Source organism: Streptomyces sp. NPDC087428 (assembly GCF_044744085.1).
Lineage (GTDB): Bacteria > Actinomycetota > Actinomycetes > Streptomycetales > Streptomycetaceae > Streptomyces.
Map to the genome: position 1 here is coordinate 1 of NZ_JBIUXR010000031.1, position 41566 is coordinate 41566.

At 71.7% G+C, this 41566-nt stretch carries 33 protein-coding genes; 26 read left to right on the forward strand and 7 right to left on the reverse strand.

Annotated elements, in window-relative coordinates; genetic code table 11:
- Positions 1–296: 296 nt before the first annotated feature.
- Entirely contained in the window at positions 297–923 is a 627-nt protein-coding gene (locus ACIO3R_RS38975; RefSeq protein WP_402111854.1) for a TetR family transcriptional regulator, read from the reverse strand.
- Positions 924–1010: 87 nt separating this feature from the next.
- On the opposite strand from ACIO3R_RS38975, the gene ACIO3R_RS38980 reads away from it, so the two are divergent.
- The 6 genes from ACIO3R_RS38980 (at position 1011) to ACIO3R_RS39005 (ending at position 9260) form a co-directional block, all read left to right on the forward strand.
- Positions 1011–1187 (forward strand): hypothetical protein, encoded by a 177-nt coding sequence (locus ACIO3R_RS38980; protein WP_385026552.1) that lies wholly within the window; start codon positions 1011–1013, stop codon positions 1185–1187.
- A 62-nt stretch (positions 1188–1249) separates the two neighbouring features.
- Complete coding sequence (locus ACIO3R_RS38985) at positions 1250–1606, forward strand: DUF4190 domain-containing protein (RefSeq protein ID WP_402111856.1); 357 nt, start codon at positions 1250–1252, stop codon at positions 1604–1606.
- Between the two features lie 142 nt (positions 1607–1748).
- Positions 1749–2918, forward strand: a complete 1170-nt coding sequence (locus ACIO3R_RS38990) for a cysteine desulfurase family protein (protein ID WP_402111858.1) — start codon at positions 1749–1751, stop codon at positions 2916–2918.
- A gap of 320 nt (positions 2919–3238) precedes the next feature.
- Positions 3239–4267: a helix-turn-helix domain-containing protein gene (locus ACIO3R_RS38995; RefSeq protein WP_402111860.1), complete on the forward strand. Its 1029-nt coding sequence runs from the start codon at positions 3239–3241 to the stop codon at positions 4265–4267.
- A 233-nt stretch (positions 4268–4500) separates the two neighbouring features.
- Positions 4501–7890 carry a S8 family peptidase gene (locus ACIO3R_RS39000; RefSeq protein ID WP_402111861.1) on the forward strand — a complete coding sequence of 1130 codons (3390 nt, stop codon included), beginning with the start codon at positions 4501–4503 and terminating at the stop codon, positions 7888–7890.
- 224 nt (positions 7891–8114) lie between these two features.
- Entirely contained in the window at positions 8115–9260 is a 1146-nt protein-coding gene (locus ACIO3R_RS39005; protein WP_402111862.1) for a PP2C family protein-serine/threonine phosphatase, read from the forward strand.
- 142 nt (positions 9261–9402) lie between these two features.
- Here ACIO3R_RS39005 and ACIO3R_RS39010 read toward each other — a convergent pair whose 3' ends face one another.
- A complete protein-coding gene (locus ACIO3R_RS39010) occupies positions 9403–10080 on the reverse strand; it encodes an N-acetylmuramoyl-L-alanine amidase (protein WP_402111863.1) in 678 nt (225 codons plus the stop codon).
- Positions 10081–10141: 61 nt separating this feature from the next.
- On the opposite strand from ACIO3R_RS39010, the gene mnmA reads away from it, so the two are divergent.
- The gene (gene mnmA, locus ACIO3R_RS39015; protein ID WP_402111866.1) at positions 10142–11272 is read left to right on the forward strand and encodes a tRNA 2-thiouridine(34) synthase MnmA; all 1131 of its coding nucleotides are present in this window, start codon (positions 10142–10144) and stop codon (positions 11270–11272) included.
- Positions 11273–11353: 81 nt separating this feature from the next.
- On the opposite strand, the gene ACIO3R_RS39020 is transcribed toward mnmA, so the two are convergent.
- Together ACIO3R_RS39020 and ACIO3R_RS39025 are read right to left on the reverse strand one after the other, a co-directional pair.
- Complete coding sequence (locus tag ACIO3R_RS39020; protein ID WP_402111867.1) at positions 11354–12154, reverse strand: alpha/beta fold hydrolase; 801 nt, start codon at positions 12152–12154, stop codon at positions 11354–11356.
- A gap of 120 nt (positions 12155–12274) precedes the next feature.
- Positions 12275–12610: a DUF427 domain-containing protein gene (locus ACIO3R_RS39025; RefSeq protein WP_385026424.1), complete on the reverse strand. Its 336-nt coding sequence runs from the start codon at positions 12608–12610 to the stop codon at positions 12275–12277.
- 77 nt (positions 12611–12687) lie between these two features.
- Here ACIO3R_RS39025 and ACIO3R_RS39030 point away from each other — a divergent pair, with 77 nt between their 5' ends.
- The 14 genes from ACIO3R_RS39030 (at position 12688) to ACIO3R_RS39095 (ending at position 31878) form a co-directional block, all read left to right on the forward strand.
- Positions 12688–13227 (forward strand): TIGR00730 family Rossman fold protein, encoded by a 540-nt coding sequence (locus tag ACIO3R_RS39030; RefSeq protein ID WP_385026421.1) that lies wholly within the window; start codon positions 12688–12690, stop codon positions 13225–13227.
- A gap of 38 nt (positions 13228–13265) precedes the next feature.
- Positions 13266–13955 carry an SDR family oxidoreductase gene (locus tag ACIO3R_RS39035; protein ID WP_385026418.1) on the forward strand — a complete coding sequence of 230 codons (690 nt, stop codon included), beginning with the start codon at positions 13266–13268 and terminating at the stop codon, positions 13953–13955.
- A gap of 34 nt (positions 13956–13989) precedes the next feature.
- The gene (locus tag ACIO3R_RS39040; RefSeq protein ID WP_385026415.1) at positions 13990–15015 is read left to right on the forward strand and encodes a methionine synthase; all 1026 of its coding nucleotides are present in this window, start codon (positions 13990–13992) and stop codon (positions 15013–15015) included.
- A gap of 30 nt (positions 15016–15045) precedes the next feature.
- On the forward strand, positions 15046–17265 hold the full coding sequence (ligA, locus tag ACIO3R_RS39045; protein ID WP_402111870.1) for an NAD-dependent DNA ligase LigA: 2220 nt from the start codon (positions 15046–15048) through the stop codon (positions 17263–17265).
- A 245-nt stretch (positions 17266–17510) separates the two neighbouring features.
- Positions 17511–19664 carry a putative bifunctional diguanylate cyclase/phosphodiesterase gene (locus tag ACIO3R_RS39050; RefSeq protein WP_402111872.1) on the forward strand — a complete coding sequence of 718 codons (2154 nt, stop codon included), beginning with the start codon at positions 17511–17513 and terminating at the stop codon, positions 19662–19664.
- Positions 19665–19974: 310 nt separating this feature from the next.
- Complete coding sequence (gene gatC / locus ACIO3R_RS39055; RefSeq protein WP_024492941.1) at positions 19975–20271, forward strand: Asp-tRNA(Asn)/Glu-tRNA(Gln) amidotransferase subunit GatC; 297 nt, start codon at positions 19975–19977, stop codon at positions 20269–20271.
- A 6-nt stretch (positions 20272–20277) separates the two neighbouring features.
- On the forward strand, positions 20278–21780 hold the full coding sequence (gene gatA, locus ACIO3R_RS39060; protein ID WP_385026406.1) for an Asp-tRNA(Asn)/Glu-tRNA(Gln) amidotransferase subunit GatA: 1503 nt from the start codon (positions 20278–20280) through the stop codon (positions 21778–21780).
- Positions 21781–21785: 5 nt separating this feature from the next.
- Positions 21786–22019, forward strand: a complete 234-nt coding sequence (locus tag ACIO3R_RS39065; RefSeq protein WP_073738655.1) for a hypothetical protein — start codon at positions 21786–21788, stop codon at positions 22017–22019.
- Between the two features lie 17 nt (positions 22020–22036).
- Positions 22037–23548 (forward strand): Asp-tRNA(Asn)/Glu-tRNA(Gln) amidotransferase subunit GatB, encoded by a 1512-nt coding sequence (gatB, locus tag ACIO3R_RS39070; RefSeq protein ID WP_402111874.1) that lies wholly within the window; start codon positions 22037–22039, stop codon positions 23546–23548.
- Between the two features lie 82 nt (positions 23549–23630).
- Complete coding sequence (locus ACIO3R_RS39075; protein ID WP_402111883.1) at positions 23631–24890, forward strand: SLC13 family permease; 1260 nt, start codon at positions 23631–23633, stop codon at positions 24888–24890.
- A gap of 195 nt (positions 24891–25085) precedes the next feature.
- Positions 25086–27311, forward strand: a complete 2226-nt coding sequence (locus ACIO3R_RS39080; protein ID WP_402111875.1) for an MMPL family transporter — start codon at positions 25086–25088, stop codon at positions 27309–27311.
- Positions 27312–27576: 265 nt separating this feature from the next.
- Positions 27577–28242, forward strand: coding sequence for a hypothetical protein (locus ACIO3R_RS39085; RefSeq protein WP_402111877.1), 666 nt, complete (start codon positions 27577–27579; stop codon positions 28240–28242).
- Between the two features lie 236 nt (positions 28243–28478).
- A complete protein-coding gene (locus tag ACIO3R_RS39090) occupies positions 28479–28658 on the forward strand; it encodes a hypothetical protein (RefSeq protein WP_385026394.1) in 180 nt (59 codons plus the stop codon).
- 58 nt (positions 28659–28716) lie between these two features.
- Positions 28717–31878 carry an AAA family ATPase gene (locus ACIO3R_RS39095; protein ID WP_402111884.1) on the forward strand — a complete coding sequence of 1054 codons (3162 nt, stop codon included), beginning with the start codon at positions 28717–28719 and terminating at the stop codon, positions 31876–31878.
- A gap of 12 nt (positions 31879–31890) precedes the next feature.
- On the opposite strand, the gene ACIO3R_RS39100 is transcribed toward ACIO3R_RS39095, so the two are convergent.
- The 3 genes from ACIO3R_RS39100 to ACIO3R_RS39110 all read right to left on the reverse strand — a co-directional run bounded on the left by ACIO3R_RS39100 (position 31891) and on the right by ACIO3R_RS39110 (position 34568).
- Positions 31891–32118, reverse strand: coding sequence for a DUF6191 domain-containing protein (locus ACIO3R_RS39100; RefSeq protein ID WP_385353339.1), 228 nt, complete (start codon positions 32116–32118; stop codon positions 31891–31893).
- A 31-nt stretch (positions 32119–32149) separates the two neighbouring features.
- Positions 32150–33328 (reverse strand): PQQ-dependent sugar dehydrogenase, encoded by a 1179-nt coding sequence (locus tag ACIO3R_RS39105; RefSeq protein ID WP_402111879.1) that lies wholly within the window; start codon positions 33326–33328, stop codon positions 32150–32152.
- Positions 33329–33563: 235 nt separating this feature from the next.
- Entirely contained in the window at positions 33564–34568 is a 1005-nt protein-coding gene (locus ACIO3R_RS39110; protein WP_385026388.1) for an aldo/keto reductase, read from the reverse strand.
- A gap of 96 nt (positions 34569–34664) precedes the next feature.
- On the opposite strand from ACIO3R_RS39110, the gene ACIO3R_RS39115 reads away from it, so the two are divergent.
- From ACIO3R_RS39115 to ACIO3R_RS39135, 5 genes are all read left to right on the forward strand, one after another.
- On the forward strand, positions 34665–35627 hold the full coding sequence (locus ACIO3R_RS39115) for a 2-hydroxyacid dehydrogenase (RefSeq protein WP_402111881.1): 963 nt from the start codon (positions 34665–34667) through the stop codon (positions 35625–35627).
- 284 nt (positions 35628–35911) lie between these two features.
- Complete coding sequence (locus tag ACIO3R_RS39120) at positions 35912–38749, forward strand: putative bifunctional diguanylate cyclase/phosphodiesterase (protein WP_385026382.1); 2838 nt, start codon at positions 35912–35914, stop codon at positions 38747–38749.
- A gap of 217 nt (positions 38750–38966) precedes the next feature.
- Entirely contained in the window at positions 38967–40823 is a 1857-nt protein-coding gene (locus ACIO3R_RS39125) for an acetolactate synthase large subunit (RefSeq protein ID WP_385026379.1), read from the forward strand.
- Positions 40824–40845: 22 nt separating this feature from the next.
- Positions 40846–41373 (forward strand): acetolactate synthase small subunit, encoded by a 528-nt coding sequence (gene ilvN, locus ACIO3R_RS39130; protein ID WP_073738667.1) that lies wholly within the window; start codon positions 40846–40848, stop codon positions 41371–41373.
- Positions 41374–41468: 95 nt separating this feature from the next.
- Positions 41469–41566, forward strand: a 98-nt coding sequence (locus ACIO3R_RS39135) for a hypothetical protein (RefSeq protein ID WP_362967588.1), incomplete at its 3' end; no start/stop codon positions are given.

Genomic DNA, 41566 nt, shown 5'->3' on the forward strand with positions numbered 1-41566 from the left:
AGGCGAGTTGGTCACGAGTTTCGTCCGCGATGCGCATACCACAACAACGACAACCAGAACCGGAAGCAACACCTTGATTCCCGGCAAGCCCTAAGGGCTGTCCCGCAATTCCTGGCGGGCGCGCGACGACAGCTACGGCACCTCGCCGCGTTGTCGGAACATCCGCATACATCCAGTATGCGAACGTCCCTCCGCCTTGCGATGCACCGCATCTGACGCCGCGCGCTGATCCACCAGGAATTGCGGGACAGCCCTTAGGGACCGCCCGGGGGCCGGGGCGCTCGGGGCGCTCCGGGTCAGGGGGCGTCGTCCAGCCAGTGCAGCCGGCCGAGCGTGACCAGGCGCAGCCGGCGCCGGGCGATCTCGGCCACCGTCCGTCCGCCGTCCGGGCCCGCGTCCAGCATCGCCGACGCGGTGATCACCATGTGGTCGACGTAGAGGCCGCCCAGCATCAGCAGGTCCTCCTCGCTCCAGCCCCGCGACTCCGGCTCCCCGGCGAGCGCCGCCGCCACCTCCTCTGCGAACAGCCGGAGCTGGGCGGCGATGGCCTCGCGGACCGGGCCGACCCCGCCGTGCTGCTCACGGGCGATGAACCGGAAATGGGCGGGCTGCTCGCGGACATGGCGCGTTATCAGGCCGACACTGCGGTCCAGCCGGACCTCGGTGTCGCCGGTCTCGGCGAGGATCGCGCCGATCATTCCGTGCAGGCTGCCCAGCGTCTGCTCGACGAGGGCCACCCCGAGTCCGGCGATGTCGTCGAAGTGCCGGTAGAAGGCCGTGGGCGTGACACCGGCGGCGCGGGTCACCTCGCGCAGTCCCAGGCTGCTCAGGCTCTGGTGCTCCAGCAGTCCGAGAGCGGCGTCCAGCAGGGCCTGGCGCGTCTTCAGCTTCTGGGTCTGGCGGATGCCGGCGGTGTGACTCATGCCATTCAGTAAACAACTGTTCTCCGGGGCGGGGAAGAGGCGCACGGGTCTAGACTGACAAGTCAGTGAACACTCGTGCTCTCAACTGTGGAAAGGCTGACCATGATCGTCCTGGTCGTCGCCCTGCTCCTGCTGGGGATCGTGCTGGGCGCGGTGGCGCAGATCCCGCTGCCGCTGACCCTCGTCCTCGGCGCCCTGATCGGCTGCTGGCTGCTGGTCTTCGCCCTGCGCGAGCGGACGGGCGCGCAGCGCCGGTCCCGGTGACCGACGCCGCCCTCCGCCGTCCGGCCACCCCCGTCGCATCCCGCCACGAAGGAGTCCGCACCATGACGCTCACCACACTCACCCGCCGCTCCGGAACGGCGGACGCCGCCGCTCCGAGCGCCCCCGCCGACGCGCCGCGGGACGGCATCCGGCGCCCCGTGGGCCCCGGCTCCGTCCGCTCCACCCGGGACGCCGACGCCCTCGCCGTCGCCTCGTTCGTTCTCGGACTCGTCGGTCTGCTCGTGATGAACATCCTGCTGGGCCCGGCGGCCGTCGTCATGGCGGTCATCGCCCTGGCCCGCTCCACCGCCCGCCGCGGCCGCGCCCTGCTGGGACTCGCGCTCGGCATCGCCGACCTGGTGATCCTGGCCCTCCTCGTCACCGGGAACGGCGTCGTCGTCTGGAACTTCGGCGGCTGACGGGGCGCGATTCCCGCCGCTCTCCCCACCGGATCGGGCTCCGGACCGGGGCGGGTGAGAGGCACCTTCCGCGGTGCGCGGGTGCCGGAACGCCATGCGCCCGCCGTACGCCCCGCCGCAGGCTCGTAGAATCGAGCCCACCATGGCCTACCTCGACCACGCCGCGACCACGCCGATGCTTCCGGAAGCGATCGCGGCGATGACCGCCCAGCTCGCTGTCACCGGCAACGCGTCCTCCCTGCACGCCGCCGGGCGCCGGGCCCGCCGTACCGTCGAGGAGTCCAGAGAGACCCTCGCCGACGCCCTCGGCGCACGCCCCAGTGAGGTGGTCTTCACCTCCGGCGGCACCGAATCGGACAACCTCGCGGTGAAGGGCCTGTACTGGGCCCGCCGCGACGCCGACCCCCGCCGCACCAGGGTGCTGGCCAGTCCGGTCGAGCACCACGCGGTGCTCGACGCCGTGGACTGGCTCGCCGAGCACGAGGGCGCGACCGTCGAGTACCTCCCCGTCGACCGGTACGGGCGCGTCCACCCGGACGTGCTGCGCGAGGCGCTGGCCCGCGACCCCGACGACGTCGCGATGATCACCGTGATGTGGGCCAACAACGAGATCGGCACCGTCATGCCGATCCGGGAACTGGCCTCCGTCGCCCGCGAGTTCGACGTGCCCATGCATGCCGACGCGGTACAGGCCTTCGGGCAGCTGGAAGTGGACTTCGCCCGCTCCGGACTGGCCGCGATGACCGTCAGCGCGCACAAGATCGGCGGCCCGTTCGGCGTCGGCGCGCTGCTGCTCGGCCGCGAGTACACCCCCGTCCCCGTGCTGCACGGCGGCGGTCAGGAGCGCCACGTGCGCTCCGGCACCCTGGACGTACCCGGCGTCGCGGCGTTCGCCGTCGCGGGCCGGCTCGCCGCCGACGGGCGCGAGGACTTCGCCCGGGAGATCGGCGGCCTCCGCGACGAACTGGCCGCGGCCGTACTGGCGCGGGTCCCGGACGCCCTCCTCGGCGGCGACCCGGCCCCCGGTGGCCGGCTCCCGGCGAACGCGCACTTCACCTTCCCCGGCTGCGAGGGCGACTCGCTCCTGCTGCTGCTGGACGCCCAGGGCATCGAGTGCTCGACCGGCTCCGCCTGCACGGCCGGGATCGCCCAGCCCAGTCACGTCCTGCTCGCCACCGGTACCGACCCGGACCTGGCGCGCGGCACCCTGCGCTTCTCGCTCGGCCACACCACGACCAAGCAGGACATCGACGACGTGGCACGGGCGATCGGCCCGGCAGTGGAACGGGCACGCACGGCGGGCCTCAGCTAGGGCCTGTATTTGGTTGTCACGCGGAAGAAGGAGCGGGACCACCCCGCGCAGGGCCCCGTACCGATCGGTTGGCCGCCGGCGGGCTTGTCGGTGGGTTGGGCCTGAGGTGGGCGCCGGTCCTGGCGGCGTCGCTCATCGTGACGCGGATCGTCGAGCGCCGGAGCCGGGGCGAGGCAGGGGCGGGCAGTCCTCCTTCCGGTGGAACGGGCGCCGTCCGGGCCGGGGAAGCGAGGGATATGGTTCCGAGCGAGAGGAATCCGCTCGGTACGCGTCAACCGTGCCAGGGCCGGACACGGGCGCGCCGCCCGGGGAGGAGCCGGATGCTGCAGGCGCTGGGGCTGAGCCCGCCCGAGGACGCTGTCTACACGGCACTGCTGGCCCGGCCGTCCGCCTCCGCCCGAGAGGTCGCCCTCCAGGCCGGACTCGAAGAGGGCGAGAGCGACAGGGTCCTGCTCGACCTCGCCGCCCGGGGTCTGGTCGCTGTCGCCCGGGAGGCGGCGGTTCTCGGCCCGGACTCGGTCGACGGCGGGGCCGGACCGCGCTCCGCCCGCTACCGGCTCACGCCGCCGTCGGTGGCCCTGGCCCCAATTCTCGCCGAGCAGCGCAACGCCCTGCACCTGGCCGAGACCGCGTTCTCCAAGCTGAGCGAGCAGTACCGCACCACCGCCGCGCGCACGGCCGGCGGTGTCGTGGAGGTGGTCGTGGGTGTGGAGCAGGTCGCCCACCGGTTCCTCCAGCTCCAGCGGGGGGCGCAGCGGGAACTGCTCGTGTTCCTGGTCGGCGAGCCCACCGCCGTACCGCGCGAGGACACCGACACCTCGGAGAGTTCCGCGCTCGACCGGGGAGTCGACTTCCGGGTCGTGGCCGACAAGGACTACCTCACCGGTCACGAGGTGGTGCGGGACGTGCGGCAGGCCGTGGCGGCGGGCCTTGTGCTCCGGATGGCCGGATCGCTCCCGCTGAAGATGGTCATCTCGGACCGCGAACGTGCCATGGTGCCGCTGGACATGACGGAGTCCGGGGGCGAGCCGAGCGCGATCGTGGTTCATCCCAGCGGTCTGCTGACGGCCCTGGTCCATCTCTTCGAACGGGAGTGGGCCCAGGGGAGGCCGATGTTCACCCCCGGCACGGGGGTGCGCGAGGAGCCGGCGGGTGATCTGGTGCCGACCGGGGAGGAGCTGGAGGTTCTCGCCCTCCTGCTGGCCGGGTTCTCCGACCGGCGGGCCGCCTCCGAACTGGGGCTGTCCATCCGTACGGTGGAGCGACGGGTGCGGCGTCTGATGGATCTCTCCGGCGTGGAGTCGCGGCTCCAGCTGGCCTGGCACGCGGCACGCGTCGGCTGGGTCTGAGCCGGCCGGCCCCTCCGGGAGCCGAGGCGGTGGAACGGGGTGGGATGGCGCCCTCGGAGACGCCGACTTCCCTTCGTCGCAGGGAAGTTGCTTGCCGGACACTCCAGATATGACTGGATGTCGGACTTCCGCCACGTGGGTAACCCGCCATGCGCGGCCCCCCTGAGCGGCCCATATCCCTGCCAGGATGCAGCCGCAGCACGGCATGTTCATGGATTCGAGCAGGGAGAATCATGCATCCAATAGGGCGAATAGCCATGGGCGCGGCGACCGCCGCCGTCCTGGCGTTGACCACGGTCACGCCTTCCGGGGCGGCGGGTACACCCACCGACGGCGCCTCGGGGAAGAGACCCCTCGTCGGCAGCGGAACGGCGGCTTCCGGTGGCAGGCAGGTGACGGTCACCCTCGTCACCGGTGACAAGGTGCTGGTGACCACGGACCCGTCGGGCCGCAGCTCGGCAGCCGTCCTGCCGCGCAAGGACGGGTCGCAGCCGATCGTGCAGACCTACCAGCTGGGCAAGGACCTCTACGTCTACCCGGAGGACGCCTCGCAGGCGATCGCCGAGGGCAGGGTCGACGAGCAGCTGTTCAACGTCAGCGGGCTGATACGCCAGGGGTACGACGACGCCCACACCGGCGAGCTGCCCCTCATCGCCACGTACGAGAACCGGGTCGACGTCGCCGCCACCGCGCCGGCGGCCCCTCGTGGCGCCGAGCGGGTCCTGAGCCTCCCGGCGGTGAACGGCGTCGCGCTCAAGGCCGACAAGGACGGCGCCGCCGCCTTCTGGCAGGACGTCGGTGTCGCCCGTTCACGCGCGGCCGCTCCGTTGAAGAAGCTGTGGCTGGACGGCAAGGTCAAGGCCACGCTGGACCGTTCCACCAAGCAGGTGCACGCGCCGGAGGCCTGGGCCGAGGGCTACGACGGCAAGGGCACCAAGGTCGCCGTGCTGGACACAGGTGTGGACGCCGAGCACCCCGACCTGGTGAACCGGGTCGAGGCGGCGAAGAACTTCACGGACTCCGCCGACACCGCCGACCGGCAGGGCCACGGCACCCACACCGCCTCCACCGTCGGCGGTTCCGGAGCGGCCAGCGGCGGCCGCAAGAAGGGCGTCGCCCCCGGAACCGGCCTGCTCATCGGCAAGGTCCTCAACGACGGTGGCTCCGGGCTGAGTTCCTGGATCATCGCCGGCATGCAGTGGGCCGTCGACCAGAAGGCCGATGTCGTCTCCATGAGCCTGGGCAACTCCGAGATCGGTGACTGCGCCGACCCGCTGGCCCAGGCCGCGCAGCAGCTCTCGCAGAACACCCACAGCCTGTTCGTGATCGCCGCGGGCAACTTGGGCCCCGGCACCGAGACGGTCTCCTCGCCCGGCTGCGTGCCCGGCGTGCTGACCGTCGGCGCCGTCGACCGCGACGACACCACCGCCTCGTTCTCCAGCCGCGGTCCGGTGGCCGTCACCCACACCCTCAAGCCCGAGATCGCCGCACCCGGCGTCGACATCTCGGCGGCCGCGGCGGGCGGGCGTGGCGTCTACGCCTACCAGTCGATGTCGGGCACCTCCATGGCCACCCCGCACGTCGCGGGCGCGGCAGCGGTCGTCCGCCAGGCCCACCCGGACTGGACCGCGCAGCAGGTCAAGGCCGCGCTGGTCTCCTCCGCCCGCACCGGCGGCAAGGTCGCGGGCGCCGACCAGACCGGCGGCGGCGTCCTCGACGTGTACGCGGCAGTCCACCAGAAGGCGCTCTCGGCGCCCGCGGTCCAGGGCGGCAGCTACGACTGGCCGCAGCACGCATCGGACCGCGGCACCGTCGAGGTGCCCTTCACCAACACCGGCCGCCGCGACCTGACGCTGCGGCTGAAGGTCAGCGGTGTGCACGGCAACGACGGCAGCGGCATCACCTCCGGAATCATCAAGCCGGACGTGAACAAGGTGACGATTCCGGCCGGGGCCACCGCCCAGGTGCCGCTGCGGATCGACCCCGCCGCCCGTCTCAAGGCCTCCCAGTACGGTGCGGTCACGGGCCGGATCATGGCGTCCGGCAGCGGTACCCACATCTCCGTGCCGGTCACGCTCTACGTCCAGCCGGAGACGGTCACCCTCCGGGTCAAGGTCATCGACCGCAACGGCAAGCCCGCGACCGGCACTTCCTCCCTGGACGTCGCAAGCATCGACTCCGACGAGGGCGAGCGCCGCGCCAACGCGGGCGCGTCCGAGCAGATCTACCGTGTACGCCCGGGTGACTACGCCATCAGCAGCTTCGTGTCGACGTCCGACGCAAGCAACACGCCCGATTCGGTCAGCTACCTCGCCCACCCGCAGATGCGGATCACCAAGGACACCACCGTCGTCCTCGACGCCCGCAAGGCCCACCGGCAGAGCGTGCGCACCAACCGCCCCTCGATGCTGCGGGGCACCACGTTGAGCTACACCCGCACGTGGGACGACACCTGGCTGCTCAGCGGAACACTCACGGCCGGCGGCGCCGTGCAGAAGTTCTACGCGGACATCGACGGGCGCGCCCGGAAGGGCACCTTCGAGTTCCGGCCCACCTGGCGCGCGACCGGTTCCGAGGACGGTTCGTCGTACGTCTACAACGTGTCGTTCCCGACCGAGGGGCCGCTGCACTCCGCCCATGTCCACCAGCCGAACGACTCCCGGCTGGCCCAGGTCACCGAGACGTGGCATGCCATGGGCAAGGAGGCCGACTACACCGACGCGCTGTTCCTCCTTCCCTCCGGGAGCGGCGACACCCGGATTCCCGTGAGCCTGTTCCAGACGGTCCACGTGCCGGGTATCCGCACCGCCTACTACACGACCGGCGACGAGGCCTGGTCCCACGGCGCGATGACCAGCTTCCCGTTCGCCGCCTTCATGAGCGACCGGGACCGCACCTACAAGGCCGGGCAGCGGAGTGCCGAGGAGTGGTACGACGGCCCCCTGCGGCCGGGCGCGGCGCGCGACGTCGAAGGCAACCTGATGCTGGCCGCCGAGCGGCAGGGCAACCTGATGGGTATCCAGAACGCGCTCTGGGTCGACGGCTCCGGCGACCACTGGACCTACGGCGGGTCCTTCGGCGACCTCGGCAAGATGTCGCTGAAGCGCAACGGTGAGGAGATCGGCAGACTCGTCGATCCGTACGGCGTGTTCAAGGTGCCGGACGAGGACTCCGCCTACGAGCTCACCCAGACCCTGGGGAAGATCTACACGGGCGACCCCAACTGGCTGCGCTCCACCGCCGCCACCACCACCTGGAGCTTCCGCTCCCACCGGGAGCCGGACGTCTACTCCCGCGGACTGCCGATCCTCCACCCGGCGTACGACCTGCCGGTGGACGGCATGAACACCCTGCCCGCGCGCGGCGGCATCAAGATCGGCCTCTCGGCCGAGGGCCACGCCGCATACACCCCGGGCGCGATCACCGCGGCCTCGCTGTCCTACTCCTACGACGGCGGCACCACCTGGACCAAGGCGCCGACCCAGCAGCAGCGCGGCAAGTGGACGGCCGTCGTCGACCACACCGGCGCCACCGGTCAGCAGGTCATGCTGAAGGTCGCTCTCACCGACTCCCACCACAACGCGGTCACACAGACCATCACCCGCGCCTACGACGTGCGGTAACCGCACCACACCCCCGGCCGGGCGGCCCCCACGACAGGGGACCGCCCGGCCTTCCGCGTGCGGCCGCGGGAGCGGTCCGGGCGCCACCCGTCCGGACGCACTTCAGCGGGGCGGCGGCCAGCCTCCCTGCGAACCCCCGACGGGAATGGACGATCGATGCCCCGGGTCCGCTGCCGTGGGCGGCACGTGCACGCGCGACCACACCGCCGCTGGAGGATGCCCGCATGTTCCGTCCGCTGCGTGCAGCGATGTCCCCGGCGCAAGCTCCGACCGACCACGACGACACCACCGCCATCCGGACACCAGCCACCCGCGACGTCGTCCTGGCGACCTTGGCGACGACGGCCGTCGTGATCGTCCTCGGTCTGCTGACCGGGACCGCGGTGCTCCTTCTCGGGCTGCTGGTGTTCCTGCCGGCGTTCGCCGCCGCCCTGTGCAGCCCGCGCCAGACGGCGCTGGTCTCCGGCTGGGTGAGCCTCGTCGTCGTCGCGCCGGTGATCTTCCAGCCCGGGGAGCGGATCCTCAACCGGGTGATCCTGACGCTGTTCGCCGTCGGCTTCGGCGCGCTGGCCGTCTACGGCGCCCGGGTGCGCGTCACGCGTGAGGGCGCCCTGGTGCGGCTGCGGTCCACCGCCGCGGCGATGCAGAGGCAGATCCTGCGCCCGTTGCCGCTGCTCACCGACGACGTCCTGGTGGACGGCGTGTACGAGCCCTTGCAGGAGGACAAGCTGGTCGGGGGCGACATCTACGACGTGGCGGCCACTCCGTGGGGCACCCGGGTCCTCATCGGTGATGTCCAGGGGAAGGGGCTGGCCGCCATCGGGATGGCCATCGACGTGGTGGGGGCGTTCCGGGAAGCCGCCCACCGGGAGCCGACGGTGACCGCGCTCGTCGACGCGCTGGAAGCGGCGGTCGTCCGGCACAACGACTACGCCGGACGGCGCGGTGAGCCCGAACGGTTCGTCACCGCCCTCGTGCTGGGAGTGGACGCGCGGACCGACACCCAGGTCGTCGGCTGCGGCCACATCCCGCCCTACCTGCTCCACGAGGGGGCCGTCACCGCCCTCGGCGCAGGGGAGGAGCACGTACCGCTGGGCCTGGCCGATCTGGTCGACGAACCACGCACGGTGGCATGGTTCGCCTTCCCCGCCGGGGCCACGCTGCTGCTGTGCACCGACGGCCTGACCGAGGCCCGTTCGCGCGACGGCGCCTTCTACCCGCTGGAGGCGCGTCTCAGCGGCCGCGTCGACATCACCGCCGGCCGGCTGATCGGTTCACTCGTCGACGACGTGCGGAACTTCACCGCCGGAGTGCAACAGGATGACCTGGCGGTTCTCGCGGTACGCCGTGCCCCGCACCAGGCACGGTAACGACCGGCCCCCGTCGGCACGCCGTCGGCCGACGCGCTGCCCCGCACGCGCGATCCGCACGCCCACCCTCAACTCTCGGTGAGCCGCCCCGGCTGTCCCGGCGGTCAGGAGCCGTGTGAAGACGCGAGCCATCAGCTCCTGGCTAGGTCCTGGTCCCGCCCTCGGACGCCGCCCGGACCAGCTTCATGTACCGGTCCCAGTCCCAGTGCTTCCCCGGGTCCGTGTGATCGGCGCCCGGCACCTCCACGTGCCCGATGATGTGCTTGCGGTCCACCGGGATCCCGTACCGCCCGCATATCGCCGCGGTCAGCCGGGCGGACGCCCCGTACATCGCCGCCGTGAAGTCCTGCGGGCGGTCCACGAAGCCCTCGTGCTCGATGCCCACACTGCGTTCGTTGTACGAGCGGTTCCCCGCGTGGAACGCCACGTCCAGCTCGCGGATCATCTGCGCCACATGGCCGTCCTTGCGCACCACGTAGTGCGCCGCCGCACCGTGCCCCGGGTCCTGGAAGACCTTGACCGCGCTCTGGAAACTGCCCTGGGTGACATGGATGACGACCCGGTCGATGCCGTAGTCGTCGGGGCGGTCCGCCCGCCGCCAGTTCGACGGGGACGCCGCCGTCCACTCGGCCCGCGCGTAGTCCACCGCCCCCGGCGTCCGGGGCTTCTCCACCCCCGGCAGCCGCCACCAGGCACGTTTCAGCCGGTCCCGGGCCAGCGCCGCCGTGCCGACCGCGGTGACGGCACCGCCGATCAGCACCGACCGCCGGCTGATGCCGGCGCCGGATCCCTCGGCGCCCGTCGTGCCCTTGGTCCCCATGTGATCGACAACGCATATCCATGAGCGTTCGGTTCCCGCGGCCCCGTACCCTGGTGGAGCTATGACTCAGACTTCCCAGCGCCCCCTCCGTGTCCTCGCCGCCATGTCGGGCGGTGTCGACTCCGCCGTCGCCGCCGCTCGCGCCGCCGAGGCGGGACACGACGTGACCGGTGTGCACCTCGCCCTCTCCGCGAACCCGCAGTCCTTCCGGACCGGAGCCCGAGGCTGTTGCACGATCGAGGACTCCCGCGACGCCCGCCGCGCCGCGGACGTCATCGGTATCCCCTTCTACGTCTGGGACCTGGCGGAACGCTTCCGCGAGGACGTCGTGGAGGACTTCGTCGCGGAGTACGAGGCCGGCCGCACACCCAACCCGTGCCTGCGCTGCAACGAGAAGATCAAGTTCGCGGCACTGCTCGACAAGGCCCTCGCCCTGGGCTTCGACGCGGTCTGCACCGGCCACTACGCCACCGTGGTCCTGGCCGACGACGGCACCCGTGAGCTGCACCGCGCCTCCGACATGGCCAAGGACCAGAGCTATGTGCTGGGCGTCCTGGACGAGCGCCAGCTCGCCCACGCCATGTTCCCGCTCGGCGACACCCTCACCACCAAGGACGAGATCCGCGCCGAGGCCGAGCGCCGGGGCCTGGCCGTCGCGAAGAAGCCCGACAGCCACGACATCTGCTTCATCGCCGACGGCGACACCCAGGGCTTCCTCGCCGACCGCCTCGGCGGCACGGCGCAGGGCGACATCCTCGACGAGTCCGGCGCCAAGCTCGGCACCCACGAGGGCGCCTTCGGCTTCACCATCGGCCAGCGCAAGGGCCTGCGCATCGGCCACCCCGCGGCCGACGGCAAGCCGCGCTACGTCCTGGACATCTCCCCGGTGAACAACACGGTCACCGTCGGCCCCGTCGAGGCCCTGGACGTCACCGCGCTGACCGCGATCAAGCCCCGCTGGTGCGGCACCCCGCCGGCCGGCACGGGCACGTACACCGCCCAGCTGCGCGCCCACGGCGGTGAGACCGAGGTGACGGCCGAACTGCTCGACGGGACCCTCAGCGTCTCCTTCACCGAGCCGGTACGGGGCGTGGCCCCGGGCCAGGCGGTCGTGCTGTACGACGGCACCCGGGTCGTCGGCTCCGCGACGATCGCGACGACGGTGCGCCGCGAGACCGCCGCCGCGGGCTGAACCGCCGCACCGCTCGTACCCCGCGCGGAAACGCCCGACCCCTGTACGGGCGTGGCCGCGCGGAGCGCTTTCGTGCCCCCCTCAGGACGCCTGGCCCACGTGCACGTTCCGGGTGAAGAACTCCTCCAGTACCGGAGCGACCACCTGCGGCGCCAGCTCCTGGGTCTGGCCCGTCAGCGTGCGGTGGCGGCCCCGGGGGAGGGCGTCCGCCAGTAACCGGGTCGCCGCCCGTGCCGAGGCCGGGCCGAAACCGCCGCTGAGCACCAGGGTCCGCGCCCGCACGGAGCCGAACCGCTCGGCCGGCACCGAGCCGTCACCGAGCAGCGCGTCGTCGTAGGCGAGGGTGTGCGCCACGGACACCAGGCTCCGCCACAGCGGCGCACTCCGCATCCTGGCGATCAGATCGGCCGGTACACCCGTCACGGACAGGAACAGCTCCACCGCCCCGTCCCGGTCCCCGGCGGACAGCAGCCGGTGCAGCCGGGCCGTACACCCCGCCCTGAAGCGCAGACCGGCGGCGCCGGGGGTGTACGGCGGCTCGTGGACCGCGAGCAGGTCCACGGGGAGCCCGGCGGCCTGCGCCTCCAGGGCCAGCGCGCCGCCGCTCCCGACGCCGAACACCGAGGGGCGGCCGCCCACCGTCTCCGCGACCGCGGTCAGGTCCTCGATCTCGCGCCCCACCGCGTAGGGAGCGCTGTCACCGCTGTCGCCCCGGCCGCGCCTGTCGTACGTGACGACCTGGAAGCGCGGCGCCAGCAGACGGGCCAGCGGAGCCTCGGTCGCGGCCGTCCCGAGTGCCCCGCCCACCAGGATCACCGGCGGTCCTTCACCTCGGCACCGGTACGCGATCAGGGTGCCGTCGCGGGAGAGAGTCTTGTCCATGTGAAGGTGGACTGCGGGGCACCCGGAAACTCATCGCCCGGCGCGAAGAAGTTTTGGATTTTCTCGTCTCCGCAGCTCAGGGCGGTGCGTGACGGCCGCTCAACTGCTCCCGGCCGATGGTCAGGACGCGACGGCCTCGGCGTCGTAGAAGCAGAAGTGGTCCTTGATCGCGGCGACTTCCTCCTTCGGCTCCGGGTACGCCCAGACCAGATCCGCCGCGTCCGGCAGCGACCAGTAGGAGGCGTCCCCCTTGAACGGGCAGTGGGTGCGGGTGTCCGACGCCGTCAGCAGCTCGGTCCTGACGTCCTCGGGAGGCAGGTAGTACCGGACCGGACAGCCGGTCTCGCGCAGGACGAGCGGGCGCCGGCTCTCGGCGAGCAGCACGCCCTCGCGGACCACACGCACATGCTCGGTGCCGGGCTCGACGGTGATGAGATGTCCTCGGGTGGCAGTCATGTCCTTCTCAGCGGTACAGCGCGCGCGTTTCTTCCCCGGCGGCACGGCTGTCGGTGGCGGGTTCTACCGTGGAGGCCATGAAGATCTGCGTATTCCTCTCCGCCGCCGACCTCGACGAGCGCTACACCCGGCCCGCCCGCGAATTCGCCGAACTGCTCGGCCGAGGCGGGCACACCCTGGTCTGGGGCGGTTCGGAGAGCGGGCTGATGAAGGTCGTGGCCGACGGCGTGCAGGAGTCGGGCGGGAAGCTGGTCGGGGTGTCGGTGGACTTCCTGGCGGCGAAGGCGCGTACCAACGCCGACGAGATGGTGATCGCCCGCGACCTCGCCGAGCGCAAGGCGCTCCTCCTGGAGAAGGCCGACGCCGTCGTGATCATGGTGGGGGGCACCGGCACGCTCGACGAGGCCACCGAGATCCTGGAGCTGAAGAAGCACGGCAAGCACACCAAGCCGGTCGTGCTGCTCAACACGGCGGGCTTCTACGACGGCCTGCGCCAGCAGTTCCAGCGCATGGAGGACGAGGGCTTCCTGCCGCTCCCGCTGACCGAGCTGGTGTTCTTCGCGAAGGACGGGGTGGGCGCCCTCGCCTACCTGGAGGAGTGGTCCGGCCTGCAGTGACGTGCCGGCGCCGGGGTGGCGGGTGCGACGATGGGGGCATGTCCACTCACCTCATCACCGGTGCCGGTTCCGGCATCGGCGCAGCCGTCGCCCGCCGTCTCACCGCGCGCGGGGACGATCTCGTACTCCTGGCCCGTGACGCGGGCCGCGCCAAGGAGCTCGCCGCGCTGCACCCCGGCGCCCGCACGATCGTCGGCGACCTCTCCAACCCGGACCGGCTCTCCTGGGCCTTCGCCCAGCAGCCGATGCCGGAGCGGCTCGACTCGCTGATGCACATCGCGGGCGTCGTCGAGCTCGGCCGGGTCGGCGAGCTCACGCCCAAGGCCTGGCACCTCCAGCTCAACGCCAACCTCGTCGCCCCGGCCGAGCTGACCCGGCTGTTCCTGCCGCAGCTGCGCGTCGCCCAGGGACACGTCCTCTTCGTCAACTCCGGCGCCGGGCTCGCCGCCCACGCCGAGTGGAGCGCCTACGCGGCGAGCAAGCACGGGCTGAAGGCACTGGCCGACTCGCTGCGCCACGAGGAGCACGGCAACGGGGTCCGGGTGACCTCCGTCTACCCCGGGCGCACCGCGAGCCCCATGCAGGCCAAGGTCCACCAGCAGGAGGGCAAGGAGTACGACGCCGAGCGCTGGATCGACCCGGAGTCCGTCGCCACCACGATCCTGATGGCGATCGACCTGCCGCGCGACGCCGAGGTCAACGACCTCACGGTCCGCCCCGGCCGCTGACGGCACGGGCGGAGAACCGCCGTAGGCTTCCCGCGTGAGCGAGAAGAGCAAGTTCAGCGGGTGCCCGGCCACCGGAATCGGTTCGATGCCCGGAGGGGACGCACGGGAGGCGGCGAAGACCGTCACCGGCTCCTTCGCGGACGGCCAGGGCGTGCCGTACCTGGCGGAACTGCCCGCACGCGGACCGGGCGCGGACATGATCGGGCGGACCATCGGGCTGCTCGTCGAGATGTACGGACACGTCGAGCCGAGCGGCTGGCGGATCAGCGACCGGCCGGGCCGCGACACCCGCCGGGCCCGTTCCTGGCTCGGCGAGGACCTCGACGCGCTGGAGGAGTTCACCCAGGGCTACGAGGGCCCGCTCAAGGTGCAGGCCGTCGGGCCCTGGACGCTGGCCGCCGCGCTGGAGCGCCGGGGCGGCGAGGCGGTGCTCGGCGACCCGGGTGCCTGCCGCGACCTGGCGGACTCGCTGGCGGAGGGGCTGCGCAACCACCTCGCCGAGGTGCGGCGGCGGATGCCCGGCGCCCGGGTGATCCTCCAGCTCGACGAACCGTCCCTGACCGGGGTCCTCCTCGGGCGGGTCAGGACGGCGAGCGGCTACCGCACCTACCGGGCGGTCGACCGCCAGCTCGTCGAGTCCACCCTGCGCGAGGTGCTGGGCGCGGTGGGCGAGGACGCCTCGGTCGTCCACACCTGCGCGCCCGAGGTGCCGTTCGCGCTGCTGCGCCGGGCCGGGGCGGACGGCATCTCGTTCGACTTCTCCCTGCTCACCGAGCGTGAGGAGGAGGCGATCGGGGAAGCCGTCGAGGGCGGGACCCAGTTGTTCCTCGGGGTGGTACCGGGTACCGACCCGGCCTCGGGCGGATTGTCGGACCCGGGCGGTAGCGTCATGGGTGTCAGGACGCTGTGGCGCAGGCTGGGGCTGAATCCGGGGACTCTGACCGAGTCCGTGGTCATCACGCCCTCGTGCGGCCTCGCGGGTGCGTCGCCCGCGTACGCACGGGCCGCGCTCGCCCACTGCGGCCGGGCCGCGAGATCGCTCGCAGACAACCCTGAGTAACGGGGCACTGGGTAACGGGAGGACGGGACGATGGCCGGCGAAGAGCAGACGGCAGTGCCAGCGGAGGCACGGGAGCGGCACGCGCTCCTCGCCGAGCAGATCGAGGAGCACCGCTTCCGCTATTACGTGAACGACCAGCCGGTCGTCAGCGACGCCGAGTTCGACCGGCTGATGCGTGAGCTGGAGGGCCTGGAGGACACGTATCCGCAGTTGCGCACGCCCGACTCGCCGTCGCAGAAGGTCGCGGGGCCCTACCGGACGGAATTCACCTCCGTCGAGCACCGCGAGCGGATGCTGTCCCTGGACAACGCCTTCGACGACGACGAACTGGCCACCTGGGGCGAGCGGGTCGCCCGGGACGTCGGCGCCACCGGCTACCACTTCCTGTGCGAGCTCAAGATCGACGGCCTCGCGGTCAACCTCACCTACGAGAACGGCCTGCTGACCCGGGCCGCCACCCGCGGCGACGGCCGCACCGGCGAGGACATCACGCCCAATGTCCGCACGATCGCGGAGATCCCGCACCGGCTGAAGGGCGACCGCATCCCGGCGCTCGTCGAGATCCGCGGCGAGGTCTTCTTCCCGATGGAGGGATTCGAGGCGCTCAACGCCCGGCTGGTGGAGGCGGACGACAAGCCCTTCGCCAACCCGCGGAACGCGGCGGCCGGTTCACTGCGCCAGAAGGACCCCAAGGTCACCGCCGGCCGGCCGCTGCACATGGTGGTGCACGGCATCGGGGCCCGTGAGGGCTTCGACATCGACTGCCTCTCGCACGCCTACGAGCTGCTGCACGAGTGGGGACTGCCCACCGCCAAGTACAACAAGGTGGTGGATTCCCTGGACGGGGTACGTGAGTTCATCGCCTACTTCGGTGAGCACCGGCACTCGGTGGAGCACGAGATCGACGGTGTCGTCGTCAAGCTCGACGAGATCCCCCTCCAGGGCCGGCTCGGCTCGACCTCACGCGCACCGCGCTGGGCGATCGCCTGGAAGTACGCGCCGGAGGAGGTCAACACCAAGCTCCTCAACATCCGGGTCGGTGTCGGCCGCACCGGCCGCGTCACCCCGTACGCCCAGGTGGAACCCGTCGAAGTCGCCGGGTCCGAGGTCGAGTTCGCCACGCTGCACAACCAGAACGTGGTCCGGGCGAAGGGCGTCCTGATCGGCGACACGGTGGTGCTCCGCAAGGCCGGCGACGTGATTCCGGAGATCCTCGGCCCGGTCGTCGACCTCAGGGACGGCACGGAGCAGGCGTTCGTCATGCCCACCGAGTGCCCCGAGTGCGGGACGGAGCTGCGGCCCATGAAGGAGGCCGACATCGACGTCCGGTGTCCCAACGCCCGCACCTGCCCCGCGCAACTGCGGGAGCGCGTCGCCTATCTGGCGGGCCGCAAGTGCCTGGACATCGACCACTTCGGCTATGTCGCGGCCGCCGCCCTGACCCGTCCGCTGGAACCCGCGGATCCGCCGCTGCACGACGAGGGCGACCTGTTCGGGCTGACCGTCGACCAGCTGCTGCCCATCCGGGCCTATGTCCTCGACATGGACAGCGGACTGCCCAAGCGCGACCCGAAGACCGGGGAGGAGAAGACCGCGCTGGTCTTCGCCAACCAGCAGGGCGAACCGAAGAAGAACGCCGTCGCGATGCTGGACGCCATCGCCCAGGCGAAGGAAGCGCCGCTGGCCCGGATCCTCACCGGGCTCTCGATCCGCCATGTCGGTCCCGTCGCCGCGCAGGAGCTGGCCCGTCAGTTCCGGTCCATCGACCGGATCGACGAGGCCACCGAGCAGGAGCTGTCCGACGCCGACGGGGTCGGACCGATCATCGCGGCCTCGGTCAAGGCGTGGTTCGCCGAGGAGTGGCACCGGGAGATCCTGCGCAAGTGGCGGGAGGCCGGGGTCCGGATGGAGGACGAGGGGGCCGGTGAGGAGGAGGGGCCCAGGCCCCTCGAAGGACTCACCGTCGTCGTCACCGGCACGCTGGCCTCGCACACCAGGGATGGCGCGAAAGAAGCCCTCCAGAGCCGCGGAGCGAAGGTGACGGGTTCCGTTTCGAAGAAGACCTCCTTCGTGGTCGTCGGCGACAACCCCGGTTCGAAGTACGACAAGGCCATGCAGCTGAAGGTGCCTGTGCTGAACGAGGACGGCTTCGCCGTGCTGCTCGCCGACGGGCCCGACGCGGCGCGCGAGGCGGCGGTGCCCGCCGGGGACGAGACGCGGGACGGGGCCGGCGAGGGGGGCGGGGAGTAGAGCCCCCCGAGGGGCGGGGAGTCGTGGGTGTACGCCCCGGATTCACCCGGTCGGCGCATACCAGACGCTGACGGGCGGTCGGTTCGCATTCGGGCAAGAGATGTAGACGGCTGCCCCTGGAAGCCCTCTGCGGCCTACTGTTGAGGGATGCGCCCGCGGCGCCCGGCCACCGGGTGTGCCGGGCGTGGTCGCAGGGAACGGAACCATCGGGTGACATCGGCACCGCCGGCTGTGAGAGGGACGGAATGAAACCGACCGAGAACGCCGCACCGGTGTCGCGGCTGCAGGGTTTCGCCGGACTCACGCCCAAGGTGGGCGCAGCCGTCGTGGCCCTCGCCACCGTCCAGCTCGCGACCGGTTTCTACTGGACCGTGAGCGGTGGGCACGCGCTCTTCCCGGACGGCAGGGCCGGCTGGTCGCTCGCCGTGCTCACCGGGATCGTCGTCGGTCATCTGGTGGCGCTCGGCCGCGACCGCTGGTGGGGCGGCACCGGTTCCGGGGCCGCCCTCACGCTCGCCGTGCTGCTGCTCTACGGCTGGGTGCCCGCCGGCCTGGTCAGCCTGGTCGTGGTCGTACTCGTCGGGATGGCCCGCAGGCACCGCTGGTGGCAGGGGCTGCTGCACGGGGCGGTGGACATCCTGGGCGTGGGCGCGGCGGCGCTGGTCATGGCCGCGTTCGGTGAGGTGCAGACCGTCGAGTCGCCCTGGCAGCCACTCGACTGGGGTATCGACGTCGTCCCGGAAGTCCTCCTCGCCGCCTCCACCTACCTGCTCGTCACCCGGGTGCTGCTCTGGTACGCCCGGTCCCCCCAGGGCGGCGGGCTGCCGACCGTCGCCCGCACCGCACTGCTGCGGCAGGGCCTCGTCGCCGTCGCCCTGCTCGGCATCGCACCGCTGATCTGCGTCGTCGCCATGGCCATGCCGGTACTGCTGCCCCTCTTCGCGGTCCCGCTGATCGCGCTCGACTCCACGCTCTGGATCGCCCGCGCCAGGGCCGAGGAGCAGCTGCGGGACCCGCTGACCGGACTCCCGAACCGCCAGTGGCTGCTGGAACGCACCTGGACGGCCCTGGAGGAGGCCGAGAGCGTCGGCACCCGGGCCGGCCTGGTCCTGATCGACCTCGACCGCTTCCGGGCGGTCAACGACACCCTGGGCCATCTGGCGGGGGACCGGCTGCTGCTGCAGATAGCGGAACGCCTGCGCCTCGCCCTGCCGCGCGGGGCGGAGGCGGCCAGGCTCGGCGGCGACGAGTTCGCCGTCCTGCTGCCGGCCGCGGACTCCGCCACCAGCGCCCAGCGGATCGCCCGCCACCTGGTCGCGGAGCTCTCCTCCCCGCTCGACCTCGACGGGCTCACCCTGGTACTGGAGGCCAGCGCGGGCGTCTCCGTCTACCCCGACCACGCGCTGGACGCCGAGGGCCTGCTGCGCCGCGCGGACGTGGCGATGTACCAGGCCAAGCGCGACCGCACGGGCGTCGAGGTGTACGAGTCGAAGCGCGACAGCAACACCCCGGACCGGCTCGGGCTCCTCGGAGACCTGCGGCGCGCGCTGGACGCCGGCGAGGTCGAGCTCCACTACCAGCCGAAGGTCCGCTTCGACGGACAGGTGGCCGGTCTCGAAGCCCTGGTCCGCTGGGTGCACCCGGAGCGGGGGCGGGTCCCCCCGGACGAGTTCATCGCCATCGCCGAGTCGTCCGGGCTGATGCCGCACCTCACCGAGTACGTACTGGAGACGGCGCTCGCCCAGGTCGCGAGATGGCGGGCGCAGGGGCTGTTCGTCCCGGTCGCGGTCAACGTCTCCCCGCGCGACGTGCACACCCCGGGGTTCGCGGGCGGCGTCGCGGCCCGGCTGGCCCGGCACGGCGTTCCGGCCGGCGCCCTCCAGCTGGAGATAACGGAACACGTACTGCTGGAGGACCCGCAGCGGGCCGCGGACACCCTTGCAGGGCTCACCGGGCACGGCGTGAAGATGTCCCTGGACGATTTCGGTACCGGGTACTCCTCCCTCGTCCACCTGCGCCGGCTGCCGGTCAGCGAGCTCAAGATCGACCGCTCCTTCGTGGCCCGGCTCGCCATCGACCACGAGGACGCGGAGATCGTCCGCTGCACGATCGACCTGGCGCACTCGCTCGGCCTGCTGGTCGTCGCCGAGGGCGTGGAGGACGACGAGACCTGGGAGCGGCTGCGGGACCTGCACTGCGACGCGGTCCAGGGCTGGCTGGTGGCCGCCGCGATGCCGCCCCAGGAGACGACCGCGTGGCTGCGGGCGCGGGGCGAGCACGGGTGGCGGCGGCCCGCGGAGCTGGCGGCCGCCGCTGCGGCCGCGGCGGCGGCGGCGACGCCCGAGCTGGAGCAGCGCCCCTCAGGGCGGCCGGTCGACTCGCGGCCCGCGACGTCGTAGGACGGGGGCGCGGGCCCGCGGCGAGGTGACCGGAGACCGCTCCGCCGAGCAGCCCTTCCACGGGTGGCCGTGGCCGGTACGGGCGACCCCATAGGATTGGGGGCCGGCGGCACATTTCCACCTGCCGCGCGATGTCTGGCACGCACGCTCGCCGTGTTGCCGAATCGTCCACGTGGCTCCGCCACGAGGGCGCTCCGGCGCCTTGCGATCGCACGCACCGGACGCCGCGCGGCCCGTCCTTCGGACGGACGGCGGAAATGTGCCGCCGGCCCCCGGCCAAAACCACACACCAACCCCTGAGGATCGCTGCATGCCTGGCATCACGCGCGAGGAGGTCGCCCACCTCGCCCGGCTGGCACGTCTGGAGCTGAAGGGCGAAGAGCTCGATCACTTCGCCGGTCAGCTCGACGACATCATCGGCGCGGTCGCCCGCGTCTCCGAGGTCGCCGACCAAGACGTACCGCCGACCTCCCATCCGCTGCCGCTGACCAACGTCATGCGGACGGACGAGGTCCGTCCCTCGCTCACCCCCGCGCAGGCGCTCTCCGGCGCCCCGGCCCAGGAGCAGCAGCGTTTCAAGGTGCCGCAGATCCTGGGGGAGGACTAAAAAGCCATGACGGACATCAGCACCATCATCAAGCTCACCGCCGCCGAGACCGCCGCGAAGATCGCTTCCGGTGAGCTCACGGCCGTCGAGGTCACCGAGGCCCACCTGGCCCGGATCGAGGCCGTCGACGAGAAGGTCCACGCCTTCCTGCACGTCGACCGCGAGGGCGCGCTCACCCAGGCCCGCGCCGTCGACGCGAAGAGGGCCGCGGGCGAGAAGCTCGGCCCGCTGGCCGGCGTCCCGCTCGCGCTCAAGGACATCTTCACCACGCAGGACATGCCGACCACCGTCGGCTCGAAGATCCTCGAAGGCTGGGTCCCCCCCTACGACGCGACCGTCACCAAGCGGCTGAAGGCCGCCGACGTCGTCATCCTCGGCAAGACCAACATGGACGAGTTCGCCATGGGGTCCTCCACCGAGAACAGCGCCTACGGCCCGACCGGCAACCCGTGGGACCTCACCCGTGTCCCGGGCGGCTCCGGCGGCGGCTCCTCGGCCGCGCTCGCCTCGTTCGAGGCCCCGCTCGCCATCGGCACGGACACCGGCGGTTCGATCCGCCAGCCCGCCGCCGTCACCGGCACCGTCGGCGTCAAGCCCACCTACGGCGGCGTCTCCCGCTACGGCATGGTGGCCTTCTCCTCCTCCCTCGACCAGGGCGGCCCCTGCGCCCGTACGGTCCTGGACGCGGCGCTGCTGCACGAGGTCATCGCCGGGCATGACCCGCTCGACTCCACCTCCATCGACGCCCCGGTCCCGCCGGTCGTCGAGGCCGCGCGCAACGGCTCGGTGGAGGGCATGCGCGTCGGAGTCGTCAAGCAGTTCTCCGGCGAGGGCTACCAGGCCGGTGTCGTCCAGCGCTTCAACGAGTCGGTCGAGCTGCTGAAGTCGCTCGGCGCCACCGTCGTCGAGCTGGACTGCCCGTCCTTCGACCTGGGCCTTTCGGCGTACTACCTCATTGCGCCGTCCGAGTGCTCGTCGAACCTCGCCCGCTTCGACGCCATGCGCTACGGCCTGCGGGTCGGCGACGACGGCACGAAGTCCGCCGAGGAGGTCACCGCGCTCACCCGCGAGGCCGGCTTCGGCGACGAGGTCAAGCGCCGCGTCATCCTCGGCACGTACGCGCTGAGCTCCGGCTACTACGACGCCTACTACGGCTCGGCGCAGAAGGTCCGCACCCTGATCACGCGGGACTTCGAGAAGGCGTTCGAGCAGGTGGACGTCATCGTCTCCCCGACGACGCCGACCACCGCCTTCCCGATCGGCGAGCGCGCCGACGACCCGATGGCGATGTACCTCGCGGACCTGTGCACCATTCCGACCAACCTGGCCGGCAACGCCGCCATGTCGCTTCCCTGCGGCCTGGCGCCGGAGGACGGCCTGCCGGTCGGGCTGCAGATCATCGCCCCCGCCATGAAGGACGACCGGCTGTACAAGGTCGGAGCCGCCGTTGAGGCCGCCTTCGTGGAAAAGTGGGGACACCCACTGCTTGAGGAGGCTCCGTCGCTGTGAGTGCCATGGCAAAGAAGGCCACGAACTTCAAGAAGTCCAAGACCGGGCTGTACGTCTCGCTCGGCAGCACCGCGTTCGGCGCGATCAGTGTTGCCAAGCAGATCAGGCTCGCGCGCAACGACAACGACACACTGCGCCTCATCGACGCGACCGTGTCCGCCGCCGCCATCGTCACCGGCCTCGCGATCCTCTATCGCGAACTGAAGCGTCTCGGCGACGACGACGTCCTGCTGGGCTGAGAGGGAAAGTTTTCACCGTGACTGCTGTCATTGACCTGGAGTCGTACGAGGACGCCCTCGCGACGTACGACCCCGTCATGGGCCTCGAAGTCCATGTCGAACTGGGCACCAAGACCAAGATGTTCTGCGGCTGCTCCACCGAGCTCAAGCAGGACGCCAACTCCCAGACCTGCCCGGTCTGCCTCGGACTGCCCGGCGCGCTGCCGGTCGTCAACGAGATCGGCGTCGAGTCCGCCATCAAGATCGGTCTCGCGCTGAACTGCGAGATCGCCGAATGGTGCCGCTTCGCCCGGAAGAACTACTTCTATCCGGACATGCCGAAGAACTTCCAGACCTCCCAGTACGACGAGCCGATCGCCTTCGACGGCTATCTGGACGTCCAGCTGGAGGACGGGGAGATCTTCCGGGTGCAGATCGAGCGCGCCCACATGGAGGAGGACACCGGCAAGTCGACCCACGTCGGCGGCGCCACCGGCCGTATCCACGGCGCGTCCCACTCCCTGCTCGACTACAACCGCGCGGGCATCCCGCTCATCGAGATCGTCACCAAGCCGATCGAGGGAGCGGGCGCACGGGCACCCGAGGTCGCCAAGGCGTACGTCGCCGAGCTCCGCGAGCTCATCAAGGCGCTCGGCGTCTCGGAGGCCCGGATGGAGATGGGCCAGATGCGCTGCGACGTGAACCTGTCGCTGCGCCCGCACGGCCGCGAGGCGTTCGGCACCCGTTCCGAGACGAAGAACGTGAACTCGCTGCGTTCCGTCGAGCGGGCCGCCCGCTTCGAGATCCAGCGCCACGCCGCGGTGCTGAACTCCGGCGGCACGATCGTGCAGGAGACCCGGCACTTCCACGAGGAGGACGGCTCCACCACGGCCGGCCGCATCAAGGACAACGCCGAGGACTACCGCTACTTCCCGGAGCCCGACCTCGTCCCGGTCGCCCCGGCCCGCGCCTGGGTCGAGGAGCTGCGGGGCGGTCTCCCCGAGCTGCCGCGGCTGCGTCGCGCCCGGCTCAAGGAGGAGTGGGGCATCAATGAGCACGACATGCAGTCCATCCTCAACGCGGGTGCGGTCGAACTGATCGTCGCGACCATCGACGCGGGCGCGCCCGCCGACCAGGCCCGCAAGTGGTGGATGGGCGAGCTGGCCCGCAACGCCAACGAGACCGGCCGCGGCCTCGACGAGCTTCCCGTCACCCCGGTGCAGGTCGCCAGGGTGGCCGAGCTCGTCGCCTCGGGCGACCTCAACGACAAGCTGGCCCGCCAGGTGCTGGAGGGCGTCCTCGCGGGCGAGGGCGACCCGGACACCGTCGTCGAGAAGCGCGGCCTGAAGGTCGTCTCGGACGAGGGCGCGCTGTCCACGGCCGTCGACGAGGCCATCGCGGGCAACGCCGCCATCGCGGACAAGATCCGCGGCGGCAAGGTCGCCGCCGCCGGCGCGCTCGTCGGCGCCGTCATGAAGGCCACCCGCGGCCAGGCGGACGCGGCCCGGGTGCGTGAGCTGATCCTGAAGAAGCTCGGCGTCGAGGGCTGAGTCCGTCCCGTAGGTCCTCGAAGGGGCGGTGCATCCGGTACCCACCGGGCGCACCGCCCCTTTCACCGCTCCGGAGAGCCCACTGAACGCCGTCACCGCCGAGATCGTCTCCGTCGCCCTCCTGCTGGGGGTGCTGGCGTTCGCCGTCGTGCGCCCCCGGGGGCTGCCGGAGGCGACCGTCGCCGTGCCCGCCGCGGTGCTGGTCATCGCGGTGGGCGCGGTCTCCTGGCCGGAGGCCAGGTCCCAGGTGAGCAGCCTGCTGCCGGTCGTCGGGTTCCTCGCCGCGATCCTGGTACTGGCGCAGCTCTGCGCCGACGAAGGGCTCTTCAGAGCGGCCGGTGACCTGGTCGCCCGCGCCTGCGGCGGTCGGACCGGCCCGCTGCTCGGGGGCGTCTTCGCCGTCGCGTCGGTGATCACGGCGGTGCTCAGCCTGGACGCCACCGTGGTCCTGCTGACCCCCGTCGTCCTCGCGACCGCGGCCCGCGTCGGCGCCCGCCCCCGCCCGTACGTGTACGCCTGCGCGCACCTCGCCAACTCCGCCTCCCTCCTGCTGCCCGTCTCCAATCTGACCAACCTCCTGGCGTTCACGGCCAGCGGCCTCTCCTTCACCCGCTTCGCCGCCCTGATGACGCTGCCGTGGCTGGCGGCGATCGCCGTCGAGTACGTGGTCTTCCGCCGGTTCTTCGCGGCCGACCTGGCGGCGGGGGCGTACCCGCCGAAGCCGGCGGACGACCGGCCCGCCGTCCCCGTCTTCACCCTGGTCGTACTGGTGCTGACCCTGTGCGGATTCGTCGTGACCTCGTTCGCGGGCGCGGAGCCGCTGTGGGCGGCGCTGGCGGGCGCCACCGTGCTGGCCGTACGGGCGCTGGTGAAACGGGAGACCACCGCGAAGGGGCTGGTGCACTCCGCGAACGTGCCGTTCTGCCTGTTCGTGCTGGCCCTGGGCGTCGTCGTCAAGGCGGTCGTCGACCACGGCCTGGGTACCGGTATCGCCCGGCTCCTGCCGGACGGATCGTCGTTGCCCGCGCTGCTGGCGGTGGCCGCGGTGGCGGCGGTGCTCGCCAACCTGATCAACAACCTGCCGGCGATCCTCGCCCTGCTCCCGGTCGTCGCGGCGGCGGGCCCGGGGCCGCTGCTGGCCGCGCTGATCGGGGTGAACCTCGGGCCGAACCTCACGTACGTCGGCTCGCTCGCCACCCTGCTGTGGCGCCGCATCCTCCACACGCACGGCGAGACGCCGGACCTCGGCCACTTCACCCGGCTCGGGCTGCTGACCGTACCGGCGACGCTGGTGGTGTCGACGGTCGCGCTCTGGGGGGCGCTGCGGGTGATCGGGGTCTGACGTCCGCTCGCGCGCCCGCCGGACGGCCGAGACGATGTCGCCCATATGCGGATCCGACGTCTGTGAGTATGGCCACGAATAGGGCAAATGATCACAGTTGGCTGTCAGAGTGACGGTTCTCAAGGTCTTACGTTCTCCCATGGGCGGCTCTGCCGAGCCGCCGGAGAGACCACGAACCCGCAGGGAGCCCGTCCCTTGGCCGCTATCGCCCGCTGGTGCGTCGCACACCGTCTCGTCGCCGTCCTCATCTGGCTGCTCGCCCTCGGCGGCACGGCCGCCGGTGCGGTGCTCGCGGGCAGTTCGTACACGAACGACTACGAGGCTCCCGGCACCGAATCCAGCCATGCCGCCGCCCTGTTGAAGAGCGGCTTCACGAACCTCGGCGGGGACACCGACACCATCGTCTGGCACACCGACGACTCCACCGTGCGGGCGACCGACGTCGAGCAGAAGATGACGGCGACCCTGCACGCGGTCGAACGGCTGCCGGGTGTCGGCGACGTCAGCGGGCCCTACACCCAGGCGGGCACCGGACAGATCAGCGCGGACGGGCGCACGGCCTACGCCACGGTCACCTTCGACCAGCAGGCCGACGACGTACCGGTGGCGCAGGCAGAGGCGGTCGTCAGCACCGCGAAGGCCGCCTCGGGCGAACACCTCAGGGTCGAACTGGGCGGCTCGGCCGTCGCCCTCACCGAGGCGCCCGCCGTGCACCTCAGCGAGGCCATCGGGGTCGCCGTCGCGGCCGTCGTACTCTTCCTCGCCTTCGGCTCGCTCGCCGCCAGCATGCTGCCCATCGCCACCGCTCTCGTCTCGGTCGGCACGGCGTACGCGGGGATCGTGCTGCTCGGGCACGTGATGACCGTCGCCGACTTCGCGCCCATGCTCGGGATGCTCGTCGGGCTCGGGGTCGGCATCGACTACGCCCTCTTCATCGTCACCCGGCACCGCAGAGCGCTCCGGCGCGGCATGACCGTCCCGGAGGCGGCCGAACACGCGGTCGCCACGACCGGACGGGCTGTCGTCTTCGCCGGGGCCACCGTCTGCATCGCACTGCTGGGCATGCTGATCCTGCGGCTGAGCTTCCTCAACGGGGTCGCCGTCGCCGCCTCGCTCACCGTCGTGCTGACCGTGGCGGCCGCCGTGACGCTGCTGCCGGCCCTGCTGTCCTTCATCGGCATGAGGGCGCTGAGCAGGCGCGAGCGCAGACAGCTCGCCGAGCACGGCCCGCAGCCGGACCTGCCCACCGGGTTCGCCGCGCGCTGGTCCGCCTTCGTCGAGCGGCACCCCAAACTGCTCGGCGGGATCGCCGTGGTGGTGATGCTGGTCCTCGCGATCCCCACCTTCTCGCTCCACCTGGGCAGCTCCGACCAGGGGAACAACGCGAGGTCCTCGACCACCCGGCAGGCGTACGACCTGCTGGCCGACGGCTTCGGCCCCGGCGTCAACGGACCGCTGACCATCGCCGCCCAGCTCGACGGCGCGGACGACCGGCTGGCGATGGACGCGCTGCCCGCCACGCTGCGCGCCACCGACGGAGTCGCGTGGGCCTACCCGGTCACGTACAACTCCAGCGGCGACACCGCTTTCGTCACCGTCGTCCCGGACTCGGCGCCGCAGTCCCAGCAGACCAGCGCGCTCGTCGACCGGCTGCGTACGGACGTCCTGCCGAAGGCCGCCGACAACACCTCGCTCCGGACCCATGTGGGCGGCGTGACGGCCAGCTACGACGACTTCGCGCAGATCATCATCGGGAAACTCCCGCTCTTCATCGGTGTCGTCATAGGGCTCGGCTGCCTGCTCCTGCTGATGGCCTTCCGGTCCGTCGGCATCCCGCTGAAGGCGGCGCTGATGAACGTGGCGGCGGTCGCCTCCTCGTTCGGCGTGGTCGTCGCGATCTTCCAGTGGGGATGGGGGAGCGAGCTGCTGGGGCTGGGCAGCGCGGGCCCCGTCGAACCCTTCCTGCCGGTCATCATGGTGTCCGTGCTCTTCGGCCTCTCCATGGACTACCAGGTGTTCCTGGTCGGCCGGATGTACGAGGAGTGGCTGGAGACCGGCGACAACCGGCGGGCGGTCCGGGTCGGCCTCGCGGAGACCAGCCGGGTGATCAACTCGGCCGCGGTGATCATGATCTCGGTCTTCCTCGCGTTCGTGCTCAGCGGTGACCGGGTCATCGCGATGTTCGGGATCGCGCTCGCCGCCGCCGTCGCACTGGACGCCTTCGTCCTGCGCACACTGCTGGTTCCCGCCCTGATGCATCTGCTGGGCGGGGCGAACTGGTGGCTGCCGGGCTGGCTGGACCGCAGACTGCCGCGTCTCAGCATCGAGCCTCCCGACTGCCGGGCACCCCGCGCGAAGATCCCGGGGGCGGGCGCGAGCCAGGACGACGAGCCCGTACCGGCCGCGGAGCGCGTCCGCTGACCCGCGCGGAACCGCGGTGGGCGAGATGCGGGCACGGGCACGACGTCCGCGGTATCGCCGGGGGCGACGGGGCCGAGCGGCTCGGGGCGACGCGGGACGGCGTGCCGCGCCGGAACCACCCGTACCGAGGCGTGAGACACGACTCCGAGACCTGGTCCGTGCCGGCCCCGGAACGGCGGGCCGGGCAGGGCTGAGCCGGGGTACGGGAGCGGGGCGCCGCCGGACGTTAAGAAGGTTCTCATCCGGGGCACCTAGCGTGCGGGAAATGAACCCCACCACTCCCACAGCTCCCGTCGCCGAGGGCGACGGAGAGAAGACGACGGCGAAGAAGGCCGTCACCGACACCGCCGAGGACAAGGACACGGCGGGGCAGCCCGATGAGGCACGCACGGAGCCCGCGGAGCCCACGGTCCGCGACGCGGACGGGTCCGCGGACACGGACGCCGACGCGGATCAGGCCGCGGCGGAGCAGGACTTCGACCTCGGCCTGGACGACGACGAGTCCGGCAAGGAGTCCGCCGGTCTCGGCACCGCCGCCGCGGCCGTCGTCTCCGTCGGCCTCGGCATCGTCGCGCTCACCGGGGCCTGGAGCGGCCGGGTCGTCGCCGAGCGCGAGACCCTCCTCGGGCAGATCAAGACGTCGTCCGGTGGCTCCGCGGCGCAGCAGATCTCCGAGATCTACGGCAACGCCTGGCACTCCACCGCCCTGGTCAACGGCCTCTTCGCGCTCGTCGCCCTGCTGGTCGGCATCTACGTCCTGGTCCGCCCCGCCTTCGGCGCCCCGTCCGCGCACCCGCAGGCCGGCTGGGTCCGCGCGGTGGCCATGGGCGGCATCGTGCTCGGGGTGATCGGTGTGCTGATCTCCGTCGGCATGTACTTCGACCTCATCGTCGCCCTGCCCACGGCGCCCGCCGCGACCGCGGGAAGCTGACCCGGGGGCAGGTGCTTTCCCCTCCCGTACGGCGCCTCCCGGCGCGGTCTAAGGCATCCACGGCGCCGATCACGGGCCTCGTGCGGTGGCGTGGGCAGCCGCCTAAGGCGCCGGCCCGTCAGAGATGCGGAACTCGCCCGATGCGGCGGCACCCCCTGGGGGACGACAGTGGAGGCACGGCAGACGAACTGCCGCCACCGAGGCCCGAAGGGCCCTCGTCACCAGGGGGGAATCGCATGTTCACGCTGGAGTTCCAGAAGATCAGGCAGGCCGAACTGATCCGCCGCGCAGACAACGAGCGGCTCATCAGGGAAGCGCGTCGCGCCGACCGGGCCGCCCGCGGCTCGGCACGCAAGGAGCGCGAGAGGACGGTGAGCGCGGACAGGGAACGGGAACGGTTCGCGCACGCCGCGTAAGGGCCGAAAGACGATGCCTGTCCAGCTTCCCGGCTCCGGGCTGTCCGACCCGTATGCGATGCTCGGCTCCGTGGAGACCAGGTCAGTCAGTCCGGTGTTCGTCGGCCGCGCAGGTGAACTCACCTCGCTCACCGACGCGCTCGCCCGCGCCACCGCGGAAGGAGCCGGTCCGGCCGGCTGCGCCTGCGGAGAGCCGCAGGCGCTGCTCGTCGGTGGCGAGGCGGGCGTCGGAAAGACCCGGCTGGTCGAGGAGTTCCTCGCGGTGGCGGCCCGCCGCGGGGCCGTCGTCGCCGTGGGCGGCTGCGTGGAGATCGGCGCGGACGGCCTGCCGTACGCCCCTTTCTCCGCCGCCCTGCGCGCACTGCGCCGCACCCTCCCCGACGAGATGGCCGCGGCCTGCGCCGGGCAGGAGGGCGAGCTGGCCCGGCTGCTTCCCGAACTCGGCGAGCCGGGCCGGGACTCGGCCGACGAGCACGGCACCGCCCGCCTCTTCGAGCTCACCGGCAGGCTGCTGGAGCGCATCTCGGCGGAGCGCCCGGTCGTCCTCGTCCTGGAGGACCTGCACTGGTCCGACGCCTCCACCCGGCACCTCCTCGCCTACCTGTTCCGTACGCTGCGCACCGGCCGCCTCGTCGTGGTCGGCACCTACCGGTCCGACGACATCCACCGCCGCCACCCGCTGCGCCCGCTCCTGGCCGAACTGGACCGCCTGCGGACCGTCCGCCGCGTCGAGCTCGCCCGCTTCAACCGGGCCGAGGTCCGCCGCCAGCTCGCCGGCATCCTCGCGGACACCCCGGAAGCGGCCCTGGTGGACGAGATATTCGAGCGCTCCGACGGCAACGCCTTCTTCGTCGAGGAGCTCGCCTGCAGCCTGGAGTGCGGCGACGGCGACGGAGTCCCCGACTCACTGCGCGACCTCCTCCTGGTCAGGGTCGAAACCCTCACCGACGACGCCCAGCGGGTCGCCCGGGTCGTGTCCGAAGGCGGCTCCGCGGTCGAGTACGAACTGCTGGCCGCCGTCGCCGGCCTCGCCGAGGACGACCTCATCGAGGCGCTGCGCGGAGCGGTCGGCGCCAATCTGCTGCTCACCACCCCGGAGGGCAACGGCTACCGCTTCCGGCACTCCCTGGTCCGCGAGGCCGTCAGCGACGACCTGCTCCCGGGCGAACGCTCCCGCCTCAACCGCCGTTACGCCGAGGCCCTGGAGGCCGACCCCACCCTCGTCCGGGACGGGGAGCGCGCCACCCGCCTGGCCAGCTACTGGTACGGCGCGCACGATGCCGCCAAGGCCCTGCCCGCCGTACTGAAGGCCTCGGTCGAAGCACGCCACCGCAACGCCTTCTCCGAACAGCTGCGGCTGCTGGAACGGGCGATGGAGCTGTGGGACGACGCTCCCGAAGCGATACGCGGCACGCTGCGCCCCATCGACTACGCCGAGGTCTACCCGGCCTGCGGCCGCGACAGCGCCACCCCCCTCAGCTACCTCGACCTGATGGCCGAGGCCACCGTCGCCGCCCGCTTCGGCAACGACCGCGAACGGGCCCTCGCCATCTGCAAGAAGGCCCTGCGCATCCTGGAGAGCGAGGACGACGCGCTGCGCGCCGCCTGGTTCTGGGTCCAGCGCTCCCATCTGATCCAGGCCCTCACCCGGGGCGACGGCTGGGACGAGCTGGCCACCGCCGAGGAGCTGGTCCGGGGACTGCCCCCCTCGGCCGTCCACGCGGAGGTGCTGATGAGCGTGGCCGGCTGGGGCGCCCTGCACCGCCCCGGTGCCCAGACCCTCGCCGCCGCGGACCGGGCCGTGGAGTACGCCCGGCTGGTCGGCGACGAGTACATCGAACTGCACGCACGCCTCACCCGGGGCTGGCTGACCGCCGACGCCGGAGACGCCGACGACGGCATCGCCGAGATGTACGCCGTCCGCGACCGGGCCGACGAGCTGTGCCTCATCGGCGTCATGGGCCGCGCCAGCATCAATCTCCCCTCCACCCTCGAAGCCATGGGCCGTTCCCTGGAAGCCGTGGCCGCCGCCGACCACGGGATCGAGATCTGCCACAGCCACGGCATCGCCGACACGGAGGCCTGGGTCCGCACCAACCAGGCGATGTCCCTGTTCTCGCTCGGCCACTGGGACCAGGCCCTGGCCACCACAGAGGCCGCTGCCCGCACGGCGCTCTCCCGCAAGCCCCAGGGCCTGGTCGCCGCCCGCCGCACCGAAGTGGCGCTCGCGCGAGGAGACTTCGCCGAGGCCGAACGGCAACTCGCGCTGAACAAGCGGAGCTTCGGCTCCCGCGACCCGCAGCCCCAGCACTTCATCAACGCCGTGCGCCACACCGTCACCCTCGCCGTCCAGCAGGGCCGCTTCTCCGAGGCCCGGACGGCGTTCGAGGCCCAGGCGAAGATCGGCTTCCCGACCGGCACCCAGCGCTACGCCCTGCCTCTGCTGCACGTCGTCGCGGCGGCCGAGGCCGACGCCCGCGGCCTGCCCGCCACCGAGCCGGGCCGGCCGGCGAACCTCGCCCTGATCCGCGCACACCTCAAACGACTGCCGATGGTCGTCCCCGTATGGGCTGCCTACGGTCTGCTCGTCGATGCCGAGCTGGCTCGTGCCGAAGGCCTCGACACCCCGGATCACTGGTCCCGCGCGGCACGGGCCTTCACCCCGCTGCACCGCCCGTACGAACTGGCCCAGATCCGCCACCGCTGGGCCGAGGCCCTGCTCGTGGCCTCCGGCGACCGGCCCACGGCCACCGCCCTGCTGCGCGAGGCGCACGGCACCGCCCTGCGGCTCGGCGCCCGCCCGCTGGCCGAGACCATCGAGCTGCTGGCCGGCCGCGCCCGCATCACCCTCACCGCCCCCGACGCGCCCCACGGCGCCGGCGCGGGCTCGGGCGACGAGATCCTGGTGGCCGTCACGGTCCCGGACGGCGACAGCGCCGCCGACGGACAGACCGGGCGGGACCACTCCGAGGAGCAGCTCCGGGCCGCGGCCGCCGCCGCTGTGGAGTCCTTCGGGCTGACCCGGCGCGAACAGGACGTGCACCGGCTCGTCGCCGACGGCCACACCAACCGCCGGATCGCCGAGGAGCTCTACATCTCGCCGAAGACCGCGAGCGTCCACGTCTCCAACATCCTGGCCAAGCTCGGGGTGGCGAGCCGGGGCGAGGCCGCCGCACTCGCCCACCGGCTGCGCCTCTACCGCACGCCGACGGGTGCCTGAGGGCTGTCCCGGTCAGTCCCGGGGTCCTTCGTTCCGATCCGGGCCCCCGGTGTCCGCACCGCCGGGGTCTCCGTCCTCGGCGTCCGGCCGGCGGACCACGACCTTGCCCGAGGTGAGGTCTATCGGGCCGCGCGCCGGGTCGCCGATGCCGAGATCCACCCGGCTCAGCTCCAGCCGCCGCTGTTCCTCGGCAGCGTGCTTGCGGCCCGGTGCGAAGAGTTCCTCGAAGAAGTTGAACACGGGCCGCGCACCCTTCCGCCTGCTGTAGCCGCTACCGCACCTCCAGCACCAGGATCTTGTCGTCTCCCGGCTTCGGGGTGCCACGGGTGTCCGTCTCGCTCGTCACGAGATAGAGCTTGTTGCCGCCGGCCGCGAGCACGGTGCGCAGGCGGCCGTACTTCCCCTTCAGGAACGACTGCGGGGCCGCCAGAGGTTCCTTGTCCGCCGTACCGGACAGCGGAATCCGCCAGAGCCGCTCACCGCGCAGACCGGCCATCCAGATGGAGCCCTTGGCGAAGGCGATGCCGCTCGGTGACGCCTCGGACGTCTTCCACTGTGCCACGGGATCCCGGAACCCCGCTTTGCCCGCCTTGCCCTCGACGTCCGGCCAGCCGTAGTTCCCGCCCGGCACGATCAGGTTCAGCTCGTCCCAGGTGTCCTGGCCGAATTCGGACGCCCACAGCTGCTTGTGGTTGTCCCAGGCCAGCCCCTGCACATTGCGGTGACCGTACGAATACACCACGGAGTCGGCCCGCGGATTGCCGTGCAGCGGCTCGCCGTCCGGTGTCATCCGCAGGATCTTGCCGGCCAGGGACTTCTTGTCCTGCGCGAAGCCGTGATCGCCCGTCTCGCCCGTCCCTGCGTACAGCATGTGGTCGGGGCCGAAGGCGATGCGCCCGCCGTTGTGGACGGAGCCCTTCGGGATGCCGCGCAGAATCGTGTCGGGAGCGCCCAGCAGCTGACCGGGGCTGGTGCCCTTCTCGTTGTAGAGCATGCGGGCGATGCGGTTGTCCGAGGCGGTGGTGAAGTACGCGTACACCAGATGGTCGGTGCCGAAGGTGGGGGAGACGGCGATGCCCAGCAGCCCGCCCTCCCCGGCGGGAGCCACTCCGGGCACGGTGCCCAGCAGCGTCTTCTTCCCGCTCTTCGCGTCGACCCTGGTGATCGTCCCCTTGTCGCGCGAGGAGACCAGCAGGTCGCCGTCCGGCAGTGCTGTCAGGCCCCATGGCGAGTCCAGCCCCTCCGTGAGGGTCGACACCACCTTCACCGAGCCCTTCGCGGGCGGCAGATCGGCCGCGGGACGCGAGGCGGACGGGGAGGCCGCCGGGCTCGACGTGGCCGGCGAGGACCCGGCCGGCGATCTCGCTCCCTGGCCCGCGGTGCTCTCCATCCCCTCCTGCGAGGAGCACCCCGCGGCGAGCACCAGGGCACCGGCCGCCAGCACGGCCACCGCACCGCGCCGCACTCCCGCCTGCCGCCGCCCAACGCGACCACTCCCGTGACGCGCCACCTGACGCATCACCGGGTCCTGCCCAGATCCGAACACCGCACCGATCCCTTCGACGGCAGCCTGTCCACTGTTCTTACACCGCCGCCCGGCGCGAGGTTCCCGATGACGGCCGAGTTTCTCGGTCAGGGGCCGGCGCCACGGGGCAGCGGCGAGCGCCCGGCGTCCTTCTTCCGCCTCACCGACCTCGCTCAGCCCACGACTCCCGGGCCGGCGGCAGCCGGTCGATCTCCGCCAGGTCCTGGGCCGTCAGTGCCAGACCGGCCGCCCCCGCGTTCTCCACCGCCCAGCGCTCCCGCTTGGTCCCGGGCACCGGAACCACCTGCGGCCCCTGCCGCAGCACCCAGGCCAGCGCCACCTGCGCGGGCGTCGCCCCGTGCCGTTCGGCAACCCGCCGCAGCCCCACCACCACCGGCTGGTTCGCCGCCATCATCTCGGCGGTGAACCGCGGATGCCTGGCCCGCAGATCCTCCGGCTCGAAGCCCTGCCCCGGGGTGAGCGTCCCCGTCAGATAGCCGTTGCCCAGCGGCATCGCCGCCAGGAAGCCCACACCCCGCGCCGCACACCACGGAAGCAGCGATTCCAGCGCCTGCGGCGACCACACAGAGAGCTCCGCCTGCACGGCGCTCACGGGGAACACCTGCTGCACCCGTTCCAGCTGCCGGATCGTTCCGTCATGCAGTCGCGCACCCGGCCGGCGCGAGGCCCGCGCCCCGATCGCGCACAGCCCGAGGGCCCGCACCTTCCCCGCGGCCACCAGTTCCGCCATCGCGCCCCAGGTCTCCTCGACGGGCACCTCGGGATCGGCCCGGTGCAGCTGGTACAGATCGATCACATCGGTCTGAAGCCGTCGCAGCGAGGCGTCGCACGCCCGCCGCACATAGCCGGGCCGGCCATTGGCCACGATGTGCTGATCGCCCACCAGCAGCCCGCACTTGGTGGAGAGGAAGGCCTCCGCACGGCGCCCCTTCAGCGCCCGCCCCAGCAGCAGCTCATTGGTGAACGGGCCGTACATGTCCGCCGTGTCGAGCAACTGGACGCCCGCGTCGAGCGCCGCGTGCACCGCGCGCAAGGCATGGTCGCCACGCTGCTGGGAGGCGCCGTACGCCCAGCTCATCGGCATGCAGCCGAGACCGACCGCGCCCACGGCGAGCGCCGCCGCACCGAGACTCCTGCGCTCCAACTCCCCGAACCCTCCCTCGGCCCCGCCGCACGGGATCACTCCGGACCCCCAAAGCTAACCTCTGCTCCCCGCACGCCTTCGCATAGCCTCCTGACCATGACTTCCACCACGCGTTCCACCGCGGCCCCCGAAGTGTGGCTGCCGATTCCGGCCGACGGGATCGAAGGACTCCCCGAGGGTCTCAACTACCGATTCTGGGACGGCGGGCAGGACTACCCGGCCGACCCCGCGCACTGCGCCTTCTACGTCGTTCCGTACATGAAGGGCCCGGAGGTCGCGGTCCGTCCGCTCGCCGGGATGAGCGCGGTGCGGGTCGTGCAGACCCTCTCCGCGGGCATCGACCATGTCGAGCCGGGGCTCGGTCTGCTGCCCGCCGGTGTACGGCTGTGCAACGCCAAGGGAGTCCACGAGGCGTCCACCGCAGAGCTGACCCTCGCCCTGATCCTCGCCTCCCTGCGCGGCTTCCCCGGGTTCGTGCGCGGCCAGGACAACGAGGAGTGGCGCTCCGGTTTCTACCCGGCGCTCGCCGACAAGTCCGTGCTGATCGTCGGGTACGGATCGATCGGCTCCGCGATAGAGGACCGGCTCGCGCCCTTCGAGTGCGCGCGGGTGGCGCGCGTCGCACGCTCCGCGCGGACAACCGCACGCGGACCCGTACATACGCTCGACGACCTGCCCGCACTGTTGCCCGAAGCCGACATCGTGATTCTGTCCACCCCGCTGAACCCCTCCACACAAGGGCTGGTGGGCGCGGACTTCCTCGCGGCGATGCCGGACGGGGGACTGCTGGTGAACGTCGCCCGCGGCGGTGTCGTCGACACCGAGGCCCTGCTGTCCGAACTCGAGTCCGGACGGCTGCACGCCGCACTCGACGTCACCGACCCGGAACCGCTCCCTTCCGGCCATCCCCTCTGGCATGCTCCGAACGTCCTGATCACCCCGCACGTGGGAGGCAGCACCTCGGCGTTCCTGCCGCGCGCCAAGCGTCTGATCGCCGGACAGCTCAGCCGTTTCGCCGCGGGGGAACCGGTCCACAACGTCGTGCGCACCACCGGCTGAACACGCTGCGAGCACGCTCCGCGGCGCCAGGTGCCGACAAGTCCCCAGTTCGTCACGGAGAGTAGAGGAACTATGTCCCTGCGTGACGAGTCTGGTGTATCGTCCCGAAAGGGAGGCTGCGCCGTGGAAGGGACGGTGCCGGGGAGGAAGCCACACGCGAGGGGGCGACGGGCGATGTACGGCCGATGGGCGAACGATCCGAAACGGCGGGGTGGCCGAAGGCGGTCGGCGACGCGTCCGGTGCGCCGGCGCCGCGGCCGTCCGGAGACCTCCGGAGCACCCCGGTGAGCGCGCCCACGGGCACCCGCGGGGCGCTCCCGACCCGGCGCCCGGCCGTCGGGAGGGCGCCCGCGCTGCTTCCCCAGCTCCTCCTCGGCCTCGCCTGCGCCGGGTACGCGGTGGGTGCGGGCGTCGGCTGGGGATCGGCGCAACTGGCGCTCTTCATGGGTGACTTCGGCCTCAGTACAGCCGCCCTGGCCGCCGCCGTGTCCTGCTTCCTCTTCGCCCGCGCGGCGGACAACCGGTTCCGGCCGGCCTGGCTGCTGTTCTCGCTCTCCTCGCTCATGGCGGCCGGGGGCAACGCGGTCTGGGGCTGGTACGAGTTCGTGCGCGGACTCCCGGTGCCCAGCCCCTCCCTCGCCGACCTCTTCTACCTCTGCTTCGCGCCGCCCGCGATCGTCGGACTGCTCGTCCTCGCCAAGCGTCCCGTCACCCGGGCCGGCTGGGTCTGCCTGGCACTCGACTCCTGGCTGATCGGCGGATCGCTCCTCACGCTCTCCTGGAGCCTCGCCCTCGCCCACACGGCACATCTGGCGGACGTCGAGGGCGCCAGCGTGGCGCGGGCGGCGCTCTCGCTGGCCTACCCGCTGCTCGACATCGTGCTGGTCTCCATGGTGCTCGCCCTGCACTTCCGTCGGTCCAGCGTCAACCGCGCCGCGGTCAACACCGCCATCGCCGCCCTCGCGCTGACCGTCCTGTGCGACGCTCTGTTCACCTCGCCGCTGCTGCGCCAGACGTACCATTCCGGCCAGTTGCTCGACGCGGGCTGGTTCGCCGGTTCACTGCTCCTCGCGTACGCCCCCTGGGGGGCGGGCCGGGAGGGGGGCGGCGCCGTCGAGCAGCCGCCCGTGCCACGTACCACCAGCCGCCCCATCGCCGGTTCGCTGGCCGCGCTGACGCCGTACCTCGCCGCCGCCGTCTGCACCCTGGGCATCCTCTACAACGTGATCGAGGGCCGCCGGGTGGACCGTGTCGTGGTCTTCACCGGATGCACGGTGGTGCTCGCACTGGTCGTCCGGCAGGGCATCATGCTCGTCGACAACATCGCGCTCACCCAGGAACTGGCCCAGAAGGAGAACCACTTCCGCTCCCTGGTGCAGGGCTCCAGCGATGTCATCATGATCGCCGCCCCGACCGGCATACTCCGCTACGTCAGCCCCGCCGCCTCCGGTGTCTACGGGCGCGACGCGGACGACCTCATCGGTGCGGAGCTCGCCTCGATCATCCACCCCGACGACCTGGGCGGGGTGGTGCACGAGGTGCGCCGCTTCCTCGCCGCACCCCCGGCAGAGGAACCCACCACCCGTATCGAGTGCCGCTTCAGGTCCGGCAGCGGTGAATGGCTGAATGTCGAGTCCACCGTCAACCGCCACCAGGGCGGGCTGATCCTCAACAGCCGCGACGTCACCGAGCGGGTCCGGCTCCAGGCCCAGTTGCAGCACAACGCGGAGCACGACCCGCTCACCGACCTGCCCAACCGCGCCCTCTTCACCGACCGGGTCCGCCAGACCCTCGGCGGCCGCCGGTCCGGTGACGCGGGCACCGCCGTGCTCTTCATCGACCTCGACGGCTTCAAGGCGGCCAACGACCGGCTCGGCCACCAGGCGGGCGACGAGCTCCTCATCCAGGCCGCCCGCCGCCTCCAGGACTCCGTACGGGCCGGGGACACCGCCGCCCGGCTCGGCGGTGACGAGTTCGCCGCCCTCATCGTCGGTGACGGCAGCCGCGAGCAGACCGCCCGCGAGTACCAGGTCCACGAGATCGCCGACCGGCTGCGCCTCACCCTCTCCCAGCCCTACCGGATCGGCGCCGGCGAGGTCCGGGTCACCGCCTCCATCGGGGTCGCCTTCGCCGAGCCGTCCATCACCCCCACCGACCTCATGCGCAACGCGGACCTCGCCATGTACCGCGCCAAGGCGGGCGGCAAGGACCGCGTCGAGCTGTACGCCCCGCAGATGCAGGCCGAGGTGGTACGCCGCTCCGAGCTGGCGGCCCGGCTGCGCACCGCCCTGCGCGAGGGGGAATTCGCGCTGCTCCACCAGCCCGTGGTCCATCTGACCAGCGGCAGGGTCGCCGCCGTCGCGGCACAGGCCCGCTGGCGCTCCGCCCAGGGCATCCTGTTCACCCCCGCCGAGTTCCTCCGCGTCGCCGAGGACAGCGACCGCACCGCGGAGCTGGGCCGCTGGCTCCTCGAAGAGGCCGTCGAGCAGGCCGCGGAGCGGGCCAGAGCCGGACACCAGGTCTCCGTCGCCGTCCGGCTCTCCGCCCGCCGGCTGCTCGACAAGGGGGTGCCGTTCGGCTCCGTCGAGGCGCTGCTCACCCGCTACGGGCTGCCGTCCGGGGCGCTGATGATCGAGGTCTCCGACAGCGACCCGAGGGTGTCCTTCGACGAACTCGAACAGCGGCTGGTGGCCCTGCGCCGGCTCGGTGTGCGCATCGCGCTCGACGGCTTCGGCAGCGGCTACGCCGCGATCAACGCCCTGCGCCGGCTCCCCATCGACGTACTGAAACTGGACCGCGGTCTGGTCGAGGGCGTCGTCGAGTCCGCCCGGCTGCACAAGATCACCAGCGGGCTGCTGCGGATCGCGTGCGACCTCGGGATGCAGTCCGTGGCCGACGGCGTCGACGTGCCGGAGCAGGTCCTCGCCCTGCGCGCCATGGGCTGTACGCACGGCCAGGGCATGGCCTTCTCCGGGCCGTTGGACGAGTACCGGCTGCGCCGCGTCCTGGTCCGCGGCGAGTTCCCGGTACCCGGCAGCCCGGCCGCTCAACCGGTCCTGGCGGGCGGCTCGATCCCGCTCCTCAGCGGCTCACATGCTGAGACGCCCATCCCACCCACTTGACACGCCGAGTGCGTCGGAGAGAGGGTCAATGCCATGCGCACCCGAATTCTCGTACTTGGAAAGCGCGTCGGCTGAAGCAGGGTCCCTCGATGACACTCTGCAGACCGCACCGGCGCGCTCCCCTCGCTTGCCTCACGGCACGAGGGGTTTTTTGTTGCACCGGTACTACGCAAAACGTCGTAAAACACTCGCAAAAACCCTCAGCTTCGAGAAGAGAATGCCGATGACCGAGCAGGCCACCGGGGCCCACCATCCCCAGCCGCGGGCCCGTACCGGCGGACCGTCCACCGCCGCCGTTGAGCACCTCACGGGCGCGCAGTCCCTCATCCGTTCTCTCGAGGAAGTCGGGGCCGACACCGTATTCGGACTCCCCGGCGGTTGCATCCTGCCGGCGTACGACCCGCTGATGGACTCCACCCGGGTCCGTCACATCCTGGTCCGCCACGAGCAGGGCGCGGGTCACGCGGCCACCGGCTACGCACAGGCCACCGGCAAGGTCGGTGTCTGCATGGTCACCTCCGGGCCGGGCGCCACCAACCTGGTCACCCCGATCGCCGACGCGGCCATGGACTCCGTGCCGATGGTCGCGATCACCGGCCAGGTGGCCTCGGCCGCCATCGGTACGGACGCCTTCCAGGAAGCCGACATCTGCGGCATCACGATGCCGATCACCAAGCACAACTTCCTGGTCACCCGCGCCGAGGACATCGCGCACACGATCGCGGAGGCCTTCCACATCGCCTCCACCGGCCGTCCCGGCCCCGTCCTCGTCGACATCGCCAAGGACGCCCTCCAGTCGAAGACCACCTTCAGCTGGCCGCCGGTGATGGACCTGCCCGGCTACCGTCCGGTCACCAAGCCGCACGCCAAGCAGATCCGCGAGGCCGCCAGGCTCATCACCCAGGCCAAGCGCCCGGTGCTGTACGTGGGCGGCGGCGTCATGAAGGCCGGAGCCACCGCCGAACTGAAGGTGCTGGCCGAGCTCACCGGAGCGCCCGTCACCACCACGCTGATGGCGCTCGGCTCCTTCCCCGACAGCCACCCGCTGCACGTGGGAATGCCCGGCATGCACGGTGCGGTCACCGCCGTCACCGCGCTGCAGAAGGCCGACCTGATCGTCGCGCTCGGCGCCCGGTTCGACGACCGCGTCACCGGCAAGCTGGACAGCTTCGCCCCGTACGCCAAGATCGTGCACGCCGACATCGACCCGGCGGAGATCGGCAAGAACCGCGACGCCGACGTGCCGATCGTCGGTGACGCCCGCGAGGTCATCGCCGACCTCGTCCAGGCAGTCCAGGCCGAGCACACCGAGGGCCACACCGGCGACTACACCGCCTGGTGGAAGGACCTCAACCGCTGGCGCGAGACCTACCCGGTCGGCTACGACCTGCCGGAGGACGGCAGCCTCTCGCCGCAGCAGGTCATCCAGCGGATCGGCGAACTCGCCCCCGAGGGCACGATCTTCGCGGCGGGCGTCGGCCAGCACCAGATGTGGGCCTCGCACTTCATCCAGTACGAGCAGCCCGCCACCTGGCTGAACTCCGGCGGCGCCGGGACGATGGGGTACGCGGTGCCGGCGGCGATGGGCGCCAAGGCCGGGATGCCGGACCGCTCGGTCTGGGCGATCGACGGTGACGGCTGCTTCCAGATGACCAATCAGGAACTCACCACCTGCGCGCTCAACAACATCCCGATCAAGGTCGCGATCATCAACAACGGCGCGCTCGGGATGGTCCGCCAGTGGCAGACCCTCTTCTACAACCAGCGGTACTCCAACACCGTGCTGCACTCCGGCGCCGACACCGAAGGCAACGCGGCGAAGGGCACCCGGGTGCCCGACTTCGTCAAGCTGTCCGAGGCCATGGGCTGCTACGCGATCCGCTGCGAGGACCCGGCCGACCTCGACAAGGTCATCGCCGAGGCCAACGCCATCAACGACCGCCCGGTCGTCGTCGACTTCATCGTCCACGAGGACGCCATGGTGTGGCCGATGGTCGCCGCCGGCACCTCCAACGACGAGGTCATGGCAGCCCGCGGTGTCCGCCCCGACTTCGGCGACAACGAAGACGACTGAGAGACAGAGAGAGACCGACTCCATGTCCACCAAGCACACGCTCTCCGTCCTGGTCGAGAACAAGCCCGGTGTCCTCGCCCGGATCACCGCCCTGTTCTCCCGCCGCGGCTTCAACATCGACTCGCTCGCGGTCGGTACCACCGAACATCCCGACATCTCCCGCATCACGATTGTGGTGAATGTCGAGGGCCTGCCCCTGGAGCAGGTGACCAAGCAGCTCAACAAGCTGGTCAACGTCCTGAAGATCGTCGAACTCGAGCCCGCCGCTGCGATCCAGCGCGAGCTCGTCCTGGTGAAGGTCCGCGCCGACAGCGAGACCCGTTCCCAGATCGTCGAGATCGTCCAGCTGTTCCGCGCCAAGACCGTGGACGTCTCCCCGGAGGCCGTCACGATCGAGGCGACCGGCGGCGCCGACAAGCTGGAGGCGATGCTCAAGATGCTGGAGCAGTACGGCATCAAGGAGCTCGTCCAGTCCGGCACCATCGCCATAGGACGTGGCGCGCGCTCGATCACCGACCGTTCCCTGCGCGCCCTCGACCGCACGGCGTAGCCGCCTCGCCGCTCGTATGGCGAGACCCGAAAACGTAACTGACGCACCCCGCCGTACGGTGGGACGCAACACCTGCACACCAAGGAGAAGACCCAGTGGCCGAGCTGTTCTACGACGACGATGCCGACCTGTCCATCATCCAGGGCCGCAAGGTCGCGGTCCTTGGTTACGGCAGCCAGGGCCACGCCCACGC

What these genes read in the sequence shown, in the direction of transcription:
- ACIO3R_RS38975 (WP_402111854.1), bottom strand. Translation starts at nt 923, where the DNA reads ATGAGTCACACCGCCGGCATCCGCCAGACCCAGAAGCTGAAGACGCGC.
- ACIO3R_RS38985 (WP_402111856.1), top strand. Translation starts at nt 1,250, where the DNA reads ATGACGCTCACCACACTCACCCGCCGCTCCGGAACGGCGGACGCCGCC.
- ACIO3R_RS38990 (WP_402111858.1), top strand. Translation starts at nt 1,749, where the DNA reads ATGGCCTACCTCGACCACGCCGCGACCACGCCGATGCTTCCGGAAGCG.
- ACIO3R_RS38995 (WP_402111860.1), top strand. Translation starts at nt 3,239, where the DNA reads ATGCTGCAGGCGCTGGGGCTGAGCCCGCCCGAGGACGCTGTCTACACG.
- ACIO3R_RS39000 (WP_402111861.1), top strand. Translation starts at nt 4,501, where the DNA reads ATGCATCCAATAGGGCGAATAGCCATGGGCGCGGCGACCGCCGCCGTC.
- ACIO3R_RS39005 (WP_402111862.1), top strand. Translation starts at nt 8,115, where the DNA reads ATGTTCCGTCCGCTGCGTGCAGCGATGTCCCCGGCGCAAGCTCCGACC.
- ACIO3R_RS39010 (WP_402111863.1), bottom strand. Translation starts at nt 10,080, where the DNA reads ATGGGGACCAAGGGCACGACGGGCGCCGAGGGATCCGGCGCCGGCATC.
- mnmA (WP_402111866.1), top strand. Translation starts at nt 10,142, where the DNA reads ATGACTCAGACTTCCCAGCGCCCCCTCCGTGTCCTCGCCGCCATGTCG.
- ACIO3R_RS39020 (WP_402111867.1), bottom strand. Translation starts at nt 12,154, where the DNA reads ATGGACAAGACTCTCTCCCGCGACGGCACCCTGATCGCGTACCGGTGC.
- ACIO3R_RS39025 (WP_385026424.1), bottom strand. Translation starts at nt 12,610, where the DNA reads ATGACTGCCACCCGAGGACATCTCATCACCGTCGAGCCCGGCACCGAG.
- ACIO3R_RS39030 (WP_385026421.1), top strand. Translation starts at nt 12,688, where the DNA reads ATGAAGATCTGCGTATTCCTCTCCGCCGCCGACCTCGACGAGCGCTAC.
- ACIO3R_RS39035 (WP_385026418.1), top strand. Translation starts at nt 13,266, where the DNA reads ATGTCCACTCACCTCATCACCGGTGCCGGTTCCGGCATCGGCGCAGCC.
- ligA (WP_402111870.1), top strand. Translation starts at nt 15,046, where the DNA reads ATGGCCGGCGAAGAGCAGACGGCAGTGCCAGCGGAGGCACGGGAGCGG.
- ACIO3R_RS39050 (WP_402111872.1), top strand. Translation starts at nt 17,511, where the DNA reads ATGAAACCGACCGAGAACGCCGCACCGGTGTCGCGGCTGCAGGGTTTC.
- gatC (WP_024492941.1), top strand. Translation starts at nt 19,975, where the DNA reads ATGCCTGGCATCACGCGCGAGGAGGTCGCCCACCTCGCCCGGCTGGCA.
- gatA (WP_385026406.1), top strand. Translation starts at nt 20,278, where the DNA reads ATGACGGACATCAGCACCATCATCAAGCTCACCGCCGCCGAGACCGCC.
- ACIO3R_RS39065 (WP_073738655.1), top strand. Translation starts at nt 21,786, where the DNA reads ATGGCAAAGAAGGCCACGAACTTCAAGAAGTCCAAGACCGGGCTGTAC.
- ACIO3R_RS39085 (WP_402111877.1), top strand. Translation starts at nt 27,577, where the DNA reads ATGAACCCCACCACTCCCACAGCTCCCGTCGCCGAGGGCGACGGAGAG.
- ACIO3R_RS39090 (WP_385026394.1), top strand. Translation starts at nt 28,479, where the DNA reads ATGTTCACGCTGGAGTTCCAGAAGATCAGGCAGGCCGAACTGATCCGC.
- ACIO3R_RS39095 (WP_402111884.1), top strand. Translation starts at nt 28,717, where the DNA reads ATGCTCGGCTCCGTGGAGACCAGGTCAGTCAGTCCGGTGTTCGTCGGC.
- ACIO3R_RS39115 (WP_402111881.1), top strand. Translation starts at nt 34,665, where the DNA reads ATGACTTCCACCACGCGTTCCACCGCGGCCCCCGAAGTGTGGCTGCCG.
- ACIO3R_RS39125 (WP_385026379.1), top strand. Translation starts at nt 38,967, where the DNA reads ATGCCGATGACCGAGCAGGCCACCGGGGCCCACCATCCCCAGCCGCGG.
- ilvN (WP_073738667.1), top strand. Translation starts at nt 40,846, where the DNA reads ATGTCCACCAAGCACACGCTCTCCGTCCTGGTCGAGAACAAGCCCGGT.